The 55,566-nt window shown below is 63.5% G+C and carries 57 protein-coding genes and 3 pseudogenes; 22 read left to right on the top strand and 38 right to left on the bottom strand.

The genetic code is table 11. The annotated features are described in order from the left end of the window. Positions 1-173: 173 nt before the first annotated feature. Positions 174-593, bottom strand: coding sequence for a hypothetical protein (locus tag RB623_RS06180; protein WP_308055898.1), 420 nt, complete (start codon positions 591-593; stop codon positions 174-176). A gap of 139 nt (positions 594-732) precedes the next feature. Beyond that, complete coding sequence (locus RB623_RS06175) at positions 733-3,147, bottom strand: bifunctional DNA primase/polymerase (RefSeq protein WP_308055897.1); 2,415 nt, start codon at positions 3,145-3,147, stop codon at positions 733-735. Between the two features lie 1,023 nt (positions 3,148-4,170). On the opposite strand from RB623_RS06175, the gene RB623_RS06170 reads away from it, so the two are divergent. Together RB623_RS06170 and RB623_RS06165 are read left to right on the top strand one after the other, a co-directional pair. Then, a complete protein-coding gene (locus RB623_RS06170) occupies positions 4,171-4,620 on the top strand; it encodes a hypothetical protein (RefSeq protein ID WP_308055896.1) in 450 nt (149 codons plus the stop codon). A gap of 157 nt (positions 4,621-4,777) precedes the next feature. Continuing rightward, positions 4,778-5,191: a hypothetical protein gene (locus tag RB623_RS06165; RefSeq protein ID WP_308055895.1), complete on the top strand. Its 414-nt coding sequence runs from the start codon at positions 4,778-4,780 to the stop codon at positions 5,189-5,191. Between the two features lie 138 nt (positions 5,192-5,329). Here the strand turns inward: RB623_RS06165 and RB623_RS06160 are convergent. Further along, a pseudogene (locus RB623_RS06160) lies at positions 5,330-6,476 on the bottom strand (IS3 family transposase). 479 nt (positions 6,477-6,955) lie between these two features. On the opposite strand from RB623_RS06160, the gene RB623_RS06155 reads away from it, so the two are divergent. Both RB623_RS06155 and RB623_RS06150 read left to right on the top strand, forming a co-directional pair. Then, positions 6,956-7,081 (top strand): hypothetical protein, encoded by a 126-nt coding sequence (locus RB623_RS06155; RefSeq protein WP_308055894.1) that lies wholly within the window; start codon positions 6,956-6,958, stop codon positions 7,079-7,081. Positions 7,082-7,100: 19 nt separating this feature from the next. After that, a pseudogene (locus RB623_RS06150) lies at positions 7,101-7,420 on the top strand (hypothetical protein). A 38-nt stretch (positions 7,421-7,458) separates the two neighbouring features. Here RB623_RS06150 and RB623_RS06145 read toward each other — a convergent pair. From RB623_RS06145 to RB623_RS06135, 3 genes are all read right to left on the bottom strand, one after another. Beyond that, positions 7,459-7,746, bottom strand: a complete 288-nt coding sequence (locus tag RB623_RS06145; RefSeq protein WP_308055893.1) for a hypothetical protein — start codon at positions 7,744-7,746, stop codon at positions 7,459-7,461. Then, positions 7,743-10,391 (bottom strand): RHS repeat-associated core domain-containing protein, encoded by a 2,649-nt coding sequence (locus RB623_RS06140; protein ID WP_308055892.1) that lies wholly within the window; start codon positions 10,389-10,391, stop codon positions 7,743-7,745. The genes RB623_RS06145 and RB623_RS06140 overlap by 4 nt, the downstream gene beginning before the upstream one ends. A gap of 308 nt (positions 10,392-10,699) precedes the next feature. After that, on the bottom strand, positions 10,700-11,455 hold the full coding sequence (locus tag RB623_RS06135) for an SDR family NAD(P)-dependent oxidoreductase (RefSeq protein ID WP_308055891.1): 756 nt from the start codon (positions 11,453-11,455) through the stop codon (positions 10,700-10,702). A 252-nt stretch (positions 11,456-11,707) separates the two neighbouring features. Between RB623_RS06135 and RB623_RS06130 the strand changes: the two genes are divergently transcribed. The 6 genes from RB623_RS06130 (at position 11,708) to RB623_RS06105 (ending at position 15,725) form a co-directional block, all read left to right on the top strand. Further along, a complete protein-coding gene (locus RB623_RS06130) occupies positions 11,708-12,292 on the top strand; it encodes a L,D-transpeptidase (RefSeq protein WP_308055890.1) in 585 nt (194 codons plus the stop codon). A gap of 176 nt (positions 12,293-12,468) precedes the next feature. After that, positions 12,469-12,603, top strand: coding sequence for an ABC transporter (locus RB623_RS06125; RefSeq protein WP_308055889.1), 135 nt, complete (start codon positions 12,469-12,471; stop codon positions 12,601-12,603). A gap of 212 nt (positions 12,604-12,815) precedes the next feature. Next, positions 12,816-13,421, top strand: a complete 606-nt coding sequence (locus RB623_RS06120; protein WP_308056196.1) for a hypothetical protein — start codon at positions 12,816-12,818, stop codon at positions 13,419-13,421. Between the two features lie 76 nt (positions 13,422-13,497). Beyond that, positions 13,498-14,079 carry a protein-S-isoprenylcysteine O-methyltransferase gene (locus RB623_RS06115; protein WP_308055888.1) on the top strand — a complete coding sequence of 194 codons (582 nt, stop codon included), beginning with the start codon at positions 13,498-13,500 and terminating at the stop codon, positions 14,077-14,079. A gap of 10 nt (positions 14,080-14,089) precedes the next feature. Further along, a complete protein-coding gene (locus tag RB623_RS06110) occupies positions 14,090-14,866 on the top strand; it encodes a hypothetical protein (protein WP_308055887.1) in 777 nt (258 codons plus the stop codon). 64 nt (positions 14,867-14,930) lie between these two features. Further along, the gene (locus RB623_RS06105) at positions 14,931-15,725 is read left to right on the top strand and encodes an SDR family oxidoreductase (RefSeq protein WP_308055886.1); all 795 of its coding nucleotides are present in this window, start codon (positions 14,931-14,933) and stop codon (positions 15,723-15,725) included. Positions 15,726-15,971: 246 nt separating this feature from the next. Here the strand turns inward: RB623_RS06105 and RB623_RS06100 are convergent, their stop codons facing one another. The 15 genes from RB623_RS06100 to RB623_RS06030 all read right to left on the bottom strand — a co-directional run bounded on the left by RB623_RS06100 (position 15,972) and on the right by RB623_RS06030 (position 30,804). Next, complete coding sequence (locus RB623_RS06100; protein ID WP_308055885.1) at positions 15,972-16,259, bottom strand: hypothetical protein; 288 nt, start codon at positions 16,257-16,259, stop codon at positions 15,972-15,974. Between the two features lie 52 nt (positions 16,260-16,311). After that, positions 16,312-17,001, bottom strand: a complete 690-nt coding sequence (locus tag RB623_RS06095) for a response regulator transcription factor (protein ID WP_308055884.1) — start codon at positions 16,999-17,001, stop codon at positions 16,312-16,314. Continuing rightward, on the bottom strand, positions 16,998-19,706 hold the full coding sequence (locus RB623_RS06090) for a sensor histidine kinase KdpD (protein ID WP_308055883.1): 2,709 nt from the start codon (positions 19,704-19,706) through the stop codon (positions 16,998-17,000). Before RB623_RS06090 ends, RB623_RS06095 begins: the two co-directional genes overlap by 4 nt. 61 nt (positions 19,707-19,767) lie before the next feature. Continuing rightward, positions 19,768-20,337: a potassium-transporting ATPase subunit KdpC gene (gene kdpC, locus RB623_RS06085; protein ID WP_308055882.1), complete on the bottom strand. Its 570-nt coding sequence runs from the start codon at positions 20,335-20,337 to the stop codon at positions 19,768-19,770. A 12-nt stretch (positions 20,338-20,349) separates the two neighbouring features. Beyond that, positions 20,350-22,404, bottom strand: a complete 2,055-nt coding sequence (gene kdpB / locus RB623_RS06080) for a potassium-transporting ATPase subunit KdpB (RefSeq protein ID WP_308055881.1) — start codon at positions 22,402-22,404, stop codon at positions 20,350-20,352. Then, positions 22,401-22,607 carry a hypothetical protein gene (locus RB623_RS06075; protein WP_308055880.1) on the bottom strand — a complete coding sequence of 69 codons (207 nt, stop codon included), beginning with the start codon at positions 22,605-22,607 and terminating at the stop codon, positions 22,401-22,403. Before RB623_RS06075 ends, kdpB begins: the two co-directional genes overlap by 4 nt. A gap of 10 nt (positions 22,608-22,617) precedes the next feature. Continuing rightward, positions 22,618-24,321, bottom strand: coding sequence for a potassium-transporting ATPase subunit KdpA (gene kdpA, locus RB623_RS06070; RefSeq protein ID WP_308055879.1), 1,704 nt, complete (start codon positions 24,319-24,321; stop codon positions 22,618-22,620). Positions 24,322-24,344: 23 nt separating this feature from the next. Further along, positions 24,345-24,434: a K(+)-transporting ATPase subunit F gene (gene kdpF / locus RB623_RS06065; RefSeq protein ID WP_308055878.1), complete on the bottom strand. Its 90-nt coding sequence runs from the start codon at positions 24,432-24,434 to the stop codon at positions 24,345-24,347. 581 nt (positions 24,435-25,015) lie between these two features. Beyond that, on the bottom strand, positions 25,016-27,550 hold the full coding sequence (gene secD, locus RB623_RS06060; RefSeq protein ID WP_308055877.1) for a protein translocase subunit SecD: 2,535 nt from the start codon (positions 27,548-27,550) through the stop codon (positions 25,016-25,018). Between the two features lie 251 nt (positions 27,551-27,801). After that, entirely contained in the window at positions 27,802-28,197 is a 396-nt protein-coding gene (locus RB623_RS06055) for a hypothetical protein (protein ID WP_308055876.1), read from the bottom strand. A gap of 326 nt (positions 28,198-28,523) precedes the next feature. Continuing rightward, on the bottom strand, positions 28,524-28,793 hold the full coding sequence (locus tag RB623_RS06050) for a hypothetical protein (RefSeq protein WP_308055875.1): 270 nt from the start codon (positions 28,791-28,793) through the stop codon (positions 28,524-28,526). A 33-nt stretch (positions 28,794-28,826) separates the two neighbouring features. Further along, on the bottom strand, positions 28,827-29,024 hold the full coding sequence (locus RB623_RS06045; protein ID WP_308055874.1) for a hypothetical protein: 198 nt from the start codon (positions 29,022-29,024) through the stop codon (positions 28,827-28,829). 288 nt (positions 29,025-29,312) lie between these two features. Next, positions 29,313-30,233, bottom strand: coding sequence for a 4-hydroxy-tetrahydrodipicolinate synthase (gene dapA / locus RB623_RS06040; protein WP_308055873.1), 921 nt, complete (start codon positions 30,231-30,233; stop codon positions 29,313-29,315). Continuing rightward, positions 30,233-30,625 (bottom strand): hypothetical protein, encoded by a 393-nt coding sequence (locus RB623_RS06035; protein ID WP_308055872.1) that lies wholly within the window; start codon positions 30,623-30,625, stop codon positions 30,233-30,235. The genes dapA and RB623_RS06035 overlap by 1 nt, the downstream gene beginning before the upstream one ends. A 2-nt stretch (positions 30,626-30,627) precedes the next feature. Then, on the bottom strand, positions 30,628-30,804 hold the full coding sequence (locus RB623_RS06030) for a hypothetical protein (RefSeq protein ID WP_308055871.1): 177 nt from the start codon (positions 30,802-30,804) through the stop codon (positions 30,628-30,630). Positions 30,805-31,165: 361 nt separating this feature from the next. Between RB623_RS06030 and RB623_RS06025 the strand changes: the two genes are divergently transcribed. The 3 genes from RB623_RS06025 to RB623_RS06015 all read left to right on the top strand — a co-directional run bounded on the left by RB623_RS06025 (position 31,166) and on the right by RB623_RS06015 (position 34,078). After that, positions 31,166-31,480 (top strand): zf-TFIIB domain-containing protein, encoded by a 315-nt coding sequence (locus RB623_RS06025; RefSeq protein ID WP_308055870.1) that lies wholly within the window; start codon positions 31,166-31,168, stop codon positions 31,478-31,480. A gap of 123 nt (positions 31,481-31,603) precedes the next feature. Then, entirely contained in the window at positions 31,604-32,596 is a 993-nt protein-coding gene (locus RB623_RS06020; RefSeq protein WP_308055869.1) for a Tim44 domain-containing protein, read from the top strand. A 363-nt stretch (positions 32,597-32,959) separates the two neighbouring features. Next, positions 32,960-34,078 (top strand): P1 family peptidase, encoded by a 1,119-nt coding sequence (locus RB623_RS06015; RefSeq protein WP_308055868.1) that lies wholly within the window; start codon positions 32,960-32,962, stop codon positions 34,076-34,078. A gap of 23 nt (positions 34,079-34,101) precedes the next feature. On the opposite strand, the gene RB623_RS06010 is transcribed toward RB623_RS06015, so the two are convergent. The 7 genes from RB623_RS06010 to RB623_RS05980 form a co-directional block, all read right to left on the bottom strand. Next, complete coding sequence (locus RB623_RS06010) at positions 34,102-35,121, bottom strand: NADP-dependent oxidoreductase (RefSeq protein ID WP_308055867.1); 1,020 nt, start codon at positions 35,119-35,121, stop codon at positions 34,102-34,104. 23 nt (positions 35,122-35,144) lie between these two features. Next, complete coding sequence (locus RB623_RS06005) at positions 35,145-35,594, bottom strand: OsmC family protein (protein ID WP_308055866.1); 450 nt, start codon at positions 35,592-35,594, stop codon at positions 35,145-35,147. A gap of 153 nt (positions 35,595-35,747) precedes the next feature. Beyond that, complete coding sequence (locus tag RB623_RS06000) at positions 35,748-36,737, bottom strand: proline racemase family protein (RefSeq protein ID WP_308056195.1); 990 nt, start codon at positions 36,735-36,737, stop codon at positions 35,748-35,750. Between the two features lie 80 nt (positions 36,738-36,817). Continuing rightward, a complete protein-coding gene (locus RB623_RS05995; protein WP_308055865.1) occupies positions 36,818-37,108 on the bottom strand; it encodes a GNAT family N-acetyltransferase in 291 nt (96 codons plus the stop codon). Continuing rightward, a complete protein-coding gene (locus RB623_RS05990) occupies positions 37,101-37,733 on the bottom strand; it encodes an alpha/beta hydrolase (protein WP_308055864.1) in 633 nt (210 codons plus the stop codon). The genes RB623_RS05995 and RB623_RS05990 overlap by 8 nt, the downstream gene beginning before the upstream one ends. A gap of 11 nt (positions 37,734-37,744) precedes the next feature. Next, positions 37,745-38,677, bottom strand: coding sequence for a VOC family protein (locus tag RB623_RS05985; RefSeq protein WP_308055863.1), 933 nt, complete (start codon positions 38,675-38,677; stop codon positions 37,745-37,747). Between the two features lie 231 nt (positions 38,678-38,908). Further along, positions 38,909-39,955: a PRC-barrel domain-containing protein gene (locus RB623_RS05980; RefSeq protein WP_308055862.1), complete on the bottom strand. Its 1,047-nt coding sequence runs from the start codon at positions 39,953-39,955 to the stop codon at positions 38,909-38,911. 414 nt (positions 39,956-40,369) lie between these two features. Here RB623_RS05980 and RB623_RS05975 point away from each other — a divergent pair, with 414 nt between their 5' ends. Beyond that, positions 40,370-41,119 carry a diacylglycerol kinase family protein gene (locus RB623_RS05975; RefSeq protein WP_308056194.1) on the top strand — a complete coding sequence of 250 codons (750 nt, stop codon included), beginning with the start codon at positions 40,370-40,372 and terminating at the stop codon, positions 41,117-41,119. A 419-nt stretch (positions 41,120-41,538) separates the two neighbouring features. Here RB623_RS05975 and RB623_RS05970 read toward each other — a convergent pair whose 3' ends face one another. Then, positions 41,539-41,985 (bottom strand): hypothetical protein, encoded by a 447-nt coding sequence (locus RB623_RS05970; RefSeq protein WP_308055861.1) that lies wholly within the window; start codon positions 41,983-41,985, stop codon positions 41,539-41,541. A 21-nt stretch (positions 41,986-42,006) separates the two neighbouring features. Beyond that, positions 42,007-42,342, bottom strand: coding sequence for a hypothetical protein (locus RB623_RS05965; protein ID WP_308055860.1), 336 nt, complete (start codon positions 42,340-42,342; stop codon positions 42,007-42,009). A gap of 130 nt (positions 42,343-42,472) precedes the next feature. Between RB623_RS05965 and RB623_RS05960 the strand changes: the two genes are divergently transcribed. Continuing rightward, positions 42,473-43,564: an AI-2E family transporter gene (locus RB623_RS05960; protein ID WP_308055859.1), complete on the top strand. Its 1,092-nt coding sequence runs from the start codon at positions 42,473-42,475 to the stop codon at positions 43,562-43,564. 12 nt (positions 43,565-43,576) lie between these two features. On the opposite strand, the gene RB623_RS05955 is transcribed toward RB623_RS05960, so the two are convergent. After that, positions 43,577-44,302 (bottom strand): Crp/Fnr family transcriptional regulator, encoded by a 726-nt coding sequence (locus RB623_RS05955; protein WP_308056192.1) that lies wholly within the window; start codon positions 44,300-44,302, stop codon positions 43,577-43,579. A gap of 171 nt (positions 44,303-44,473) precedes the next feature. Here RB623_RS05955 and RB623_RS05950 point away from each other — a divergent pair, with 171 nt between their 5' ends. Next, positions 44,474-44,851 (top strand): response regulator, encoded by a 378-nt coding sequence (locus RB623_RS05950; RefSeq protein WP_308055858.1) that lies wholly within the window; start codon positions 44,474-44,476, stop codon positions 44,849-44,851. 14 nt (positions 44,852-44,865) lie between these two features. On the opposite strand, the gene RB623_RS05945 is transcribed toward RB623_RS05950, so the two are convergent. Beyond that, complete coding sequence (locus RB623_RS05945) at positions 44,866-45,414, bottom strand: RNA polymerase sigma factor (protein WP_308055857.1); 549 nt, start codon at positions 45,412-45,414, stop codon at positions 44,866-44,868. 4 nt (positions 45,415-45,418) lie between these two features. Then, positions 45,419-45,613: a NepR family anti-sigma factor gene (locus tag RB623_RS05940; RefSeq protein ID WP_308056191.1), complete on the bottom strand. Its 195-nt coding sequence runs from the start codon at positions 45,611-45,613 to the stop codon at positions 45,419-45,421. A 196-nt stretch (positions 45,614-45,809) separates the two neighbouring features. Here RB623_RS05940 and RB623_RS05935 point away from each other — a divergent pair, with 196 nt between their 5' ends. From RB623_RS05935 to RB623_RS05915, 5 genes are all read left to right on the top strand, one after another. Next, positions 45,810-46,604 (top strand): response regulator, encoded by a 795-nt coding sequence (locus tag RB623_RS05935; RefSeq protein WP_308055856.1) that lies wholly within the window; start codon positions 45,810-45,812, stop codon positions 46,602-46,604. A gap of 97 nt (positions 46,605-46,701) precedes the next feature. Then, the gene (locus RB623_RS05930) at positions 46,702-46,866 is read left to right on the top strand and encodes a DUF1328 domain-containing protein (protein ID WP_308055855.1); all 165 of its coding nucleotides are present in this window, start codon (positions 46,702-46,704) and stop codon (positions 46,864-46,866) included. Positions 46,867-47,068: 202 nt separating this feature from the next. After that, positions 47,069-48,043, top strand: coding sequence for an HWE histidine kinase domain-containing protein (locus RB623_RS05925; protein ID WP_308055854.1), 975 nt, complete (start codon positions 47,069-47,071; stop codon positions 48,041-48,043). 172 nt (positions 48,044-48,215) lie between these two features. Then, the gene (locus RB623_RS05920; RefSeq protein WP_308055853.1) at positions 48,216-48,539 is read left to right on the top strand and encodes a hypothetical protein; all 324 of its coding nucleotides are present in this window, start codon (positions 48,216-48,218) and stop codon (positions 48,537-48,539) included. Positions 48,540-48,624: 85 nt separating this feature from the next. Further along, a complete protein-coding gene (locus RB623_RS05915) occupies positions 48,625-48,837 on the top strand; it encodes a hypothetical protein (protein WP_308055852.1) in 213 nt (70 codons plus the stop codon). On the opposite strand, the gene RB623_RS05910 is transcribed toward RB623_RS05915, so the two are convergent. The 4 genes from RB623_RS05910 to xylF all read right to left on the bottom strand — a co-directional run bounded on the left by RB623_RS05910 (position 48,834) and on the right by xylF (position 53,974). Then, a complete protein-coding gene (locus RB623_RS05910) occupies positions 48,834-50,507 on the bottom strand; it encodes a CHASE domain-containing protein (RefSeq protein ID WP_308055851.1) in 1,674 nt (557 codons plus the stop codon). The genes RB623_RS05915 and RB623_RS05910 overlap by 4 nt on opposite strands. A 149-nt stretch (positions 50,508-50,656) precedes the next feature. After that, positions 50,657-51,454: an ATP-binding cassette domain-containing protein gene (locus RB623_RS05905; RefSeq protein WP_308055850.1), complete on the bottom strand. Its 798-nt coding sequence runs from the start codon at positions 51,452-51,454 to the stop codon at positions 50,657-50,659. A gap of 11 nt (positions 51,455-51,465) precedes the next feature. Then, entirely contained in the window at positions 51,466-52,818 is a 1,353-nt protein-coding gene (locus RB623_RS05900; protein WP_308055849.1) for a sugar ABC transporter permease, read from the bottom strand. 115 nt (positions 52,819-52,933) lie between these two features. Then, positions 52,934-53,974 (bottom strand): D-xylose ABC transporter substrate-binding protein, encoded by a 1,041-nt coding sequence (gene xylF / locus RB623_RS05895; protein ID WP_308055848.1) that lies wholly within the window; start codon positions 53,972-53,974, stop codon positions 52,934-52,936. A 230-nt stretch (positions 53,975-54,204) separates the two neighbouring features. Between xylF and RB623_RS05890 the strand changes: the two genes are divergently transcribed. Then, complete coding sequence (locus tag RB623_RS05890) at positions 54,205-55,446, top strand: ROK family transcriptional regulator (RefSeq protein ID WP_308055847.1); 1,242 nt, start codon at positions 54,205-54,207, stop codon at positions 55,444-55,446. On the opposite strand, the pseudogene RB623_RS05885 reads toward RB623_RS05890, so the two are convergent. Beyond that, positions 55,443-55,566, bottom strand: a pseudogene (locus RB623_RS05885) (IS481 family transposase); the annotation flags it as partial. The gene RB623_RS05890 and the pseudogene RB623_RS05885 overlap by 4 nt on opposite strands.

Genomic DNA, 55,566 nt, shown 5'->3' with positions numbered 1-55,566 from the left:
GCTGATTTATAGATCAAGGACTTGCAAAGAGGATTCCTTACCATCCATTCAGGTTGAAGTGAGGCTAAATCTCAGGGTTTCCGGAATATGGATGGCTATATTAATCTCAAGCTGGATCGCTCTATCCCATAGACATCAATACACGCTAGAGGCTCAAACATGGTCCTATTAGTCTATTGGACATAGTTCTTGCGGGCTCGCCAGTTCCGTATTGTGCGTTCGGTCACAGAGAACAATTTGGCGATTGTTCCGTCGTCAAATCCAGCGCTGGACAGAAAGTTTGCTATCCTCCAGCGGTCCTCCTCGAAATGTGGATTGGTTTGGTTGAACCAATTGCGCAAAGTCTGAGCCGATATGCGGATCACTCCTGGGCGCTGGCGAGCGCGATGGATCGCCAACACCAGTTCGTCTGAAAGCTGGTAGGTGTCCGCTTCATGTAGGAGAGTTTCAATAGCGAGGGACAAGGACATGCCGGTTTGTATCCGAGCTTCCATTTCGTCGACGACTTTCCGCCGTGCCGCCGTGATGACCGGTGAGGTCGAAACAATGCGCCGTCGCCGCTTGTCGGCAGATGGTGAGGGAAAAATTTCCAATAGAGTATTCCTTTATTCTAAACTGTAAGGAAAAACTTATGTCCCATACACCCTCGAAAGATGGTGATAAGGAACACGATGGGGGGCACCAGATGGAAATTTTTCCATCCGTCGGCGCCCCCCAACGGTGTGTTGAATACTACCTCGCCACCGGCTTTTTCAGTTCAACCCCGCGGTAAATTTTCCCCCCGCGGTCGGTAAGGACGATCTCGAAGTCAAACGGCTCGTCTAACTCATCCATCATCTCTTCGAATTTTTGCTGCGTGACGGCCCGCTCACTGATGTGCCGCATGGCGAACATCGAGTAATCTGCAAACAGGACGTCACTCGACGTCGAGGACGTAGTCTTAGTAACGCCGGTCACCACATTCTCCCAACGCTGGAGAAAATGCCTCACGCTGTTGTTTGCCGAAGACATGCCACCGATGAATGCGGTGTGTGAAGACGGCAGCGTATAGTCGCTCGAACCCCTCAACCGCCGGTACCCCTCCACTCCCCATGCAACGATCGCTTCTGCGTCTGACGCGATAATCTCGCGGTCGAAGTCAGGCCGCTTACGAGCGTCATTCAAACGACGAGAAAACGGCAGCACTAACCAGCGGCGGTTGAAACCATCTGACGGATCCTTCGTCCGCGGAATATGGTTGGACAAGAACCAGTGAGCAGCAACCGGTGAAAACTTGAAGGGCTGACCATTCTTGTGTTGCCCCGTAACCTCCTCGCCAGTGACGATCTCTTTGAACTGCTTACCCGGAATGAATTGGGTTTCAGACAGCTCGCCGGCAAAGTTGAAGATCTTGCCAAACATCTGTGCAGGCAGGAATTTGTCCGCCCAAGACTCCGGCGGGATAGCAGCTGAGGCCCCCGCCGGGATCAGCGACTTCAAGACCTTCAAAAGCGTGGACTTGCCGCTGTTGGGCTTTCCGAAAAGGAGTATCGCCCGTTGGAATGCTGTAGCGCGCTGCATGATTGTGGCCCCAAGCGCTTCCTGAAGAGCCATCACCTTTTGCTCGTAGTCGGGATCCTTCCCCCATGCGTCAACCATCAGCTGGGAGAACAGCGGAAAATCGCCCGCGGTCTCTGGCAGGTAACGCAGTGGCAGCGTATACGTCATGCCAAATTCTGGGTTGTGGTCGCAAAGCTCAAGGTCTTCACCCAAGAACCCGTTGACGAAATTGACGCCTGCGCGCGGTTCAATGGCCTTGGACGCAAATGTTGCAATCAGCTCCTTGACACCTTTGTAGTCGGCGTTCTTCTTCGACGTAGGGAGGTTACCGTATTTCTCTGCCACCAGCTTAACAATTTGGCTGTCTGGGCGCTGCTCCCAGTGCGAGCCGCCCCATTGCCAGAAGTGATCTGCGTAATGACGCAATTCTCCGAACCGGCTGATATGTTCTAAGGCTGCTTGGGCAATCTCGGTGTGATTGTCGCCTTCGGTTCCCTCGGATTGCATCTGCTTCAGCTGGCGACGCGCGTCACCGACCCGTATCGCACCTTCCGACATCCCAACCATGTAATTGATGACCATACTCTCTCCCACAGGGGAGAGGCGTGACCGCACGACCCGCTGCAGAGCTACGGTGTTTGCTGCCTCGCGATCTGGCGATAAGGGGTCTTCGTCGGCCAGTACTTTCTGTTCTAACGCCGCGATGATCTGCTGCGCAGTCCAAACTTCATCATCCTCTGTAAACGCGAGCCCGAGCCGCTCCTTGTCCTCATCGGAGAGTCCTTCATCCCATCCCGTAGGCAAGATGTTCTTAGTGTCGCCGGCCAAGTCCTTGTTCAAGAACTCGACAACCTTCGAGCGCGCCTTGTCGACCGAGAGCGCGTCTCCCACCACCTGCTCTGTGTAGGTGTTGACCCACGTCTCCATCTCTCCAAGAGCCTGAAGAAGGGAACGTTCACCCTTCAACACCACCCGCGCCAAAAGTCCGGCATGCCACGTCATGGCGTTGTCGCGGGATCCAGCCGGGACGAACGTCGCGATCTTGGCATTGGAGCCCGTAGACGCCTCAATCCCCACCGACCTCAACGCTGCCCTGATCTCGATCTCGACATTTTTGGGCAATGCCGGAGCAGACTTGTAGACCTCATACAGCTCGGCATTCGCGGTATAGGGCCTGCCAGTATCCGGGTGGATGGACGGTGGCAGAACGAACTGTGTGCCCTTGGAAAGGACCTCGCAAATCATTGCGCCGTCGGCATCCTTGATACGAGTGGTCCGTTCGTCATTGTAGCGGTAGATGCGCACTTCGCCCTTTTTGCCGACACGCCTCCACGGAGACTTCGGCAGAACGCGGTCCAGCACCTCAATGACCTTTTCATCGTCGGTGTCGATGTCGATTGCGACCAGGCCGGACGCCGAACCCATAGGCAGGCCGATGTTGCCGTCCGGCAGCGACGCCATCCACGTTTGGCGCTCTTCCTCGGTTGGGAAGGTGTCGCAGTAAAGCTGCCAACGATTGATTGCCGGACGCTTCTGGCGCGGCAGCAGCGGGATCGCAGGAAGACCGGCCTTCCAATAAAGAGGTGCTTCAGTAGCGAAAATGCTCATGCTAGGTTCCTGAGAAGCAGCTTGGTGCTGCGGGAGCACCGCATTTACTGGCGACCCAGTCGGTTTTCATCGGCGTGCAAACCGATGTCTATGGGGCATCGGTCGATTGCGTCGTCCTTTCGCGCCGAGCCGTTTGATGGCAAGTGGGAGCACAGCACTCATCCGGGGCAGTCGTCGCTGACACGTGTGCTGATCCGGCTACCGTGGAAACCGCAAGTTTCCGCTCGCGGAGCCTTCTATGGAAGCCGTCTCGCCACAAGCTTCAGCCCGCGGGCCTGGCCGGCATAGCCATGTCACCCAAAGTCGATGCAAAAGGCGGGCGGCAACGCGCGTCGCCGCCCGCACATTTTGAATGACCGCAGCCTCGCGTTCTCTAGCCGGAGCCGTGCAGTCCGCTTACGTTGCGATCACCGGCTGTTTGCACAAGGAGTACACCCTTTTCTTAGCGGAGAAAGAGGTCGCGCGGCCTATGGGGCCACATACGCTGCGAGAAATTTTTCAGATTTCGGGGTAATATGATGTCATGCCGGTCTCACCCGCAGTGGATTCGCCACGCCCACCGCTCGTACTCTCAGGTCATTGCCGTGTTCATCCGGTCCTTGCAAGACGAGCTGGGCCTTACCCAGCCTCGTCGGGCACAAGGTAGTTGGATCAGGGCATTATCAAAGTCCACTCTTGCGGAGAATTGCACGCCCACTGACATAGGTCGTCAGCCAGAGTATTGAGGAGGCGTTCGCCTGTCCCGCGCCAGCGATTGTGTCGGACGGCCCCTTCGCGGTGATCGCCTACATCCGGGAACGCCAGCTGATAATCCTGGCGTTGCCAGCATGACTGCGCCGACAGGCCCCTAACATCGTTGCATTTTATGGCCGAGGTCGCCCAACGACTGCGTCGACGGCATCACCTAACAGAGCACGTGCCTCATAATCGTCATTTGTCCCATAGACGTAGTGCTGGTAGCTACTACGATTTCCATCGATAGCAACCTAACTATCAGGAGTGGTAATAACGCAGAGAATATAAATGCTTTTCCCTGAAAATATCCAGTTTCTTGTGTCGCTTCTCAAAGAAGTGTACGAGCCCGACCGCGGCACTGACGTCCTTCTCCACAGGACCTTCGTGGGAGACGCCGACCTCCCGCAAGTTCCCTACTACACCGCATCGATCGATGCCGCGGTCGAATTGGTCCATCGCGCCCTGCCAGGGTGGACGTGGCAGCTCATGTCGGGTGCTGTTGCCGATGACGTTTGGGTCATGCCAGACTTTCAGCACCCATCGTACGGGCCCAAGTTTGAGCAGGAATGGCCTGAGGCTTGCAAAGGTCATCCGGCGCTCTACTTCGGGAGCGACATCATGCGGAAGCCATCCGGCTATCCCGCCACTGCCCTGATTTACAGCTTCCTCGTGGCGAAGCGGTCTATTCAGCGCATCGCGGACGAGCGGGCGGCGGAGTTGTCAACCTCCGCCCAATAGTCTTTCCGCGTATCGTAGTCACCTCGAGCTTTGTCACTGGCTCGAGGTGCCCCCTCATCCCTGCCAGGACGCTTCCTGACTAAATACGCCCTTGGTTCCCCTGCGGGGTAGTTGAGACTCAAATGAAACGTATTCCCAAAAAAGGGCTATTAGCAACATGAACCAGACGACCACACTAAACGCCTCGCGCGGGATAAACGCTGCGGACGCAACCGATTTCAGGTTTCTCATTGACTTGTTTGAAGATTTTTGGGGTGGATCTCATCAACTCGACAAAATTTTGCACCTGTTTCTGATTAGTGGGGATCAATCAGACGTGCCACCCTATACGACCTGCGAAACCGCTGCCGCTCAGCTGGCAACGCAAGTTTTGCCAGGTTGGACATACCGAATGTACGACGCCTCCAATAAATATGGTGAAAAGACAGAAGTAGAGTGGCAATTCGGCGAGTCGGTTCTGACGACTGATCTTACTGAACTTTATGCGGAACGGCCATCCAATCCTGCTATGCTTCTTATCCGCCACTTTCTTTTCATGAAGCACGACCTCTCATACAGTACCGCCCATTGAATGATGTGCCTCTAATACCACCTCCGCCTGATCACTTCCTGATCGTTGGCTGCTGCTTGATGCGTGGCCACCAGTGAAAGCGGGTGCTTGCGGCGATCCTGTCCTGTTGCCTGGTGAGGGTGACCTGCCACTGAACTTTCATCCAGCAGCGATTAGAGCCTCAGCCGTTTGTGTTACGCCGTAGGGCGCGGGTTGCAACCGGCGGAGACGCGAAGCCCTTATCGAGCGAAGCGTCGTAGCCGGTTGCGGCGAGGGTTCCGGCGAAGGCCGCCGGGGTCTGGTATCCGAGTGAGGAGTGCGGTCTCGCGTTGTTGAAGTCCTGTCTCCATTCGGCGATGGCGCTGCGAGCATGGTCGAGGCCGAAGAACAGGCTTTCGTTCAGGAGTTCATCACGCATCCGGCCGTTGAAGCTTTCGACATAGCCATTCTGCATGGGCTTGCCCGGCGCGATGTAGTGCCACTCGATACGATGATCCTTCGACCAGGCAAGGATGGCGTTTGAGGTGAACTCGGTGCCGTGGTCCGAAACGATCATGTCCGGCTTGCCGCGACGGCTGATCAGATCGCTCAGCTCGCGGGCGACGCGGCGACCGGAGATCGACGTGTCGGGGATGGCGGCCAGGTATTCGCGCGTCACATCGTCGACGATGTTGAGCACGCGGAAACGGCGCCCACAGGCGAACTGGTCGTGCACGAAGTCTAGTGACCAGCGCGCATTCGGTCTCGCCTCGACCAGGATCGGCGCTCGCGCGCCTACCGCTCGCCGCCGTGCCCGGCGTTTGCGAACCGTCAGTCCTTCCTTCCTGGTCGAGCCGATAGATGCGGTTGATCCCTGATGGCTCGCCTTCCCGCCGCAGTAGGACAAACAACCGCCGATAGCCAAACCGGCGGCGCTCATTGGCAAGATCCCGTAGCCGGCCGCGCAGTGCCGTCTCCGACGGACGGCACGACCGATAGCGGATCATCTTGCGATCGGCGCCGACGAAGGAAAAGGCCCGACGCTCCGACAGGCCCATGACGGCCTGCAGATGCGCGACGGCTTCGCGCTTGGCGGCGGGCCCTACCATTTTTTGACAGAAGCTCGCGAAGCGCCGAGGTTTCCAGCATCTGGTCGGCGAGCAGCTTCCTCAGCTTCGCGTTCTCGTCCTCCAGGGCCTTCGGGCGCTTGGCCTCGGACGCGTCCATGCCGCCATACTTCGCCTTCCAGCTATACAGCGTCGCCGTGCTCACGGGTCAGATCGCCCGCCTTTGCTCCGGCTTCGTGCTCGCCAAAAATCGTGATGATCTGCCTGTAGCCCTCAGATTGTCCCGACTTGGTCGAGGCAGGGACGTCTTGATATTCGCCATTTTGGAAAGCTGGTGACCGCGCGTTCTCTAGTCTCGGTATTTGGCCCCGATCCCGACACTTTCCTGCGTATCGGGCAAGGAGTACACCTTCTTTCAGGCTGCCGAAGGGCTAGTTCGCCCCATAGTAGCACATGCAACGCGGTCGAGGGTCGAGATTTTCGGACGCTATCATAGGGGCGGCGAGTATCGAAGTCGTTGTCCCAGATGTCCATAGCGACGAGGCGGCGCGCTTCCTGGGCCATTGCGAGGGTAAGCACGCAGGCCGAGGACGTATCCCCCGTCACAGCATGATGATCGCCGTGATTTGCCACACTTGCCCGATCGGCGACGCCCTGGGGTTCTTGTTGGCTTCGCTCAGCCAAGGCTCCCCGAAGCTCCGCCCTCGCCCGCTCGTCGGGTCCCATTAGATAGCGTTTGATGACCGCTACGAACAGGTTGCGATCAGCGAAGACGCGGCCCGCTAACGTCGAGGCGTTCGGCGGTGGCCTGCTCGGCATCTCCATGTCCCTGTGGTGGCTGCGCGCCAACTGGCGCAAGGCGTAACGCACCGGGAGCCGGCGCGATGAACGATTTCCTCGAACTGCTCGGCCTGAAGGGCACGGTGCTCGCTGCCGGCCTCGCCGGCGGCGCCTGCGGGCACTCTCGCATCGCCGGTTCAAATGGCGCGAGATGCTGGCGTCGCCGATCTGCGGCGCTCTGGCGGCGGGCTACCTCACAGTGCCTGTGCTGCTCTACATCAAGTCGATCGGACTTCCGACGCCGCCTGACGATGTTGCCAGCACTCACGCCGCGGCGTTCCTGATCGGTGTTTGCGCAATGTGGATTGCGGACATGCTGTTTGAGGTAATCGTGCGAAGGTTTAAGCCGAAGACCGCCGGCTGAACAATCCGCACCACCGGCACGTCGCATAGCGTCAGTTCTTAAGGAATCCGATCAACTTGGCCGCGTTCAACGAATTTTTCCAAATTATCATGGAGCTGTTCGTTTACCTTACGCCCTTCGCCCCATGCCTGACTGTTAAACGCCATGGTTTTCGCATCAAATTCGCTCATGTTGTAGTAATTTCGAATGAAAATTGCACATATACCAGGAGAATATCCCATATCCCGGGCGATATATATAAACGTATCCGGCTTCATATTGCAGTATCGCACAAGAATTTGGAATATCATGCGATGATTGGCTTGCAATTTTTCGCGGAAAATCATTGACCTGCGTTCCAGTGTCGGAAATTTGACATCTCAAGCGTTTTTAGGTCGATGTCGAACGACATGAACCTACCCTTGTTTGCGCCCGATATTCGCATAGCATTGACTGTTGCAGTGTCAAAATTTTGGCTGAGATCCTTCGCCACCTCGCTTCGAATCTGTGCCGCAGTTGCATTGTCGAGGGACATCGTCGCCCTGCGAGCCTCCACACTGAAATTGTTCAATGTCGCGTGGCGGCCGTTTACTTCGATGTTTGCCCATACGTCGTAGGTCTTTCCGTTGATGGTGACCGAACGGTGATAATTCCCATACGCCTTATCCGCCTTCTTTGAGGGAGGCGGGTTCTCAAACGGATCTGGCGGTGTTGCGGCCACTCCAGACAGGTCTGGGTTGCGACGCTGCGTCTCGTCTTCGTCGCCGCCCGCCATCCAATCTAACGTTACATCATATAGACTCCCCACCGCAGCACCAAGAACGGCACCTGCCGCCGCCCCTTCTATGGCCCCCAGGGTAGCACCCGCACCCGCTGTTGCTATCGCGCCAGGTCCTGTAGGTGCTCCTACAGCCGCGCCCCCCGCTCCACCAAAAAGTCCGCCAAAGAGGCCACCAAAAAAGCCACCAACTCCAGCCCCGACAATGGCTCCGTCCGGTTGTCCGACTACATGCCCGTTCGGATCACTCTTGTTGATGGGATCGTTCTGCGCATACGCATACCGGTTGGTGCCAACTCCTAGCAACGTCGGGTCTAGAGTATCAGGGGAGATGAACCGGCCCCATGCCGGGTCCATGTAACGGGCATTGAGGTAGAGCAGTCCGGTCTCGGCGTCGAAGCGCTCGCTGATGTAGCCCTTGCGTGTGGCGAAGCTGGTGTTGAACTGCTCGCCATAGGCGGCGTAGTTCGTCGACTCGACGGATGCGCCGGCCGCATCCGTGACGACTCGCACTGACGAAAGATGGTCGCGATGCAGGAAGAATTTTGTCGTGCCGACAATTTTGATGTCGGGATGCGGATAGCGTGTGTAATCGCTGGCCGCGATCGTGCCGTCGCTGGCGTCGATCTCGATATTGGCGCCGGCGTAGAGAATGACCGTCGTCGGGGCGCTGGTGGTCGGTCCTGAAGATTTCTTGACGCGCGCGCCATCCGGCCCGTAGGCGAAGGTGGTCGTGGCCGTGCCCTTGACCACCTTTATGAGCCGGTTGGCATTGTCCCAGGTCAGGACGCGAGTGCCGTCATTCTCGAGATTGCCATTCTCGTCGTAGTCGAAATTGACCGTTCCGAGTTTGGTCGGCGCATGCGGCCTGTCACCAGTCCCAGCCGGATAGGTAAAGCTGCCGCTGAGCCGGGTGCGCGAAACCAGATTGCCGTTCGGCTGATAGACAAAATCCTCCGAACGGCTGGTTACCGGAGAGGTCGCCTGCGTCAGCCGGTCGAGCCGGTCGTAGACATAGGTCCAGTCGTTCGTCGTCGACGTTTCGTCGATGCTTGTTATCCTGCCGACGAAGTCACGATCATAGATAGGAAAGAGCAGTGTGTTGCCGGCGGGTCCCCCGGTCTCGATCTCCGTCAGCCAGCGGCGCTTTTCGTCGTACCTGAATATGCTCGACACGCCGGTTTCGTTCGCATCTTTCGTGTAGACGATTTTGCGGGTGCTGCCGTTCGCCTCGTATTCGGTGGACTTGATGTAGCCGGGGATGGAGTTGAGTTCGCTGTAGGCGTTGTACTGCCATAGGTCCGTGGCCGTTCCGATGTCGAGCGTGCCGGCACCGCCGTAGCTCATGCGGACCGGCTTGTGGGAATCGTCGATCCAGATGGTGACGATGCTCTGCGGGCTTTCCGTCTCATGATTGCGCCCGATCCAGACGTCGCGCCTGCGCTCTTGTCCGGAGCCGTCATAGTCCATCCTGTAGGTGGCGAAGTCGTTTATTGTCGTCGTCAGATAGCCGACGTTAAAATCCACCGTGGTGGACGTATTGTCCTGGTCATAGGTGTTGTTGACGAGGAACTCGCCATTCGTCCCAACCCGGCGCGTCAGCAGCCGGTCCATCTGGTCGTAGGTCATGTTGGTGACTACACCGCGGGCGTCGGTCTGGCGGGTCAGACGGCCGGCGTCGTCGTAGGCGTAAGTCCATTCGCCCAGATTGGGGTCCAAGGCCGAAAGGCGATTGCCGACGAGGTCGTAGGTATAGGTCCATTGTGCGCCGCCGGTGTCTCGCACGTTGGTGAGCCGCTGGAACCGGTCATAGGTCCGGTATTCATTGACCTGCGAGCCGTCTCCGGGCGGACGAAGGATGCGGATCACGTCATCCCAAGTACTTGTATGGGTGACGATCACACGATCGACCGTCGTCCCGGGCTGCGTCCCGGTGCTCAGTTGCTCGGTCATTCTGACGGCAGCCAACGGGACGTTGTCGGTGTGCGGCAGGTCGACGCCGCCGTACAAAAGATACTGATTGGTGCGGGTAGAGCCATCGGGATTGGTGATCACCAGCGGCCGGTCCGCCCAGTCGAAAGTGGTGACCGTCCACTGCGGTTGTTCGTCGCCGCCGCCGTGATAGGGCAGGCTCACCTTCTCGGCGTTTCCGCGTTTGTCGTATACGGTGTCGATGCGGCGAGCCCCGCGCTTGCAGCAGCAATTGAGGCGCATTCTGACTCCGCACGGAAACGCAACGTCTGATCGTATCAAGCGACTTCAGTGACACGCAGGTGACACGAGGGGCCTGCTATCTCCTTGATTTTACTTGCGCGACCTTGCTGCCTTTTGCGGCGTCTTGCTCTTGTCTTCCTTAGACTTCCCCGACGTTGACATCGTAGGGGTCACAGGTTCAATCCCTGTCACGCCCACCATTCGAACCCAACGATCCGCGCCGCCATTGGCGCTTTTGGCCGCTGCGGGGCCAACCGGCTGATCGATCGCGCCGGCGGCAACAGCCGTTCGCTCGGTGCGTGTCGCTTTCAATGGGCGGTGTAGGCCCCGTCCACCAAGTGAAAGCTTCCGGTTATGAAACTCGCCTGGTCCGACAGGAGGAAGCACACAAGCGCCGCCACCTCCTCCGGTTTTCCGCGTCGGCCCATCGGCTGGAGCGTCAGCATGCGCCGCACCGTCGCTTCCTCGAGGTATTCGGAAAGCATCGGCGTGTCGATCCACCCCGGTCCGACCGCATTGATGCGAATGCCCATTCTGGCATATTCCATCGCTGCGACCTTGGTCAGTCCCACAATCCCGTGCTTGGCCGCCGTATAGGCGCATGCGGTCGGCAAACCGACCGAACCCAGAACGGACGACATGTTGACGATGGCGCCTCCGCCCCTCTGCTGCATGGCGGCGATTGCATATTTCATGCAATAGAAGACGCCGTTCAGGTTGACGTCCATCAGGCGGCGCCAATCTTCGAGCGGATAGTCCGCGGTCGACTGCCGCTCGCCGCCGACCCCCGCGCTATTCACAGCAAGGTCCAGCCCGCCGCATTCGCGCACGACGTACTCGACCAGCGCTTGCACAGCCCCGGCATCAGCGACGTCGACCGCCGAATCACGAGCCTTGCCCCCCAACGAGCGGATCTCAGCGGCAACGTTGCGCGCGGCGCCGGCATCGAGGTCGGCGACAACGACTTCCGCCCCCTGTCCCGCGAGCTGGCGGGAAACGGCGGCGCCTATTCCGGAGCCTGCGCCGAATACAATCGCGACCTTACCCTCGAAGCCCAGCTTCATCGTCGCTCCCTTCAGGCCACTATCATATCACTTGGCGACGGCATGCGGCAGTCATGCTGGCCTCACCCGCCGGTCGACGCCGCCATAGTCACGCCTATGGAGTGTTCCGCCAGCCTTGCAAGCGTTAATTCGACCCGGCTCCAACAATCCTGTTCGCAAAGCGTCAACGCCGCCGACGGTCCGCTCCCCGACTTGGATGGAAGGAACCGGAATGCTAAGGTGCGCGCGCATCAGGGGGTCATGATAAGCGAAATGAGTGCGGAAAACATTGCACGGCGCGGGGTTTTGCTGGCTGGCCTGGCGCTGATGGCCAGCGGATGCATGCCGACGATCGGAGGTCTTGGCGGTTCCTCGTCATCTGGCGTGACGCTGGACCGCCGCTACAGGCGGCAGCGCGTCGCCTATGATTCCACCGAACCGGTGGGATCGATCGTGGTCGATACTTCGCAACGTTATCTCTATTCGATAGAGGGTGGCGGCTACGCCATGCGGTATGGGGTCGGCGTCGGTGAGGAGGGGCTTTCGCTGAAGGGAAGGGCGACGATCGGACGCAAGGCGGTCTGGCCGTCCTGGACCCCTAGTGCGAGTATGATAAAACGCAAGCCGCGACTGGCGCAGTACGCCGGAGGCGTTCCCGGCGGGCCGAACAACCCGCTTGGCGCGCGCGCGCTTTATCTCTACCGCGGGGGAAACGACACGAGGTTCCGCCTGCACGGCACCAACGAGCCGTGGACGATCGGCACGGCGGTATCGAACGGGTGCATACGCCTGACCAACGACGATGTCATCTACCTGTACGAACGCACCCCGGAGGGCGCGGCGGTTCTCGTCGTCTGATTCGGCCTCCGCCTTTGACCTTGCTCGTGCCGGTTCGGCGGCTAACCCTTTGTTAACCGCCATATTTAGGCGATCTGGTGTCCAGTGTGTCTTTCCTGCACTAGGCTCTCAAGCGTTTCGCGGCTATCTATGGATCGTTACCTTGTATTGATTCCGCCTGGGGAAAGGACTGCCCAATGAGCAGAATTTTGATCGTAGTAACTGCAATCGTTGCCGTCGCCGGCCTTAGCGCGTGCACGACCATCGGCAAGGGCAAAGGGAAAGCCCCGGCAGTGGTTGAGGACACGGCACCGGCTCCTGTTTACAAGTAAGCATCGGCCATCAGTTGGTGCGGGCGGTATCGTCCGGCCATTCATGGATGCGTTGGTTTTGGCGGGCCGCCCTTGATGATCATGGGCGGTCGTCATAAAACGTGTCGAGACTGTATTGGGTGGTGCGCAGTGCTGCTCTTGCAACAGCGTGCAGCCGATGGCTGCGAAGCCTTTCGGAATTGCAGGACGTGACCAGCTTCCCTGAAGGCCGCATGGCGGTCGTGGCGCTCTGCTCGCTCCTGCTTGCGGCGTGTCAATCCAGCGACGAAAGTCCGCGGCCGCACTTTGTATCCGACTATAATAGTGGCGTGAAGGCTTCCGTGCTGCCTGCCACGACGCGGCAGCCGGGGAAGACTTCGCAGGCTGCCGCACGGACCGACGGTCGGTACTTCATCGAATTTCGGTCCCGTTATGCCCTGAGCTATGGCCACACTTATGTCATTTTCGGGCGGACGAACGCCGCTGGCGGGATGGTCAATCCGGAGGTCGCCGGCCTGCATCCGGCTTCGAACAGCGCCGTTCCCTACGTTTTGGGGCATTTTGTGCCCGTGCCGGCCGAAACCGGATGGAGCGACGGTGACCTGGAGGAGCAGTACAGGTCCGCGAGCTGGCGGGTGATGCTGACCGAAGCCGAATATCGGAAGGTCGTCGCCTTTATCCGCGATCTGCAGGCCAGCACAAAGACCTGGCAGGCATCGGTTTACAACTGCAACGCCTTCGTGGCGTCGATTGCGGGCTCCATGGGATACAAGACCCCGGGCATCTGGCTGCGGCCGCAGCAGTTCGTAACCAAGCTTCGAGAGATGAACGGCGGCTGAGCCGGGCCATGGCGCCCGGCAATCGCCTCCACGCTGAAGCCGCCAGAATGCCGGGAGAACCGATGCGAGCAACGCCTTGACCCTGGCCGGCGAGATCATCTGGGTGCTCGGCGTCGTCGCCTGGTACGTCATCCGCTACCCCTTCGAACGCCGGGCGAAGCGCGTCCGGGTCGTCAGCAGCCGCCGGTCGCCCGCCGAAACGGTCGGGCTCGCCTCGGCACTGTTCGGACTTGCGGTCTTTCCCGCATTCTATGTCGCCACCGGCATGCCACAGGCAGCGGACTATCCGGCCAGGCTTTGGGCCATCGTTGCCGGAACGGTGCTTTTTGCCTCAGCACTCTGGCTTTTCCGCGTTTCCCACAAGGAACTCGGCCGGAACTGGTCGGTCACGCTGGAGATTCGCGAACAGCATAAACTCGTGTCCGGAGGACCATACAGGTTCATACGCCACCCGATGTACACGTCATTCCTGCTGATGGCGCTCGGCCAGGCGTTCCTGTTGTCGAACTGGGTTGTGGCTCTGGCGGGCCTGATCGGGTTTGCGGCCCTTTTCTTTCCGCGTGTCGGAAAGGAGGAACGCATGATGGTGGAAAACTTCGGCCCGCAGTACCTTGCCTACATGGAGCGGACGAAACGGATAATCCCCTATATCTATTAGAGACGGCATCATGAAAGGCCACGCTCTTAAGCTTTCCGCGCCACGGCGCCTGGTCGGCGACCTGATGCGGTTTTCGATTTCGGTGCCGCGCGTAACCGTCCAACGCCGGATGAATATCGGCGTGCTGCTGCATGCCCGCAGCGCATCAAGCCCCAGGCCCTCCTGGACCGCGATCTTCCTGAAGGGATATGCGCTTCTCGCCGCGGAGACACCCGAGTTGCGGCGCGCCTACGTCAAGCTGCCCTGGCCGCAGCTCTACGAATATCCATCCAGCGTGGCCTCCATTGCGCATGAACGCGACCATGAAGGCGAACGTGCAGTATTGCTCAGCCGGATCAAGGAGCCGGAGCGCCGCTCGCTCGCGGAACTCGATACCTTGATCGAGGCGGCGCGGTCGCGCCCGGTCATGGAAATCAAGGAGTTCCGGCACGCCCTCAGGATTGCCGGCATGCCGGCCCTCCTGAGACGGCCGCTGATGTGGCTCGGATTGAACATCGGCCGGCAGCGGCCGAACTATTTCGGCACGTTCCAGCTTTCCGTCTATTCCGGTCTCGGGGCCGAATCGCTCAACCCGCTCACACCCCTGACCACCCTGCTCAACTACGGCACGATCGACAAGGACGGGTCGGTCGATGTCCGCATCCACTATGACCACCGGGTCATGGACGGGGCAAGCGTCGCGCGCGCATTGGCGCGGTTCGAGGCGATTCTGAACGGCAGCGTCGCAGACGAGGTGACGCGGGCCGAGGGCGCCGGCCCTGCCGGCCGAAGAATTTCCAGTTCATGAACGGCGGCGGTGACATCCGTTCACCGGGAGGGCTGGCTGGAATACCCGTGGCGAGGACGGATCGATGAATTCCGACACGTTCAAGCCAGCCATCGTCATCACCGGCGCGTCGGCCGGGATCGGCCGGGCAATGGCCTTATCCGAGCGCCGCGAGCGCGGCGTCGCCGTGCTCGTCGCCCGTTCGCCCAGCGAATTGAACGCGGTGGCAAACGAGATCCGGCAGGCCGGCGGCGACGCGTTGACCTTCGAACTTGACCTCTTGTCGGCCGATGCGCCGGCCCGCCTCTCGGATTTTCTGTCGGGGCATGGCCTTGCCTGCGACGTGCTGGTCAACAGCGCCGGCTACGGCTTGCGGGGTAAGACCGCGGCGCTTCCCATCGAGGACCAGCTCGGCATCGTCGATGTCAATATTCGCGCGCTTGCCGCTCTGACGCTCCACTTTCTGCCTGGAATGGTGGCCCGCGGCCGCGGCGGCGTTATCAACCTCGGTTCGGTGGCCGGATTCCTTCCGGGACCCTACATGTCCGCCTACTACGCCAGCAAAGCCTTCGTCAGATCGTTCTCCAACGCGCTCCACGAGGAACTGCGCCACGAGGGCGTGACCGTCACCTGTGTCGCGCCCGGTCCCGTCCGGACGAAATTCCTCGAAAAGGCCGGAGCCAGGCGGGCGGCGCTCTTTCGGTTCCTGCCCAAGACGGACGCGGATTTCGTGGCCGACCGCGCGTGGCGAGGCTTCAGGCTGAAGCGTCGCCTGGTCGTGCCGGGCATGTCGGCCAAGCTGACGGTGCTCGCCGCGTCGCTCGTGCCATCGGCGGTGATGCTGCCGCTCGTCGGCCGGCTGCAGCGAAAACGGAAATGACTGTGTCCTGCGGCGAACGCCAATGAAGTCCTTACCGTCCGCGGCAAGACGAAGAAGTTGCCGTCGGCGGGGATCACCGACTGGCCAGACAAGGCATCGCCCTGACAGGTTGACCGGACGTTACGGGTGACAATGTCGTGACGACGTCGGAACGAGGTGCGACGACATCAGTGTCGTTCGCAGGTCTTTGGCCGGCCGGTTCGGCGTCGGATCTGGTGTTCGGCCAACCGCCTTCCGACTTCGGCCTTACCCCAGAAACGCCCTGACCAGTTCCTCCCATTCCGCGTCGAGCGACAGCGTCGAAGGCGTGGCGCCGGCGCGGCGATACCAGTATGCCGCGTTTGAGGGATCTCCCTCCTTGCGGTGAAGATAGGCATGCACACGCATTCCGGGCGCGTCGTCGCGCTCCTGCGCGCGCTCATGCGCCGTCTCCCAGTCGCCCTTGGCATCCCACCACAGCGCTTGCAGCGCAAAGCTCAGCCCGTCCGGCGGCTGCTGGCCGGCGATCGAATCCTTGAAGGCCTGAACATCCATCTTTTCGCACCTCTCGGTTGCGGAACGGCGATCATACGCGAAAATCGCCGCTTCAGTCGACGCGCAGGCGATAGCCGACGCCTGTCTCGGTGAGGATATAGTGCGGCTGGTCGGGCGTCGTCTCGATCTTCTGGCGCAACTGTCGCACATAGACCCGCAGGTACTGCACGTCGGTCGAGCCGCCCCAGACATGCTCCAGCAGGAAGCGGTGCGTCAGCACCTTTCCCGCGTGCTGCACGAGAATGCGAAGAATGTCGTATTCCTTCGGCGACAGCTTTATCTCATTGCCGCCGACCTTGACGATGCGCTTCACCAGGTCGACCGAGAGTTCCCCGGTCTGGAACACGGGACGCTCGCCCTGCTGCTGCAATCTGTGCCGCAGCGCAACGCGGATGCGCGCGATCAATTCGCGCATGCCGAAGGGCTTGGTCACATAGTCGTCCGCGCCGAGATCGAGCGCCCGCACGATGCCCGCCTCGTCGGTGCGGCTGGACAGGATGACGATCGGCACGTCGAACATCTCGGCGCGCCATTTTTCGAGCAGCGCGTGGCCCGGCATGTCGGGGAGGCCAAGGTCGAGCAGGATCAGGTCAGGCTTTTCGTCGCGGGCCAGCGCGATGGCGTCGCGCGCGTTGGCCGCCTCCAGCACCGTATAGTCTTCGGTGGCGAGCCCGACCCGCAGAAGTTTTCGGATCGGCGGCTCGTCATCGACGACAAGGATTTTCGCGGCTGTGCTGCTCATGTCTGCTCATCAATGTCGGGCGCTTCGCCGGGAACCGGCATGCGGATGGTGAATGCCGCCCCTGTCCGGTCGGACCTGTTGGCGGCGGAAATCGTGCCGCCCATCGCCTCGACGAAGCCGCGGCAGATCGCCAGTCCGAGCCCCGTGCCGGCCCGCACCTGATCGCCTTTTTGCACGCGGTAGAAGGTGTCGAACACCCGCTCCAGATCCTTGGGCGGGATACCCGGCCCCTCGTCCATGACGCGCAGGAAAACCGCGCCGTCATCCGCCCAGCCGTCTATGCCGATCGTGGTGTCGGCCGGCGCGTATTTCGCTGCATTGTCGAGAAGGTTGAACAGCACCTGCTCGAACAGCACGGGATCGAGCCGGAGCATCGGCAGGTCCGGCTGCAAATCGACCTCGACGCGGTGGCCGGCGGTGATCTTTGCGGCGCGGCGCAGTGCGCTGCCAACGATGTCGCCGACATAATGCAGCGCGGAGTTGGGCTCGATCGCCCCCGATTCGATCCGCGTCATGTCGAGTAAATTGGCGATGAAGCGGTTCAGCCGTTCCGATTCGTCGAGCACCGTTCCCAGCAGTTCCGCCCGGTCCGTTTCCGGCAGCGAGGACGACAGGTCGCGCAGCGTGCCGGCTGCGCCCATGATTCCCGCCAAGGGCGTCTTGAGGTCGTGCGAGATCGACGTCAGCAGCGCCGAGCGCAGGCGGTCGGCTTCGGCCGCCAGCCGCGCCCGGTCGACGTCGGCCACGAGCTGTATGCGCTCGATCGCCAGCGCCGCCTGGTCGGCCAGCGCATCGAACAGACGCTGCTGCTCGGGCGTCAGCAGCGGGCCCTGCTTGTCGTTGTCGAGACCGACGACGCCGACGGCCGTGCGACCGGTCTTCAGCGGCAGATAGAGGCGCTTCGCCCCGGGCAGCGTATCGGCACCCCGCCCTGCCGGCCGGTCGTGCTCCCACGCCCAGCGCGCCGCGGCGATGTCGGCGTCCACCAGCGTGTCGTCGGGCGGATAGCCGGCGCGTACCGCAATCGTGCCGTTCTCCGGCAAAAGCAGCACCACCCGCAGCTTGAGCATGGAGGCGATTTGGAACGCCGTCGCCCACAACACGTCGTCCAGCGTGCCGGTGCCGGCGAGCTTGCGGCTGAACTGATAAAGATCCTCGGTGGCGCGGGCCCGCTGCCGCGCCGCCGCCGCCTGCCGCTGCACGCGGGCAGTCAGGTTGCTCGCCGTCAACGCCACGATCAGGAAGAACACGAAGGCCAGCACGCTTTCGGGATCTCGGATGGTCAGCGTGTAGCGGGGCTCGAGAAAGAAGAAATTGAAAGCGACGGCGCTCGCCACGCTGGTGTAGATGGCAGGCCAGAGGCCGGCGGTCACGGCCGAGGTCAGCACGGCCATCAGGAACACCAGGGCGATGTTGCGCACGTCAAGAAACTGGTCGAGGGCGAAGCCGGCCGCCAGTGCACACACACCATAAAGCGTGCCTGCCGCATAGGGCCATGGCTGTAGCTGCGCCGGCTGCGCCGCCGTCTTCACGCCGCGAGCCGCCAGACCGGTATCCTGCTCGGTGCCGGTCGTCACATGCACGCTGAGATTGCCAGCGAGCCGGATCAGGTCGTGGGTGACCGATCCTTGGAAGAATTCGCGCCAGCGCGGCTTGTCCGGCTTGCCGATGACGATATGGGTGAAATTGTTGGCCGCGGCGTAGCGGACGATCTCCCCGGCAACGTCCTGGCCGGGAATGGTGACCGCCTCGCCGCCAAGCTGCTCGGCCAGCCGCAGCGTCGCCGCCAGCCGATCCTTGTCGGCTTCCGGCAGACCGATCGTGCGCGACGTTTCGACATGCAGCGCCGCCCAGGGCGCGCGCAGCCGGTCGGCCTGCCGGCGGGCATAACGCACCAGCGAGGCGCCGCGCGGCCGTTCGTCGACAGCAACCAGCACCCGGTCGCCGGCCGCCCACGGACCTGGAATGGCGTGGGCCTGCATGTGGCTGAGCAACTGCTCGTCGACCCGCTGGGCGGTGCGCCGCAGCGCCAATTCGCGCAGCGCCGTCAGGTTGCCCGGCGAAAAATAGTTCTCGATCGCATGCTTTGCGGTGGTCGGCAGATAGACCTTGCCTTCGTGCAGGCGCCTGATCAAGTCGCCGGGCGTGAGGTCGATGATCTCGACGTCGTCGGCCATGTCGATGATCGAATCCGGCACAGTCTCGCGCACACGGACGTGGGTGATCTGCGCCACCACGTCGTTCAGGCTCTCGACATGCTGGATGTTCAGCGTGGTGTAGACGTCGATGCCGCGTGACAGCAGTTCCTCGACGTCGAGATAACGCTTGGGATGGCGGCTGCCAGCCGCATTGGTATGTGCCAGTTCGTCGACCAGCACCAATGCCGGGCGGCGCGCCAACACGGCGTCGATGTCCATCTCGCCAAGCAGGTGGCCCTTGTGGTCGACCTCCTTGCGGGGGATGACCTCGAAACCCTCGACGAGCGCCGCGGTCTCCTTGCGGCCGTGCGTCTCGACGACGCCGATCACAACGTCGATGCCGTCCGCCTTGCGCGCCCGGCCCGACATCAGCATCTCGTAGGTCTTGCCGACGCCGGGCGCGGCGCCGAGAAAGATCTTCAGCCGTCCGCGCGCCTCGCGCTCGGCATTTTCGAGCAGCGCATCGGGTGAGGGTCTTGCCTCGTTGTCGCGGCTGTCGTCGGGCATCTATCCTTCTCAATCCGGAAGCGCCGAGGCCGACTCTCCGAGCGGCTTCGGCACCTTAATCTCACTGCGAGGCCGCGCCGTCGAGAGCGAGATTGAGCACCAGCACATTGACCGCGGGTTCGCCCATGAAGCCGAACTGCCGGTCTTCGAAATGGCTGTCGACGAGCGCCCTCACCGCAGCCTCGTCAATTCCTCGCGCCTTGGCCACGCGCGGCACCTGGAAATAGGCGGCTTCGGGGGAGATGTGCGGGTCGAGACCGCTGCCCGACGTGGTGACGAGATCCATCGGCACGGCCGCATTCGGGTTTTCCGCCTTCAGCACCTCCGCGTCCGTCTTGATGCGGTCGATCAGCTTGGCGCTGGACGGAGCGAGGTTGGAGCCGCTGGAGCTGGCGGCGTTGTAGCCGTCGCCGGCGGCCGACGGACGGCCGTGGAAATATTGATCGCCGGCAAAAGCCTGGCCGATCAGCTCCGAGCCGATCACCTTGCCGTTGCGCTCGATCAGGCTGCCATTGGCCTGGTGCGGGAAGATCGCCTGGGCGATGCCGGTCATGCCGAGAGGATAGATGAACCCGGTGATGACGGTGAGTGCGACGATCATGACGATCGCTGGTTTGAGTTGTTTCAACATGGAATTCTTCCTTTACGCCAGACCGAGGGCAGTGATGGCCAGATCGATGGCCTTGATGCCGACGAAGGGTACGATGATGCCGCCCAGGCCGTAGATGAGCAGATTGCGGGAAAGCAGTGCGCCGGCGCCGACCGCCTTGTATTTCACACCCCTCAGCGACAGTGGGATCAGTGCCACGATGATCAGCGCGTTGAAGATGATCGCCGAAAGGATGGCGCTTTGTGGCGTGGCAAGCCCCATGATGTTGAGCGCGCCGAGCTGCGGGTAGAAGGCCAGGAACATCGCCGGGATGATGGCGAAATATTTGGCGATGTCATTGGCGATCGAGAAGGTCGTCAGCGCGCCGCGCGTCATCAGGAGCTGCTTGCCGATCTCGACGATCTCGATGAGTTTTGTCGGATCGCTGTCGAGGTCGACCATGTTGCCGGCCTCGCGCGCTGCGACCGTGCCGGTGTTCATGGCGACGCCGACATCGGCCTGGGCGAGCGCCGGCGCGTCATTGGTGCCGTCGCCGCACATGGCGACCAGCTTGCCCTTGGCCTGCTCCTCGCGGATCAGCGACAGCTTGTTCTCGGGCGTCGCCTGGGCGAGGAAATCATCGACGCCGGCCTCGGCGGCGATTGCCGCAGCGGTCATCGGGTTGTCGCCGGTGATCATCACCGTGCGGATGCCCATGCGCCGCAGTTCGGCGAAACGCTCGCGGATACCGCCCTTGACGATGTCCTTGAGATGGACGACGCCGAGCAGCCGCCCGTCGCGCACCACCGCCAGCGGCGTGCCGCCGGCCTTGGCGATCTCGTCAGCGATGGCCTGCAATTCGCGGACCGTCTCGCCGCTGCCGCGGGCGCCGGTCTGGTCGACATATCTCAGCACCGCGTCAACCGCGCCCTTGCGGATGGCCGAACCGTCGAAGTCGACGCCGCTCATCCGGCTCTGCGCCGTGAACGGCACGAAGCTGGCGTGCAGGCTCTGCATGTCGCGGGCGCGGATGCCGTATTTTTCCTTGGCCAGCACGACGATGGAACGGCCTTCCGGCGTCTCGTCGGCCAGCGAGGCGAGTTGCGCGGCGTCGGCCAGCTCCTGCTCGCTGACACCTTTCACCGGGCGCAGCTCGGTCGCCTGGCGATTGCCGAGGGTGATCGTCCCGGTCTTGTCGAGTAGCAGCGTATCGACGTCGCCGGCCGCCTCGACGGCGCGACCGGACATGGCCAGCACGTTGAAGCGCACCAGCCGATCCATGCCGGCGATGCCGATGGCCGACAGCAGCGCGCCGATGGTGGTCGGGATCAGCGTCACGAACAGCGCCACCAGCACGATGACGGGGATGTAGCCGCCGGCGTAGGAGGCGAAGCTCGGGATGGTCACGACCGCGAAGGTGAAGATCAGCGTCATGCCCGCCAGCAGGATGTTGAGCGCGATCTCGTTGGGCGTCTTCTGGCGCTCTGCGCCCTCGACAAGCGCGATCATGCGGTCGATGAAGGTCGACCCGGCCGCCGCCGTGATGCGCACGCGGATCCAGTCGGAGAGCACCTGGGTGCCGCCCGTGACCGCCGAGCGGTCGCCGCCGGATTCCCGGATCACCGGAGCAGATTCGCCGGTGATTGCGGCTTCGTTGACCGAGGCCACACCCTCGACCACCTCGCCGTCGGACGGGATGATGTCGCCGGCCTCGACCAGGACGAGATCGCCGACCTTGAGACTGGTGCCTGGAACCATCTTGTAATCGGTGCCGCCATTGGCCAGCAGTTTGGCCTGCGTCTCGGTGCGCGTGCGACGCAGCGATTCCGCCTGCGCCTTGCCGCGGCCTTCGGCGACAGCTTCGGCGAAATTGGCGAACAGCACCGTGAACCAGAGCCACAGCACGATCTGGAACGAGAAGCCGACGTTGCCCGCACCTGTGGCCAGGTCCTTTACGAGCAGGATGGTGGTCAGCGCGGCGACTACGGCGACGACGAACATCACCGGGTTCTTCGCAAGGCTGCGCGGATCGAGCTTGCGGAATGCGCCGCCGAGGGCGGGAACGAGGATGCGGGCATCCATGATGCTCGCGGATTTGGGTTGGGTCATTTTGAAGCTCCGGCTTCGATTCTTGTGTGCGTGTCCGGCCAGCCGAGAATGTGCGGCAGCCCGCCGGCCAGCAGCCACAGCGCGATCAGCGCGGCCGCCATCAGCAGGAAGGTGGATGCCGTCGGGAAGGTCGGCGGCGTCCCGTCTCCCTCATCGGGAGGAGGTCGCCGCCGGCCGCGGAACGGGGCTGGGAGCCGGGTCATTGTCGTCGTCTCAGAAGGTCTGTCCCAGGCTCGTCGCCAGGTGCTCGACGATCGGGCCGAGCGCGAGCGCCGGGAAGAACTCCAGGCCGCCCATGATCAGCACCACGCCGATCAGCAGCCCGATGAAGAGCGGACCCGTGGTCGGGAAGGTGCCGGCCGATTCGGGCGCCGCCTTCTTGGTGACCAGCGAGCCGGCCATCGCCATCACCGGCACGATCATCGCGAAGCGGCCGATCAGCATCGCGAGACCGAGCGTGATGTTGTACCAGGCCGTGTTGCCGGTGAGGCCGCCAAAGGCCGAACCATTGTTGGCCGTCGCGGAAACATAGGCATAGAGCGCTTCCGAGAAGCCATGCGGACCAGGGTTGCCCATGGACGCGACCCCGGTTTCGAGGATCACGGCAACCGCGGTGAAGCCGAGCATGGAGAGCGGCAGGATGAGGAGGGCAAGCATCGCCATCTTGACCTCCTTCGCCTCGATCTTCTTGCCGAGATATTCCGGCGTGCGGCCGACCATCAGGCCGGCGATGAAGATCGAGACCACGACGAACACCAGCATGCCGTAGAGGCCGGCGCCGACGCCGCCGATCACGACCTCGCCGAGCATCATGTTGATCAGCGGGATCATCCCGCCCGGGGCCATGAAGCTGCCATGCATGGCGTTGACCGCGCCGCAGGAGGCCGCGGTGGTGATCACGGCGAACAAGGAAGAAAGGGCGATTCCGAAGCGGGTCTCCTTGCCTTCCATGTTGCCGCCCTCGATGCCGAGCGCATGGACCAGCGGATTGCCGGCGGCTTCTGCCCAGTAGCAGACTGCGACACCGGCGATGAACAGGATGCCCATGGCGGCGAAGATCGCCCAGCCCTGGCGCTGGTTGCCGACCATGCGGCCGAAGACGTTGGTGAGCGCCGCGCCGATGGCGAAGATCGAGACCATGTGGATGAGGTTGGTCAGCGCCGTCGGGCTCTCGAAGGGATGAGAAGCATTGGCGTTGAAGAAGCCGCCGCCATTGGTGCCGAGATGCTTGATCATCATCTGCGAGGCGACAGGCCCCTGCGCGATGGTCTGCTGGGCGCCTTCGAGCGTGGTCGCCACGGTATAGGGGTTGAGGTTCTGCGGAACGCCCTGCCAGACAAGGACGAGCGTGCCGACGACGCAGATCGGCAACAGCACGTAGAGGGTGGCGCGGGTGAGATCGACCCAGAAATTGCCGAGGGAACGCATCGACTTGCGCGAGAAGGCGCGGATCAGGGCGACGGCGATGGCGATGCCGGCAGCAGCGGAGACGAAGTTCTGCACGGTCAGACCTGCCATCTGCGTCAGGTAGGACATGGTGCCTTCGCCGCCGTAGTTCTGCCAGTTCGTGTTGGTTACGAAACTGACAGCGGTGTTGAACGCCAGTTCCGGCGGGACCGCAGGCATTTCCGCCGGATTGAAAGGCAGCACAGCCTGGAACCGCTGCATGAAGTAGAGCAGCACGACGCTAGCTATACTGAAAAACAACAGCGCGGCGGTGTAGGTCGTCCAGTGCTGTTCTTCCTGCTCGCCGGTGCCGGCGATGCGGTAGAGGCCGCGCTCCAGCGGGCCGAGGACCGGCGAGAGCAAGGTGCGCTCGCCCGAGAACACGCGGGTCATGTAGCCGCCGAGCGGTCTTACGAGAACAAGGATGAGCCCGCAGAAAAGCAGGATCTGGATCCATCCGTTTAGGGTCATGGAAGTGGCTTTCCGGCTGGCGGTCAGAACCGTTCGGGGCGAACGAGTGCGTAGATGAGGTAGGCGAGCAAGAACAAGGTCACCGCTCCGCCAATAAGGTATTCGAACAGCATTTTCGTGGTCCTTGGACTACAGACGGTCGCAAGCGGTGATGTAGGCAAGACATATTCCAAAGAATGCCAGGGCAATGACAACCAAGGCGATGTCCATTTTGACGACTCCACATCTTCTCGGAGCCAGCTATCGCGTCCGCTACTTCAGCTTTTCAAGCCGACGTATTCAAGAAGCACGCGCATGGCACCAAAACACCGTCGCCGCACGGTGCATGCGGTGACGGTTCTGTTGAATTTCACGGAGGAAATATGCGCGCTCGAGCCGTTAAGGTTCGAGACAGACGAGGCGGGAAAGATATAAAAATCCTATAAAGATTCTTCGCTGCGGATTTCTCGAGAAGTCCGGAATATCGAACCTTTTCAATATATTGCGGTTTCGACCTGGCCGAAACCGCGCAACGGGCTTCACGCGGGCCCTAAGAATTCGGGCTGGTTATCGATTTTCGGCCCATCCGCGATGCGGATCGAGGCCAAAATCATTCATCGAGCTGCCGTTCGCGACCGGTCGCCGAAAGCATCTCGACCAGTCATCCGGAGCCGCCCAAAGAGCGGCTCCGGATTTCACGCAGTCGACCTCACCGTTACGCCTTGGCAGGAGTGCCCGCCGCCGCCGGCTCGCCGCCCTGGGCGTGGCGGCGCTTCCACCAATCGCCGAGCAGGAGCAGGATCGGCGCGGCGATGAAGATCGACGAGGTGGTTGCGACCACCACGCCGAACACCATCGGCAGGGCGAAATTCTCCACCGCGCTGCCGCCCCAGATGGCCATGGGCAGCATCGACAGAAGGATCGCCACCGAGGTGTAGATGCAGCGGGCAAACACCTGGTTGATGCTCATGTCGATCAGCTCGCGCAGCGGCATCTTCTTGTAGAGCCGCAAATTCTCGCGCATGCGGTCGTAGACCACCACCTTGTCGTTCACCGAGTAGCCGATGATGGTCAGCAACGCGGCGATCGCCGTCAGGTTGAAGTCGAGCCCCGTCAGCGCGAAGAAGCCGATGGTCTTGGTGGTGTCGAGCACCAGCGTTGCTATAGCGCCGATGGCGAAATTCCACTCGAACCGCCACCAGATGTAAAGCAGCATGGCCGCCGCCGCGAGGACCACGGCAAGAACGCCAGACTGCGCCAGCTCGCCGCTGACCTTCGGACCGACCACCTCCGTGCGCTCAAACTTCACGCCCGGATCGAGCTTCTGCACAGCGCCCTGAACCGCGGCGACCGCCGATCGCTGCGCCTCCTCGCCGCCGTCCTGGCGCTGGATGCGGATCAGCACATGCTGGTCGTCGCCGATGTTCTGCAACGCGACCTCGCCTAGGTTCAACCCCGAAAGCGTGCCGCGCAGGGTGGCGAGGTCGGTCGGCTGCGAGGTGGCGATCTCCGCCTGGATGCCGCCCATGAAGTCGATGCCGTAGTTCAGCCCCGGCTTGAAGAACAGGCCGATGGATGCCAGCGACAGCAGCGCCGAGAAGGCGATGCCGAGGAAGCGGGCGTTCATGAAGCGGAACGACGTCTTTTCCGGGAAGAAGCGGACGAGCGGCTCGACCCGAATGGTCTTCAGCTTCCTGCGCCGCACGATCTCGGTCATAAGCACGCGAACGATGGCCACCGCCGTGAACATCGACAGCACCGTGCCGATCGCCATGGTGAGCGCGAAGCCGCGCACCGGGCCGGAGCCGAACATGAAGAGCAGGCTGGTGGCGATCAGCGAGGTGACGTTGGCGTCGACGATGGTCGAGTAGGCTCGCTTGAAACCGTTGTCGAGCGCCGCGAAGGCGCTCATGCCCTTTTTGGTTTCCTCCCTTATTCGCTCGTTGATCAGGATGTTGGCGTCGACGCCGAAACCGATGCCGAGGATGATGCCGGCGATGCCCGGCAAGGTCAGCGTGCCGCCGATCAGCGTCAGCGCGCTGAAGGTGAGGATCAGATGCAGCAGCAGCGCGAAATTGGCGATCATGCCCCACGCGCCGTAGAGCGCCACCATGAACACCACTACCGCGAGGAAGCCGGCAATGCCGGTATAGATGCCCATCTTGATCACGTCGCCGCCGAGGTCCGGACCGACCGTGCGCTCCTCGATGACGGTGAGCGGCGCCGGCAGCGCACCGGCGCGCAACAGCGCCGACAGCACGACGGTTTCCTCGACCTTGAAGCTGCCACTGATCTGGCCGGTTCCGCCGGTGATCGGCTCGCGGATGACCGGCGCTGACAGCACCTTGCCGTCGAGCACGATGGCGAACGGGCGACCGACATTGGCGCTGGTGATCTCGGCGAACTGGCGCGCGCCAAGACTGTCGAAGCGGAACGAGACGATCGGCTCGTTCGAGCGCTGGTCGAAACCGGCGCGGGCGTCGATCAGCCGCGCGCCGTCGAGCGCCACACGGTCCTCGACCGGATAGGTCTCGCCGGTCTTGGAATCGGGAAGCAGCGACACTCCGGGAGGCGGCGGCGCGCCCTGCGGCACGTCGGCGACCATCTGGAAAGTCATCTTGGCAGTGCTGCCGACAAGCTTGATAAGTTCTTTGGGATCCTGCAGGCCGGGCAGTTGCACCAGCATGCGGTCGGCGCCGACGCGCTGGATGGTCGGCTCGGCGACGCCGACCTGGTCGACGCGCTGGCGCACGATCTCGAGGCTCTGCTGGAGCGCCGAGTCGAGGCGGGCGTTCATGCCGGCTTCCGACGGCGTCAGGCGAATCTGGTCGTCGCTGGCGACGACGTCGATGTCGGCGCGTGCCGCTCCGAAGGCGACGCCGCCCACCGGGGCGGACAGTTCCTTCAGCACGTCGAGCGCCTTGGCGCGCTGCGTTTCGTCGGGAACGACGGCGACGATTGCGTCGCCGGACACCCGCACCGACTGCGTCTGGATGCGTTCCTTGCGCAGCGCGTCGCGCGCCTGGTCGAGCAGCGCCCTGAGCCAGTCCTTGCGGATGGTTTTGGAATCCACCTCCAGCACCAGATGCGAGCCGCCGCGCAAATCGAGGCCGAGCGTGACCTGCTTGTGGGGAAGCCAGCCTGGCAGGGCCGCGAGCTGCTGTGGCGAAAAGAGGTTCGGCAGGGCGACAAGGATGCCGGCCAGCACGATGATGGCATAGGTCGCCACCAACCAACGAGAGGTTCTCATGAATCTGATACCGTGACAGGCAATCGCCGGCGCGGTCTAGGGTCTGTCGATATTCAGGCCAAGGCGGTCTGCAAATAGTGGCTTTCTGCGCTTCCGGTACTCACGTACCGGAACGTACGCTCCGTTCGTCGCTGCGCGACCCCGAAATCCACCATTTCGACTGCCCTGACCCGAATCTCGACAGACCCTGGCGCACGGACGAATGCGGTTTCATCGGCGCGGTCCGACAAGACCGCGCTGTTCGGATGGGATCAGATCAGGGCCGGCGGCGCGCGGGCGGAGTAGCCGTGCGGCGGCGCCGAATGCCGAAGCGCGGCGGCGGTGGCCGAGGACGCGTTGTCCGCAACCGTCTCCGGAAGAGCGGAAGCCGTCGGCGGCGGGAGGGCCTTGGCATTGCCATTGCCCTGCGGCGTGGCAGGGTCGAGTTCGCGGTTGTCGAAGGAGACGGATTGCCGCAAATGCCCGGCGGGTGCCGAGCGCGGGTCGCGCGCATCCATGCCGCCGGTCGCGGTCCGCGATTGCGACGCGGCCGAGGTCGCCTCGGCGGCGAGCGGTCCATAGGCCCCTGCGACGGCCGCCGCCAGATACAGGAACAGCGCCGACAGGAAGCCTGTCGCCTTCGTTCCGTATAGCCTGGCCCGGTTCATGCCGCCTTTTTTGTCCTCACGACCGCAGAAAATATGTGTTGATCACCAATCGCCCGCCACCGCAAGGGCGGAGATGATTTAACGCAGTTTCGCCCCCTCACCCGGCCTCCGCTTCGCTCGGCCACCCTCTCCCCGCTGAGGAGAGGAGGTTCGTCGCCCTTGGCGCCAGCCTCTCAACGGCGATGGGTGAAGCGACAACGCTGACGACCTCCTCTCCCCAGCGGGGAGAGGGTGGCCGAGCGAAGCGGAGGCCGGGTGAGGGGGCGAAGGCGATGCACGAACCTAATCAGCCGAGCCGGTGTGGTTGCACACCCGCTACACCCTGATCAATGCCGCGAAGCACGCCGCGAGCGCGAGGGCCTGTCGAAAACCGGGCCGAGGCTGACGATGGCGTCGTCGGGCGCGCAGGACACGGCGCCGGGAACGCGGTCGCTTTCGACCATGGCGAAATGCACGGCCGCGTCACGGTCGGCGAACAGGCCGCCGACGAGGCCCTTGCGGTCGCGCACCACCCAGCAGCCCTGCGCGTCCCTGCCGACGAGGAAACGGCTGGATCGCGAAGGAGGCTCGGATTTGCGGATGATTGCTCTTTCCATGACTGAATTCCTTTCGAGTCCGATGCGGCGCGCTCAGGCGGTCGCCCAGACGATCAGGGCCGCCAGCGTCATGGCACCGGCCACAACAAGTCCGAGGCGGAAAAACATCGCCAGTTCGTTGGGATAGGCGGCCGAACGCGGGTCGCGCCGATCCGCCCCAGGCGGGGTTGCGGCGGGTGTTGCCTGCCGCGCCTGTCGCGCGAGGTGATAGACGCCTAGCCGGGAATACATCGTCGTTGCTCCATGTCTGTCTGCGCATGCCGGCCCGCCAGTTCCGGCGGGCGGTTCGATCGATGCGAGCGATGCACAGGCATGAAGTTAGAAAAGGCGGCGTATATTTTCGATCTGTCGCAACCGCCTCTGGAATAGCTTTTCCGTATATTTTTGATATAGGATATATATCATGTTCGAATGACTCGGATTACAAAATATACTCGTGATGTCGCAGCGCGAATTACTTACTGTGACCCACGACAACCCGGCAGCCATGCGAGCCAAGCGAGGAAGAGACAGCCGGCGTCACGCGGCATGCACCCGCAGCGGCGAAAACGCCGCCAGAGCGCGCAGCGCCTCGTCGATCGAGGCCGCCGTTTCCGGCAGGACCGGCACCAGCGGCAGGCGAACCTCCGGCCGGATCCAGCCGAGCAGGTGGAGTGCATGCTTCACCGGCACCGGGTTGGATTCGAGTTCCAGCGCAGCAACCAGCGGGCGAAGTTTTTTGTGGATCGCCCTCGCCGCATGCACGTCGCCGCGCGCACAGGCGTCGTGCATGTCGACGCAAAGGCGCGGCGCGACATTGGACACCACGGAGATCGTGCCGCGCCCACCCATCGTATTGAAGCCGAAGGCGGTCGCATCGTGGCCCGAGAGCTGAACAAAACGCTCGCCAAGCTGATGGCTTACCGCCATCGGGCGGGTGAGGTCGCCGGTCGCGTCCTTGATGCCGACGATCGCCGGTATCGAGGCCAGGCGCTCCAGCGTCGCCGGCGTCAGGTCGACGCCGGTGCGCGACGGCACGTTGTAGACGACGATCGGCAGGTCGACCTGCCGGGCGACCGCCTGGAAATGCCGGAAAATGCCTTCCTGAGTCGGGCGGCTGTAGTAGGGCGTAACGATCAGCGCCGCGTCGGCGCCGAAGGCCCGCGCCGCCGACGTCAGCGCGATGGTGGAACGGGTGTCGTTGGTGCCGGTCCCGGCGAGGACCGGGATGCGACCGGCGACGGCATCGACACAGACCCGCATGACGGCGACGCGCTCGTCGAAGGACAGGGTTGGCGCTTCGCCCGTGGTGCCGCACGGAACGAGGGCGGCGATGCCCTCTTCGACCTGCCACTCGACCAGCGCCCGCAGCGCTGGCCGGTCGACGCTCCCGTCGCGGAACGGTGTGACCAGCGCGGTCATGGCGCCGCCCAGGCGGCTTCGCAAATCGTCGGGGTTCATCAGGTTCGAAGCTCCGGTTGATGCGGGCGCGCGACCCGGCGCCGCCGGACGGCTGCGCAGGACCGGATGAAGGCGGCGAGCAGGGCCGCGGCAAGGTCGGCATGCGTCGCGGAGAAGCGGGCGCCCGTTGCGCGGTCGACCGTGCAGGTCCATCGGCCGGCGGAAAACCGCATGCCGCGCACCGATCGCCCCGGCGTCGCCGTGCCGATCAGGGCAAGCACGGCCTCGACCAATGCGCCGGCCTCAGTGAGGGCCGCCAAGCGGGCGCGGCCACGGCCCGGCGCGGCGTCTCCGACGGCCGGCGCGAGGGTCCGCGCGGCCTCCCAGAAAAGATGCTCGCGCAACGCGCGGCAGGCGGCGACGCGGCCGCTCAGGTCGGCGGCGGAAGCCACGGCTATTGCAGATGCCGCCAGACGCCGGCCAGCACCGGCAGCACCGCAACGGCGGTCGCCGCCGCCAGCAGGAGCGACAGGACGGCAACCTCCAGCAGCGCTTCCTTCAGCCGGCCGGAAAGCCGCACTCGCGCGGACGGGCCACCATGGATGGTCGAAGGGGTGGAAAGCGGGGACATGAAAGACACCTCAGCAAGGCGTGAACACCGCAGGGATCTGCGCTTGAGCAGCCGGCGGCTTTGCGCCGACATGGCCGAAACCTCACGCCGGATGGATGCCGAACTAATGCCGTCCGGCATAGGAATTCGAGGCGAGGCGGCCGGCGGGCGCATAAAGAACGCATGTGGCCGGACCTGACAGGCGTAGCGATTGTAGTCATTCCGTCGCGAAAAGGGCTTGAAACTTGCCCGCGACATTGCCAGATCAGGAGCGCGGACCGGGCCCCTCTGGCTGTCGCGATTGCGGCGGCGATGTCGGACCGTATTCTTGGGGCCTGCTTTGCAACGATCGGGGCGGGCGCCGAAGCAAACGGAGTGCCGCATGTCGACCCAAATCCTTGGCCTTGTCTGTCCCTCCTGCCGCGTCGCGCTTGTCATGAGCGAACGCCAGGGCATCGAGATCGACTATTGCCCGCAGTGCCGGGGCGTATGGCTCGACCGCGGCGAACTCGACAAGATCATCGAGCGCAGCGGTCGTGAGGCGGCCGCCGCCGCTCCGCCACCGCCGCAGCAGGCCGCGCAGCAGCCCTATCGCGGGCAGGAGCGCGACCATCGCGACCGCGACTATGACGACGGGCGCTCGCACGGACAGTACCGCAAGCGGAAAAAATCGTTCTTCGAGGAACTGTTCGACTGATCGGCAAGGTCATCAGACGGCCGCACCGGAACTCCATCGAACGGTTTCGGATGTCGCCGGCGGCACGTCATCACGGCGACGCGGATAGCGGCGCCTGACGAAAATGAATTTGGAGGAAATGAAATGTTGAATTCGAAGGCCGGCCGGGGCTTTGCCTTGATGGCCGCGCTGTTCATGGCGTTCTCGTTGTTCAGCGTCGACTATGCCGAGGCCCGCCGCGGCGGCAGTTTCGGCAGCCGGGGCACGCGCACCTTCCAGTCGGCGCCGCCGACCCGCACGGCCCCGCAGCCGACCGCGCCGGTGGAGCGCTCGATGACGCCAAACACCGGCACCAACCAGGCGACGCGCCAGCCGCAGGCCACACAGGCGCAGCGGCCGGGCGGCTTCATGAATGGGCTTGGCGGATCGCTGATGCGCGGCCTGCTGATCGGCGGCCTCATCGGCCTGCTGCTCGGCCAGGGTTTTGGCGGGCTCGCCGGCATATTCGGCTTCCTGATCCAGGCGCTGCTGATCGTCGGCGCGATCATGCTGGTGATGCGTTTCCTGCGCTCCAACCGCCGTCAGGAGCCGGCCATGGCGGGCGCCAATGCCGGCTTAGGCCGCAGCGAAGCAGGCCAGGATGACGGGCGCCAGAAGGCCGGTTCGTTCCAGATCCCGCGCATCGGCGGCGGTCTCGGCGGCGGCGCGCCCGCTGTGGAGGAGGAAGAGATCGAGCTGTCGCAGGACGACCTCGACACCTTCCAGCAGCGGCTGACCGAGGTGCAGGAAGCGTTCGGGCGCGAGGACCACACGGCGTTGCGCCGGCTGGTGACGCCCGAGATGGTTTCCTACCTCTCGGAGGAACTGGCCGACAACGCCAAGAACGGTGTGCGCAACGACGTGTCGGACGTGCATCTGGTGCAGGCCGACATCGCCGAGGCCTGGCGCGAGGGAGACCGCGACTATGCGACCGCGGCGCTGCGCTACGAATCGGTCGACGTGATGCGTGATCGGGCGACCGGCGAGGTGGTGGACGGCGACCCCGAGCAGGCCACCGAGACGACAGAGCTGTGGACCTTCACCCGCCGCCGCGGCACCGACTGGCAGCTTTCGGCGATCCAGGAAGTGCAGGGCTGAGCATCGGGGGCCGGAAAGCGGGAAAAGCCCCTCACTTGCGATTTCTAACACTTAACCTCGCGTCCTCCTCGCCCTTCGGGCTCGGCGCTCGGTTAAGATGTTGAAATCGCTTTCTCTCCCGCACGGGGAGAGATAGAAGCGCTGCCGCGATCTCCTCGCCAATCTTCGAAGTTGGCTATCGGCAGAAACGACGAAGCGCGTTATCTCCCCCCTTGCGGGGGAGAATGGATTTTCACGATCTTAGCGGAGCGCCGAAGCCCGAAGGGCGAGGAACAAGCGACGCTAAGTCGTGGAAAATCCAAGAGAGGGGCAATACAAGGAGCCTAAACCCGCTCACGGGACGAAGGCCACGGGAAGCAATTGATGAACCCACACCTCAGGACGCCCGCCGGAAAACCGCGCGCGCGGTCATTCGGCATCCCCTTCGGCGGCGAACCCGGTCCGTGGAACGCCATCACCGACGTGCCGGGCGTCTCGGTGGGTTTTGTGACGCTGGTCTCCGGCGACGGGCCGCTGAAAATTGGCCACGGGCCTGTCCGCACCGGCGTCACCGCCATCCTGCCGCGGCCGGTGAAAGACCTCGCGACGCCGGTGTTTTCCGGCATTTTCAGCGCCAACGGCAATGGCGAGCTGACCGGTTCGCATCTCATCGAAGAAATCGGCGCGTTCAATTTCCCAATCACCATCACCAACACGCATTCCTGCGGCGTCACCCGCGACGGCACGCTGCGCTGGTTGTCCAGGGCGTTGCCGGAGGCGATCGAGAGCGCCTGGGGCCTGCCCGTTGCGGCCGAAACCTATGACGGCTTTCTGAACGACATCAACGGCCATCATGTGACCTTCGAACATGTGGCGCAGGCGCTGGACGCAGCCGCCTCCGGCCCGGTCGAGGAAGGCAGCATCGGCGGCGGTACCGGCATGATCACCTTCGGCTTCAAGGCGGGCTCCGGTACCTCGTCGCGGGTGGTGGATTGGCAGGGCCAAAAATTCACGGTCGGCGTGTTCGTGCAGTCGAATTTCGGCAAGCGCCGCAATCTCACGATCCGGGGACGGCGAGCCGGCGACGAACTCGCCGAGCCGAAGATCGTCGAGGGCACGCCGCGCGCCGAAAAGGGCTCGATCATCGCCATCGTGGCGACGGACGCGCCGTTTCTGCCGCATCAGTTGAAGCGGCTGGCGCGTCGCGTGCCGCTCGGCGTCGCGATGACCGGCGGGCTGGGCTACCACAGTTCCGGCGACATATTTCTCGCCTTCTCTACCGCCAATCCGGAAGCGGCGGCCGCGCCGTCTGGAAAGTTGGCGCGGGCCGATTATGTGCCGGACGTCGACATCGATCCGTTCTTCGACGCGGTCGTGCAGGCGACCGAGGAAGCGATCCTCAACAGCATGGTCGCCAATGAGGACATGACCGGCCGCGACGGCAATTTTGTCCCGGCCCTGCCGAAGGCCTGGCTGGCGCGCAATTTTCCGACCGCGGGATAGGCGGCAATCAGGGCCAATCGGCTCTACCCCACCACCCGGACGACCAGCTTGCCGAAATTCTTGCCCTCGAGCAGGCCGATGAAGGATTCGGGCGCATTCTCCAGCCCGTCGACGATATCCTCGCGGTAACGCACGAGGCCCGTCGCGATCCAATCGGCCATCTCCTTGTGGAAGGCCGGCCGCTGGTCGGCGAATTCGCGCTGGATGAAGCCGCGGATCGTCAGGCTGCGGGTGAGCACTGCGCGCATGACGACAGGAAGCCGGTCGGCGCCGGCATGGTCGGTCTTGTTGTATTGCGCGATCAGGCCGCAGACGGGCACGCGCGCGAACTCGTTGAGCAGCGGAAACACCGCATCCCACACCGGGCCGCCGACATTCTCGAAATAGACATCGATGCCGTCGGGGCAGACCGCCTTCAACTGCTCCGGAAAATCCGGCGCGCGGTGGTCGACAACGGCGTCGAAGCCAAGCTCATCGCGCACGAAGCGGCATTTTTCAGCGCCGCCGGCGATGCCGACGGCCCGCGCGCCCTTGATGCGGGCGATCTGGCCGACCGCCGAGCCAACCGCGCCGCTCGCCGCCGCGACCACCACGGTCTCGCCGGGCTTCGGCCGGCCGATGGTCAGCAGGCCGGCATAGGCGGTGAAGCCCGGCATGCCCAGCACGCCGAGTGCGGTCGAGACCGGCGCGGCCTTGGGATCGAGCTTGCGCAGGCCCGCCCCGTCGGAGAGCGCAAAACCCTGCCAGCCGGAATGGGAAAGCACGATGTCGCCTTCGGAAAAATCCGGATTCCGCGATTTTTCGACACGCGCCACCGTCCCGCCTTCCATCACCTGACCGACCTCGACCGGCTTTGCGTAGGATTTGGCAGCATCCATACGGCCGCGCATGTAGGGATCGAGCGACAGGTAGAGGATTTTCAGCAGCACCTGCCCCTCGGCGGGCTCGGGCACGGCCGTCCGCTCGAGGCGGAAGTCGGCGGGTGTGGGACGGCCGTGCGGCCGCGCCGCCAGCACGATGCGAAGATTGGCTTCGGCGGTCATTGGCTTTTTTCTCCGCTGGAAATTCAAGCCGATACGGCGGTGCTGTCGACGAGCAGCGCCTCAATCGACGGATGTCCCCGCAGCGTATTGCTGACGGTGCAGATCTCGTCCTCGGCAGCCTCGGCGATCTGCTTCTTGACGGCAGGGTCGATGTCGCCGCCGATCTCGATCTCGACGTGGAAGGTCTCGACCCGCGACAATCCTTCCGCCGCCTTGCGGCCGGTGACTTTTGCTTCCACGTCCCCCAGTTTCTCCAGCACGCCGAGCTTCGCTGCGGCGGCTCGCGCGCTGATGACCAGGCAGCCGGCCAGCGCGCCGTAAAGCAGGTCGACCGGACTGAAGCCGGGCGTGCTGACATGCGACGACAGCGTTACCTCGCCGCCGGTCGCCGAGGTCACGACCGGGCTTTGGCGGGGTCGCAGCACGGCACTCGCGCCGGTGGGGCGGATCAGGGATTTGGCTTCGGCGGACATCGCGGCTCCTGTATGCTGACGGTCAGACCAAAGCCGACCCACAACGGTTGCGGATAACTTAGCCTATCGCGCGGTCGTCGCCATCGGAGGGTTTTGCTGCCGGCGTGATAAAATGGAAAATCCGTTCTCCATGCGGCGTGTCGGCGCCGTCACTTACCGCAGCAGAAAACCCTTGCCGAGTTCGTCGCCATCCTCGTGGGTAAACGTCGAACGTCCCGAATAATGCGCCCGGCCGCCGACCGCGACCTGCAACGCGTTGAAGCGGCCGCAAGGTTCTGCTCGCAGGGCTTTTCCGGAAAACACCGCGCCGGTGATGCTTTCGAATTGCCTCGCCTGGCTGACGGCGACCTGGCCTTTGGCAACCTGCACGGCGATGCGCGCCGAGACGCCGCTGCCGGTCGGGCTGCGGTCGACCTCGCGCTCGGCAAAGACGCAGACATTGCGGGTGAGTTCATCCGAAAAGGCGTCGCGCCCGTCGGTCAGGATCGTGCCGTAGAGAAAGGCGAGGTCGGGGTCGTCCGGATGCTCGAGCGGGATCGCGGCAGCCGTCGCCTTGGTGATGCGGTCCGCCGCCTCGACCAGTGCGGCCACGGGCGAGGAGCGCACATCGAGGCCGACTGCGGACGCTGGAATGATGGCGTAAAATGCGCCGCCGTAGCCGATGTCGAGCGTCAGCTTTCCAAGACCGGGCACGTCGACCTTCTCGTCCAGCGCGAAGGCAAAGGACGGCACGCTCTCGAACGAGACCGCGCCGGTGACGAAGTTTTCGCCCCGCTTCGCCACCTCGACCCGTGCCCGCACCAGCCCGCAGGGGCACTGGATGGCGACCTCTGTGAAGGGCGCCTTCGCCGGCACGATGCCGGTGTCGACGGCATAGCGGCCGAGTGCGATCACCGCATGGCCGCACATGGTCGAATAACCTTCATTGTGGATGAACAGCACCGCCATGTCGGCGCCCGGCAGATCCGGCTCGACCGGGATGACGCCATACATGTCGTAGTGGCCGCGCGGCTCGAAGATCAGCAGTTTTCTGAGATGGTCGAGGTTTTCGCGGGCGAATCGCCGCTTTTCCAGGATCGTCGCGCCGGGGATCGGCGGATAACCGCGCGTGACGATGCGCACCGGCTCGCCGCCGGTGTGCATCTCGACCGTTTCGATTGCCGATATTGGTTGGCTCACGGCATCCCTCCCAAAACCGTCAATATCGCCGAGCGGCCGGTCACCTACGACTTCAGCACGTCCGCCCATTCCGGATGACGCCGGAACTGGGCATTGGCGAAGGGGCAGAGCGGGATGATCTTCTTGCCGGCGGCGCGGGCATCCTCGACGGCACGCGTCACCAGCTTGAGCCCGACGCCCTGGCCGCGAAACGTATCCGGCACCTCTGTGTGGTCGATGATGATCATGTGCTCGCCCGCCTTGGAGAAGGTCATCTCCGCCACGGCGCCGGCATTTTTGAACAGGTAGCGGCCCTTCGAGCCGGTGTCCTCGAGTTCGATGGCGGCGTCAGACATGGCTCGATTCTCCTTGCTTCAGTTCGGCAAGGAAGCGCCTTGCCGCCTCGATCTCGGCCGGGCGCACCTCGTGTCCGCCCTCGTGCCATTCCAGTGTTACATCCCCGCCCTGTGCACGCAAATGGGCGGCGAGGCGGTTGGTCAGTTCCGGCGGACAGATCGGGTCGCGGCGGCCCGCGGTGATCAGGATGCGCCGGCCGGAAAGGCCGCTCGCGATCTTCGGTTCGAACGGGATCAGCGGGTGCATCAGCACTACAGCATCGAACAGGTCCGGCCGGTCGAAGACGACGGAGGCCAGGATGTTGGCGCCGTTGGAATAGCCGATGCCGGCGACGGCCGAAGGTTTTTCCGCCTTGACATGAGCCGAGACGAAACCCGCCATCTTCTGCGTCGCGCGCAAAAGGTCGTCCATGTCGTAGACGCCCTCCCCCGTGCGGCGAAAGAAGCGCGCAGCGCCATGTTCCGAAACATCGCCGCGCGGCGAGACAACGCTCGCCTCGGGCAGCAGGTCGCGGCCCAGCGACAGAAGCTGGCTCTCGTCACCGCCGGTGCCGTGGAAGGCCAGGAGCAGTGGCCCGCCCGGTTTCCCGGGCAGGCGCTTGTAGGTGTAGGAATCGATTGCCATGACGGATCTCCTCAGGCGCCGAGCGGCTGCAGGTGCTTTTCCAGATACGGCCGCAGATGCGCGTGCTGCGTCGGCAGCTTCAGCGCCTCGCCAAGATGCGCCGTGTCCTCGTCGCGGTCGAAGCCGGGCTCGTTGGTGGCGACCTCGAACAGCACGCCGCCGGGCGTGCGGAAATAGATCGCCCAGAAATAGTCGCGGTCGATGACCGGCGTGACGTGGTAGCCGGTGTCGATCAGCGCCTTGCGGACTTCCAGTTGCTTGGCCCGGTTCTCCACCGCGAAGGCGATATGGTGGACCGAGCCCGCGCCGAGGTCGGCGAAGGACGCGCCGGGCACCGTCTCGATGTCGATGGTCTCGGCGCCGTTGCCGCCAGGGATCGCCAGGCGCTTGACGTTGCCGGAGGTGTCGACGTTCTGGTAACCCATGAACTTCAGCAGTTCCTCGGTGGCGCCGCCGTCGCGCAGCCTGAGCGAGGCCGAATGGAAGCCGCGGATCGCCTCGTCGGTCGGAACGCCGCCTTCCGCCCACGGCGCGCGATCGTCATCGGCGACCTCGACGAGCGCGAAACTGTCGGCGTCCGGGCCGTCGAAATGCAGGCGGTCCTGGCCGAAGCTCTTCTCGCGGGAGATATTGGCGACGCCCTGGTCGGAGAGACGCTTTTCCCAGTAGCCGAGCGTGCCCTTCGGCACGGCGAAGACGGTGGTGCCCACCTCGCCGACGCCGGGCCGGCCCTTGCCGATGTTGGGGAACGGGAAATAGGTCATCACCGAACCCGGCGTGCCTTTCTCGTCGCCGTAATAGAGGTGGTAGACATCCGGCGCGTCGAAATTCACGGTTTTCTTGACCCGGCGCAAGCCTAGCTTGTGAGTGAAGAACTGGTTGTTTTCGCGCGCGTCCCTGGCCATGGAGGTGACGTGGTGCAGGCCCTTGATCTGGTCGAGCATGTCTTTGCCCTTTCTTCGGTCTTGCGGCCCATGCCGCTTGGATGACCCCTATGTCGGGCAAAACCGGCTGGGCGGAAAGACGCCGAACGCAGAATGGATTGTTCACGATCCAGAGACGATCGAGGAAAATCGTTCACGAAATTGGAGAGGCTGAATCGACGTGCCGATGGACACGCAAAAGAACCCGCGCCGTTTCCGGCGCGGGGTCCTTTGGATCACGGGGAACCAGAATTACTGCATCATGATGATGCGCTGGTCGTCGCGCTTCTCGGCCCAGGTGCTCTTGTCGTAGGCCGCGGCGGCGTCGAGCTGTTCCTTGGTGAAGGTCGTGTAGAGGTACTTGTTGCCGTCCTTGTCGGTCATGAAGGCAAGGTTGTCCATGCCGATCGCAACCTCCTTCTCGCCGACGCCGAGGAAGCCGCCGACGTCGATGATGATGGCGTCGACCTTGCCGTCCCGTGTCAGCACCACGTCGCCGATCTCGCCGAGATCGGCGTCATTCGCGCCGTAGACGGTCGTTCCGACCAGTTCCTCCGAGCGGATGTCGCCGGCCGGCATCTCGGTCAGCGTCGACTTGTCGATCGCGCCGGTCGTGGTCTGGTCGGGTGCAGGTGCGGTCGTGTCGGCCGGAGCCTGGGCCGTGGTGTCGGCCGGAGCCTGGGCGGGATCTTCCGCCGGAGCGGCAGGGGCCAGCGCAGTCTCATCGGCAGGAGCCGGAGCCGTCGTGTCGGCGGGCGCCTCAGCCATGGTGTCATCGGCAGGCGGCGTCGGAGCCTCGGCGGTCGTGTCGGCCGGCGCCGGAGCGGTGGTCGTATCGGCCGGAGCCGGCGCCATCGCCGTCGTGTCGGCTGCCGGGGCAGGATCAAACGGGCGGCGGTCGAACTCGGCCAGCGCCTGCAATTGATCCTTGGTGGCGTTCACCACGATCCAGCGGTCGCCATCCTTTTCGGCCCATTTGATGTCGCTGTAATTCATGGCGACGTTCTTCTCGCCGATGCCGAGGAAGCCGCCGACGCCGACGACGACTGCTTCGATCTGGCCGTTTGAGCCAATGACGACGTCATTGACGCTGCCGATATTCTCGGCGTCGTCGGCGGTGCCGTTATAGACGGTCTCGCCGATCAGATTGGTGGCGAGGAAACCGTCAGACTTCACTACCGGCGCGGCCGGAGCCTCGGTGGCCGGGGCGGCCGGCGCCGGCGTGGTGGCCTCCTGCGCGAAGGCGGCGCCGGTCAGAAGGGTGACGATCGCTGTGGTAGCCAAAAGTTTGCGGACCATGATACTCTCTCCTTGTGCGTGAATCCCATGCACTGACACGCCCGGCGGAACCGTCGCGGGGGAAGCCGGGCGTGCCGTCACCCTTGCACAACGTTGTCCTTCCGGATCGGTTCCCGACTCCAACGCGCCCGCCGTGCCCCACATCTTGGCCAAGCCATTGCGGGGACGGAACTTTTTTGCGCCAGCACCGTTCCCGAACCCCTATTTTCCTATTCCGAAGGGAGTGAGGCGCTTGCGGTTCATTGCTGTCCTCAACCGCGACGGGGGCACGTTGCGGACAACCGATCTGGAAGCATTCGCCGGGCGGATGTCGTCCGAACTGGAGGCCGCAGGTCACTCCGTTGAAATCGACATCGTCTCCGGCAGGGACATCGAAGCGGCGCTGAAGCTGGACGCCCGGGCGTCGACGTTGTACTGGCCGGGGGTGGCGACGGCACGATTTCGGCGGCGGCGGCGGCTCTCAAGGATACCGACAAGGCGCTCGCCGTCCTGCCGGCGGGGACCATGAACCTGTTCGCGCGCGGCCTGGGCATTCCGCAACGGCTGGAGGACGCACTGGCCGCATTCGCCGCCGGCGAGATCAAGGCGGTCGACCTGGCAAGCGCCGACGGAAAGCCCTTCGTGCACCAGTTCTCGATCGGCCTGCACGCCAAGATGGTGGTGCTGCGCGAGAAAATGGAATTCGCCTCGAGGCTGGGGAAGATAGGCGCGTCGGTGAGGGCGGCCTACCGGACCGTGATGAAACCGCCGTCGATGCGCGTGCAACTCACCATCGGCGGCGCCGAGATCGTCACTCGCATCTCCGGCATCGGCATCAGCAACAATCTGTTCGGCGAGGGACATCTGCCCTATGCCGACCGGCCGGACGGCGGGGTGCTCGGCATCTATGTGACGGTGGCGAAGGAGCGCGGCGAATTGCTGCGCTTGGCCGCCAACTTGGCGCGGGGACGATGGAAGGATAACGACCAGGTGGAAATCCATGAGGCAGAGGAAGCCGAACTCAAGCTGCTGTCCGGAAGCCGGAAATTCCGCTGCGTGATCGATGGCGAATTGCATCCGCTGAAAGAGATTACGCGCATCCGCATCCACAAGAAGGCGCTGAAAGTTCTCGTACCGAGCGCGGAAAAGAAGGCCGCGGCGGCGGGAGACTTCGCGGGCGGCTGACGTGACGTCGGCGGCCTAGCCGCCGGTCGCACCCCCGCTCGGGGCGGTCGTCGGCGCCGCGCTCGGCAAATTGCCGCCCGGAGCGGTCTCTGCTGGAACATCCCCGACCGGAGCGCCCGTCCGCACATCCTGGGCAGGCGGGTCGATCGTCTCCCCCCATATCGCGAGGCCGGCCCAGACGCCCATGGCGAGGATGAGCGCACGATCAGCACGACGAGCACCTGATGCCCCCAGCGGCCCTGCCGCGCCTTGTCGGTAGGTATGGTCTTCTGCATGGACGGTCTCCTCGTGTTCTCCTGCGGGCATGCGCGGGGTCTCGCGAGGTGAATGTTCCGCCAGAGGCAAGGTTCCGATTTCACCGGACAGGTTCAGCCCCAAATCTCGCGTCCGCAACGCCGGAGCGGGAAGGGCGTGCCCAGTCAGCTTTCTTCGCCGGGATCGTCCGGCCTGCTGTTCTCGCGATAGATCGCATAGGCGATTGCCGCGATGGCTGGGGCGAGGAGAACGGCCGTTCCGGCGCGGCCGCGCAACAGGGCCGGCGCGACCGCGATGCCGGCGGCCACGGCGGCCTTGGTGAAATCGCGGTTGCGCCGTCGTGCGGCGGCCCTGGCGCGAGCCTGCGATGTAAGCTTGTGGACGATCAGGACCAGGCCGGCGAGCACAAGGAAAGCAACGCCGATGACAAGCGTCGCCTCGGTGGCGCCGTAGCGTTCGGCGGCCCAGATGGCGCCGGCCACCAGGAGGAAAACGATGCCGACCAAGGCAAGAACGCCGGCAGCGGCATAGGCGATGGCGGCGCGCTTTGCCCGGCGCAGTGCCGCCAGTGTTTCTCCGGTGGCCAGGCCGGCAATCAGTGAGGCGAGCATCCCCTCTCCCGCGCTTATGTGTCAGCGACGCGACAGCAGAGCCAGGAAGTATCCGATGCCGGCAGCGATCGCCAGCGAGGTGATCGGCTTCTCCCGCACGGCGGAGGTCAACTGGTCCTCGATGTCGCGGGCATTGGTCTTGAGACCTTCCATCGCCGCCTCGCCCTGGGCCTTCAACTGTTCGACGCCCTCGGACGCCGCACGCCGCGCCGCGCCGTAGGAATGCTGCCCGGTCTTGGCCAGTTGCTCGGTGAGCCTGGCGATATCTTCCCGCAACTGCCGGATATCGGCTTCCAGATCCGGCGACACCGGCGTCTCCATTTCGGATTTCGCGGTCTTCCCTGTTGCGGCTGCCATTGGCTCACTCCTTCGGTTGAACGGATCGAAACGTTCCGGCCCAGACGTGGTTCCTGCGGGCCGGAACGAAAGCTACGAAATTGTGTTCTGAAAGGCGAGAGGAACAGGAATGTCGAACCGGAAAGCCGCGATGCAGGTCGCAAAGAAAGCGCCCATCGTGCGCCTGCCGCCGAAATCCAATACCGAGATCCTCCTGGTGCGCGGCTCGCAGACGGCCGTCATCCTCATAGGCGTGGTGGTCGGCGTCTTCGCGCTGGCGACGGCGGAATACATCCTCATGCCGATCGCCCTCGGCGTCGTCATCGGCCTGATGCTGGGGCCTATCGCCTCGCGCCTGGAAACCCGCAACATGCCGCCCGGTATGTCGGCAACCATCGTCGTGCTTCTTTTCATCATCGGCCTTTGCCTGTTCGCGCTGGCCGTGGCCGCGCCGCTGTCGTTCTGGATAGAGCGGCTGCCGCATATCTGGGCGAACCTCAAGGTCCAACTGGCCGAGTTGAAGGGGCCGCTGGAATCCCTGCGCGGCATGCGCGACCAGTTGCGCGAGATCACCGGCAGCGAGGGCATCGCCGTTTCGGTCGACCAGGGGGTCAGCGTGGAAAGCATGGCGACGCTGGCTCCGGCCGTGCTCGGGCAGGTTCTGATCTTCTTCGCCAGCCTGTATTTTTTCGTCGCCACCCGCCATCAGACCCGTATCGCCATTCTGCGGCTTTGCTTCAACCGGCGGCTGCGCTGGCGCGTCGCCCATGTGTTCCGCGACATCGAAAGACTGGTGTCGGACTATCTGATCTCGATCAGCATCATCAACATCCTGGAAGGCATCGCCGTCGGCATCGGGCTGTGGATCGTCGGCGTGCCTTCGGCCGCCATGTGGGGGGCGCTGGCGATCCTCACCAACTTCATCGTGTTCATCGGGCCGGCCGTCATGGTGGTCGTTCTGTTCGTCATCGGGCTGGCCGAATTCGACACACTGGGCGGCAGCCTGTTGCCCGTGGCGATCTACCTGACCATCAACATGATCGAGGCGCAGTTCGTCACGCCGATGGTGATCGGCAAGCGCATGACGCTGAACCCGTTCGTGGTGCTGCTGGCGCTGGTGTTCTGGATATGGCTATGGGGACCGTTCGGCGGCTTCATCGCCGTCCCTGCGCTGCTGATCTGCTACGCGCTGGCGCGCAACATCATTCCCGACACGGGATGGGCCGACACGGCCTTGAGGTGACCGTGGCGCGGTTCAGATGAAGGGCCTCGGCGTCTCGCCAATACCTCCCCACCGGGCGAGCGCCAGCAAGCCCTTCATGTCCTTGATCTCGCAGCCGCCCTCGCGCCAGCCGATCAGTTTGCGATCGACCAGCTTGCGGATCGTCTTGTTGGTATGCACCAGCGACAGGCCGAGCGTGTCGGCGAGAAGCTGCTGCGTCATCGGGATCTGCGCCGCCGTCGTGCCGTTCAGCCCGGCGTTCCTGGCGCGGCTGCCGATGAAGGCGATGAGATAGGCGGCGCGCTCGATGGCGCTGCGCCGCCCCAGGCTGAGCAGGTTTTCGTCGAGTATCTGTTCCTCGCGCGCGGCGATCCACGTCACGTCGAAGGCGAGCCCGGTATGGTTGCGATAGAGATCGTACAGTTTGTCGCGCTCGAACACGCAGAGCCGCATCGGCGACAAAGCCTCGACCGAATGCTGCATCTCGCCCAGCAGGCTGCCCTGAAGGCCGGCGAGGTCGCCGGGCATCAAATAGTTGAGGATCTGGCGCTTGCCGTCCGGCAGCAGCTTGTAGCGGAACGCCCAGCCGGAAAGCACGGTGTAGAGGTGCGCGTTGTGATGCCCTTCCATGATGATGGTGGCGCCCTTCTCGACGGCAAGCTCGCCGCGCTTGAAGCCGCTGACGAACGCCAGTTCCTCGGCGGTGAAGGCCCGGAAGGTCTTCATGCCGTGCAGCGGGCATTTCGGGCATTCCACCATGCCGCGAGGCGGCTTCGATACAACGGTCGCCAAAGAGCCCTCCTATTCCTTGAGCATCCGCCACTCGGGCATGAAAATAAGCACCCGTTGCCACGGCGTGCTATTGTCTTTTTTAAATGACGGACTGCTTATTTGTCGGCATTGGTCATCGCCTTCGAGGAGTGCTCGCGCGTGACGGCTTTGCTTGACGGATTGCGTATTCTGGTGCTTGAGGACGAATTCCTGATCGCCATGGACGTCGAACAGATTTGCCGCGACGACGGCGCCGCCGATGTGGCGATCGCGCGCACGCTCGAAGAGGCGGATGCGGCAATCTCGTCTTCGGCCTTCGACGCCGCGGTCGTCGATCTGCGGCTGGGGAATGTCTCGACGATCCCATTCGCTGAGAAATTGCGGCAAGACGGCATCCCGTTCGTGTTCGCCTCCGGCTACACCGACCTGACGGAAATCGCGTCGTCGTTTCCGGGCGCCAGCATCGTCGGCAAACCCTATTCCGGCGAGGATCTTGTAGCGGCGCTCACCGCCGCCCGGAAGAACAAGCAGCGGTAAACGCCCGGCCGGCTTCAGGCGGCGTTGGAACCCATCACCTGTGAAGAGATCGCGTCCGGGCCGTAATCGGCTTCACCGGTTATCTGCAAGATGTCCTGCAGCCGCGTGCGCGCACGGCTCACCCGGCTCTTGATCGTGCCTACCGCGCAGTTGCAGATTTCGGCCGCCTCCTCATAGGAGAAACCGGATGCGCCGATCAGGATGATCGCCTCGCGCTGGTCCTCCGGCAATTGCTCGAGTGCGCCGCGGAAATCCGCCAGATCGAGCTTGCCGTGCTGGCTCGGATGCACAGCCAGCCGCTCCGTCATGATGCCCTCGGAATCCTGTATCTCGCGGCCGCGTTTGCGCATCTGCGAATAGAACTCGTTACGCAAGATGGTGAACAGCCACGCCTTCAGATTGGTGCCCATCTGGAAGCTCTCGTGCTTGTCCCAAGCCTTCACCAGGGTTTCCTGCACCAGGTCGTCGGCCTTGTCGGAATTCTGGGTCAACGACACCGCAAAGGCCCTGAGGCTGGGTATCGTCGCCAGAAGCTCCCGCTTGAACTCCGGCGTCACGGCCATGCGGTCAATCCCCCTTGCGTGTCGTTTCGGCAGCTTCCAACTGGCTCAGCAGTTGCGCGAAGCGGTCCGGCACGTCGTCGGAGACCAGTTCATCATAATATTGCTTGAGTTTACGGCCGATCTCGGAGTTCACTCCGAGAGGATCGGCGGACCCTTTCGCCCGCGGCGTGGAAGCGCCCAAGGCGAGGCTATCTTTCATGGATTTCACCGAGTTGCCCTATTTTCATTGTTTTTTGCCGAGTTGCGCGGCCCCGCGCCGCGTTTATTGCCCGCATCCGTCCCCAAACGCAGCATGGTGAACTAGGTTCCAAACGTCGGAACTTTTTCCACACAAACCCGTTGTGTGCCCGAATTGCCCGTGTCAATTCGCCAAGAATGTCCAAGAGGGATTTCATATGACTTTGTCAGCAAGCATCGCTCCGCATCTGCCGTACCTGCGTCGTTTTTCACGCGCCGTGTCCGGCTCCCAGCAGAGCGGAGACGCGTTGGTTGCCGCCATGCTCGAAGCGATCGTGTCCGACGTAAACATCTTTCCGGACGCAACGAACGCACGGATCGGGCTCTACAAGGTATTCGCCAAGCTTTTCACCTCCGTCGCCATCCGCGTGCCCGACGACCACGCAGCCACGGGGTGGGAGCGCCACGCGGCCGCAAACCTGACCGCGCTTTCGCCGCGTCCTCGGCAGGCGTTCCTCCTGGTCGCGGTGGAAGGCTTCAGCGACGAGGAGGCCGCGGAAATCCTGGACGCGGACGTTCCGGAGTTCAACCGGTTGCTCGCGCAGGCGAGCGCCGAGATTTCGCGCCAGGTCGCGACGGACATCATGATCATAGAAGATGAGCCGCTGATCGCCATGGACATCGAACAGATGGTGGAAAGCCTCGGCCATCGCGTGGTCGGCATCGCGCGCACCCATGCGGAAGCCACCGCCATGTTCGGCAAGACCCGGCCCAGAATGATCCTCGCCGACATCCAGCTCGCCGACGGCACCTCCGGCATCGACGCGGTGAACGAGATCCTTAGCTCGACCTCGCTGCCGGTGATCTTCATCACCGCCTTCCCGGAGCGCCTGCTGACCGGCGATCGGCCGGAACCGGCCTTCCTGGTCACGAAACCGTTCAATCCTGAAATGGTGAAGGCATTGATCAGCCAGGCATTGTTTTTCGACCGCCAGGCCAGGGCCGCGGCCTGAAAGGGTTCTTCCGTGTCAAACGGCTCCCACGGCGCCCGTTTCATTGGAACCATCCTCATAGGCCGGCGTTTTCAGTCAGCAATTCAGGAGATTAGCCATGTTGTACTGGGCCCTCGTCTTCCTCGTCGTCGCCATCATCGCGGGCGCGCTCGGCTTCGGCGGCATTGCCGGTACGTCGGCCGGCATCGCGCAGATCCTGTTCTTCGTATTCCTGGCGTTCCTCGTGATCTCGCTCATCGCCGGGCTCGTCAGACGCGCATAGACCGCACGGATGAAACCAGAAACTGGAAGCCGCACCCCTCAAACGGTTTCCAGTGCCGCCGGATCGCACTTGCCACAAGCGGTGAGGTCCGGCGGAACTTTTTGGAGATCTTTAATCGGTTTTGCCAAAGATACGCGTGAGGGAGAGGGTAAAGGCCACCGGCAACTCACCGAACTTCGGGCAGGCATTCAGAATGGGCTCCATGCCATCGACGCCGGATAGGGGGAGCAGCCTGCTCAGGGCGCTGTCTAATACGGGTATTTCGATCACCTATTGCGACCTCGAATTCAAGGTGGTGTGGGCGGAGAATATCCCCTCAGCGTGGTCCAGGCATCCGGTCGACGGCAAACAGTTGACGGATTTCCTTCCGTCCGGCGTCGCAAACGACCTCATCCGCGCCAAGCACGACGTCGTTGCCACCGGCGTCTCGCGCAAGCTGGAGATCTGCATCCCGGCGGAAGGCGGCTCTGCCTGGTTTGCGATCTGGCTCGACGTCGACCGCACGCCGGAGGGCGAAATCTGCGGTGTCATGGCCACGGCAGTCGACATTACCGACCAGAAGCACCGCGAGCAGACGCTGCGGACCTTGCTGCGCGAAGTCGCGCATCGCTCCAAGAACCTGTTGGCGATCATTCAGAGCATCGCCACCCAGACCGGCCGTCACGCCGAGAACGTCGACGGCTTCCTGTCGCGCTTTCGCGGCAGGTTACAATCGCTTGCATCGACTCAGGATCTGGTGACGTCCTCGAACTGGCGGGGTGCGTCCCTGATGGAACTCATCGTCGGCCAGGTGGGCCGCTACACCGCCGACCCGCACCGAAACATCCGGATCGAGGGCGACCAGCCCTATCTCAATCCCAATGCGGCCCTGCATATAGGGCTGGCGCTGCACGAACTCGCCGTCAATTCGGTGAGCTATGGCGCACTGGCGCGGCCGGACGGCCACGTCACCATCACCACGCAGATCCAGGCCAGGCCCGCAGTGCCGGCTCTTTCGATTAAGTGGAGCGAAGGCATCAGCGTCAGCAGCCGCAGCGTCGGCCAGAGGCGTTTCGGCAGCGTGGCGCTGGAGCGCGTGGTGCCGGCCGCGCTCAACGGATCGGCCAAACTGGAACTGACCGATACCAAGCTCACCTATTCGCTGCTGGTGCCGGAAGGAAGCTACGAAACGGAATAGCCGAGCCGGAAGACGAACATCGATCAAAGCACACCGCGCCTTGCCTGCGGCATTGATCCGGCCGGCCGTAAGTCCCGGGCAAAGAAAGATGACCCGATGCGCGACTTCACGTCTCCGTCATCTGGGAACCGTCCCGCCGTCGACATCGTTACTGGCGAAAGGGACTTTCGTCATGGAACATATAGCCGCTCTTCTATTGATCGTTGGCTGCTCGGGCGACCTGAAGCAGTGCACCGAAATGCCTTCCCCGGTGACAGTTTACGAAACCTACGAGGAATGCCAGTCGGAACTGGAGCCGGTGCTGTCGTCGTTCCGCGGCCAGCGGGAAAAACTGTTCGGGCAATGCGTTTACGTGGACCCGGCCATGGAGGAAGAGGACGCGGAGCTGGTGTGGGACATCGGCCGCGACGGACAGCTCCATGCGTCGATCGAGACCGTCAACGCAGAAGTTGCCGGAACCATCGACCGCTCAACCACGTCCAGCGTCGGCAGATAGAGCCGATGTGGAACCTGCCTCAATTTGAGTGGGCAGAACAACGCCGCCCGTGTTATCCATCGCTCGGCGATCGATGGAGGAAACGGTGTCGACCACGAAAATCACATTGGGCTTGATGGCAGGCGCTGCGCTGGCTGGCTGCACCACGGCAGCAGCGCCCCCGGCGGTCGACCCCGCTGCGGTGATAGCCGCCAGCAAGGTGGAAACCGCCGGCGCCGCCAAAGTGGGCACTGCTTCGCGGCCCGGCTTCTGCACCTACAAGACGGCGGCAGGCGGCCTGTACGAGGCGAAATGCTAGCCCTCGACAGGTTCGTCCTGAGCGGGGGCTGACCGTCGCATCCTGGGGTCGAAATCCCGGTCGAGCGGGATGTCTATATCGATTGTGAGACCGTCGGCGCCGAAGTCGCGCGTGATCCTGCCGTTCAGCTCCCGCGTGATGTTCATTTCGATCAGCCGGGTTCCGAACCCGCTGCCGCGGCCCTGGTTCTGGAGCGTCGAACCGGCTTCTTTCCAGCGCAGCCGCAGCCGTCGTTCCGACGGCATCCGCTCGACCGTCCACGCCACGGCAAGCGCCGACACGGAACTGGCGACCGTGCCGTATTTGAGCGCGTTGGTGGCAAGTTCATGGAAGGTCAGCCCCAGTGACTGGGTAGCGGTTTCGTTGAGCAGCACCTTGGGGCCGCTCAATGCATCTTCCGGGATCGTCTTGCCGAACACCTGCTCCAGTTCCATGCGCAGCAGGTCGCCGAGGTCGGCCTTCTGCCAGCGCGACCGCGTCAGCATGTCCTGCGACGCGGCCATGGCCTGCAGCCGCGCCGCGAAAGAGTCAGAGAACTCCTTGATGTCCGCCGAATTGGAGGCCGTCTGCCGGGCGATCGCCAGCACGCGCGCGATCGAGTTCTTGATGCGATGCTTCATCTCCTGAAGCATCAGGTCCTTCTCGGCGAGGCTGCGCTCGGTGGCGTCGTGCAGCCGCGACTTGGCTTCGTAGGTCCGTTCCTGGTAACGCGCCAGCGCCGCCATCGCCCCGGCAAGCATCAGGCCGGCCAGCCCGAGCAGGATCGGCAGCGCGCGCGACGACGGGCGCTGAAAGCCGCTGGTGGGACGGAACTGCAATGTCCACTCCCTGCCCCCGACGATCAGCTTGCGCGTCACCAGGAAATCGTCCGAAAACCGCGAGTCGGGCGGCGCCTCGGAGCGGAACAGCAGCGTGTCCGCCGAGGGTGGGCCATCATGCACCTCGACATTGACGGGCAGGATCGGCGGCTTGACCAGGGCCGAGTAGAACAGTTCGGCCGTGCGGAAGGACACAAAGACCAGGCCGACCGACGGATTCCCGGCCCCCTCCGGATCGGCCGCCTTCGCCCGCAGAGCCGAATAGACGAGGATGCCCGGCGCCGGTTGGTTGCTGCCGGTATTCTGCCCGAGCACCACTCGGCCGGTTGCTTTGGCTCCCCCGCTTGAAAGCGCGGCCTCAATCGCCGCGCGGCGTGCCGGCTCCGAATACATGTCGAAGCCGATCGCCTCCTGGGAATTCTCGTCGAGCGGCTCGAACAGCGTGACCGGCGCGCGCCATGATTCGGTCGAGGCCGGAAATACCTCGCGGGGGAAGCCGAATTCGGAGGAGATTTTCTGCTCCACCGCCGCTTCCGCGCCGTTCCTGACCAGGCTCAGGAAGCCTACGCCGCGCAGGCCGGGAAAATTCTCGTTGGCGTGCAGCGATACATAGTAGTTGCTGAACTCAGCCTTGGTGACGTTGCCGTACCGCGCTTCGAAAAATGCCTGCGTCGAGACCAGAAGCGACAGGTCGAGATCCAGCCGGCTTTCCAGCCGGCCCAGCGCGTCGTCGGCGGCGGCCTCGAACTTGAAACGCGCAGCCTCCTCGCCGGTACGGTATGCGAAGCCGGCGGTGACAAGGCTGGCGATGGCCACGGCCGCAAACGCCAGATACGGAAGCAGCTTCTTCAACGCCGGCTCTGCCCTCTCGGAGGTACCGACTTTATGGGGTCAGGGGTGCGAGAATGCAATCCGCGCATGCGACGCGGTGGCCCAGCCCCCTGGCGCAACCATTGTACCTGCGGCCCATGCGCCACAGGTGGACGCTGGCGGATATCCGGTCATGCCGCGGCGGTGGCGACCTTCAGCGCGCCCGGCCCCGGAATGGCGCCGGCAGGGCATTTGCCGAGGATGATCATGCCCAGCACCTCGTCCTGGGTTACGTCGCCGGTGTGGGCCGTGCCGACCACCTGACCGTTCTTCATGACGCAGACGCGGTCGGCGAGGTCGAAGACGTCATGGATGTCGTGACTGATCAGGAAGATGCCGATGCCCTCGGCCTTGAGCTGCTTGACCAGTTCGCCGACCTGCGCGGTCTCCTGCGGGCCGAGCGCGGCGGTGGGCTCATCCATGATCAGGATGCGGGCATTGAACAGGATGGCGCGGGCGATCGCCACCGACTGGCGCTGGCCGCCGGAGAGTTTCACCACCGGTTCCTTGAACCGCTGAAAGCGCGGATTGAGCCGGCCCATCACCTTGCGGGCTTCCGACTCCATTGCGGCGTCGTCGAGCGTGCCGTAAGAGGTCATCAACTCGCGGCCGAGAAAAAGGTTGGCGGCGGCGTCGACATTGTCGGCCAGCGCCAGCGTCTGGTAGATCGTCTCGATCCCGTATTTCTTGGCGTCGCGCGGGTTGGAGATCGACGCCTCCTCGCCATTGACGAAGATCTGGCCGTGATCGCGCTTGTAGGCGCCGGACAGGATTTTGATCAGCGTCGACTTGCCCGCGCCGTTGTGGCCGAGCAGCGCGACCACTTCGCCGGGAAAGAGGTTGACGGAGGCGTCGTCCACGGCGCGGATGCCGCCGAAGGCGATCGAGATGTTGCGCAGGTCGACGAGAGGGGTGCGGCTATCGGCCATGATGTCCTCCTTCAGACGCGCTTGCGGTAAACGGTGTCGAGCCAGACGGCGACGACCAGCACGGCGCCGACGACGATGCTCTGCAGCGGCGAGTCGACGCCGAGCAGCACCATGCCGGACTGCAGCGACTGCATCAGCAGCGCGCCAAGCATGGCGCCGATAACGGTGCCCGATCCGCCGGCGAGCGAGGTGCCTCCGATCACCGCCGCGGCGATCACCAGCAGCTCATCCAGCGTGCCGAGCGAGTTGGTCGACGAGTTGAGGCGCGCCGACGAGACCGCCGCGCTGATCGCCGCCAGCGCCCCCATGATCATGAACACCTTCATGGTCACCCAGCGCGTCTTTATGCCGGCGAGGTTGGCCGCCTCGGGATTTCCGCCGATGGCGAAGACGTAGCGGCCGAAACGCGTGCGGTTGGTGACGAAGGTCATGACGATGCCGACGGCGATCGCGATCAGCACCGGAATGGCGATGCCGTGGGCGATGAACAGGCCTCCCTCCGGCACGGCGATGCCGTTCTCCTCGGCGTAGCGCTTCACGATGCCGGCCGGCCACGGATAGGAATTGGCTATTCCTACCGCGCCCAGAATGATACCGCAGGTAACGAACCCCCGCAGCACTTCGGCCCAGACCGGCCGTAGCGGAAAACGGAACCGCTTGCGCTGCCGGCGTGCGTGCAGAAGCATCAGCACGACGGCGCCGCAGGCGACAACGGCGAGGACCCAGCTCCAGCGCGCGCCGATCGAGCCCTGCGGCCCGCCGCCCATGAGCTGGAAAGTTGCGTCGAGCGGCGCGATGGTCTGGCCGCTGGTGACCCACCAGGCCGCGCCGCGCCAGACCAGCAGTCCGCCCAGCGTCACGATGAACGCGGGCACGTCCATATAGGCGATGATGAAGCCCTGGAACGCGCCGATCAAAATACCAATGGCGAGGCCGGTGGCGAGTGCAAGCACCCAGATCCAGGGATTGCCGAGCTCCAGCCCGACGACGCGGATGAGGAAATGCACCTGGGCGAATCCCATGATCATGCCGACCAGTCCCTCGACCGATCCCACTGACAGGTCGATGTTGCGCATGACGATGACCAGCACCATGCCGGTGGCCATGATCGCCACCGACGAGGTCTGGACCGAAAGATTCCAGAGATTGCGGGCGGCGAGGAAGGTGCGACTGTCGAATTCGAACGGATTCACGCCGATCCGCGCGCTCGAGATGAGCTGAAGCCCGATCCAGATGATCAGCAGAGCGCCGACCATGCCGAGCATGCGCGTATCGATTTCGGTGGCTTTCAGGAAACGGGCGACGCCGCCGAGCTCGGATGCCCGCGCGAGGTCGGCCCGCGGCTTGGAGGCCATGTCCGTCATCGTTCCCTCCCTGCCGCTCAGCCGTCTGTCGCGGCTTGCCGGCTAATATGAGCTTAAGAAAACGCCGCGGCTTTCGCAAACCGCGGCGCCCGGATTTTGTCGGCGTGTCAGCCGATCAGTTGCAGGCGGCGACGCTGCCCGCTGCGACGCCGGCGCAGGCCACGTCCTTGCCGATCCAGCCCGCATCGATGACGACGTTGAGATTGTCCTTGGTGATGGCCACGGGGGTGAGGAACACCGACTTGACGGTGTTGCCGCCCGGCGTGGTGAAGTCGACCGCGCCGGCAATGTCGGCCATCTTCTTGCCGTCGGCGAGTTGCGCGGCGATTTCGGCGGCGTTCTTGCCAAGGTCGCGCGCGTCCTTCCACACCGACACGGTCTGCGTGCCGAGCGCGATGCGGTTGAGCGCCGCATGGTCGCCGTCCTGGCCGGAGACCGGCACCGAGCCGGCAAGGCCCTGCGCGGTCAGCGCGGCGATCGCACCGCCTGCCGTGCCGTCATTGGAGGCCACGACCGCGTCGACCTTGTTGTCGTTGGCGGTCAGGAACTGCTCCATGTTTTTTTGCGCGTTGGCGGGCAGCCAGCCGTCGGTATAGGCCTCGCCGACATTCTTGATCTTGCCGGCGTCGACGGCTTCCTTGAGCACTTCCATCTGGCCGGCGAACAGGAAGTCGGCGTTCGGATCGGCACCCGAGCCCTTGATGAACACGTAGTTGCCCTCGGGCTTGGCGGCGAACACGCCCTTGGCCTGCAGGCGTCCGACTTCCTTGTTGTCGAAGGTCAGGTAAAAAACGTCCTTGTTCTCGATGAGGCGGTCGTAGCCGACCACCGGAATGCCTTCGTCGACCGCCTTCTGCACTGCCGGGCCGATAGCCGAGGCGTCCTGCGCCAGGATGATCAGCGCGTTGGCGCCCTGGCTGATCAGGCTTTCGACGTCCGTGAGCTGCTTGCCCGGGTTCGACTGCGCGTCTGCGGAGATATACTTGTCGCCGGCTGCCTCGATCGCCGCCTTCATCGCGGCCTCGTCGGTCTTCCAGCGCTCTTCCTGGAAGTTGGACCACGAAACGCCGATGACCTTGTCCTTGGCGCTGGCGACGCTGGCAAGCGTCATGGACAGCGCGACACCCGCCAGCATGGCGGCTGCGAATTTCTTCATGTTTTCCTCCCTAGCGCCGTGAGGCGCGCTCACTTTGCGAGGCTTTTTTTCGAGCCCCGAAAAAATATGTCCCAGACACGCATTTCTGTCAATCTCGATTCCGCTGGTCGCGTCAATTTTTTCGAAACCCGAAATAATGATGACATGCCTGGCGGCTTCTGCCACTATCCTAAACAGCCGGCCGCTTCTCTGAAAACAGAAGCCGGCGCACCAGGGAGGAAAGCCCGCTCATGTCGGTCGGAATACGCCACGACGACCTGCGCAAGCGCAACCGCGCCATGGTCATCTCAGCGGTGCGCCGCGCCGGCCAGGTGTCGCGCACCGACATTGCGGCCACGACGGGGCTCAGCCATTCCACCATCTCGGCGATTTCCGCCGACCTGATCGCCGAGGGCATCCTGACCGAGGCGAAGGGCGCCGAGGCCGGCGCCGCCAGGCGCGGCCGCCCGCAGGTGGCGATCGGCCTCAATCCGGAAGCGGCGGCGGTGGTCGCCATCGTGCTGCTGTTCAATTTCCTGTCGGTGGCGGTGGTGGATTTTTCCGGCCGCGTCATAGTCGAGGAGCGCAGGAAACTCTCGACCTTCGATCTCTCCGAAGACGAACTCGTCGGCGAATGCATCGCCATGGTGCGGCGCCAGACCGCCAGGCGCGAGGTCGCCGGGCGAGACGTGCTGCGCATCGTGCTGGCGGTCCAGGGCACGACCGACGCGGTCGGCCGCGAGATGCTGTGGTCGCCGATCACCGCCCATGAAGGCGTCGATTTCGGCGGCCGCCTGGAAAAAGCCTTCGGCGTGCCGGTAACCGTCGAGAACGACTGCAACATGATCGCTGTGGCGCTGCGCTGGCACGACCCTGACCGCTACCGCGACGATTTCATCGCGATTCTTCTGTCACACGGCATCGGCATGGGGCTGGTGCTGAAGGGCGATCTGTTCACCGGAACGCATTCCTCGGGCGGCGAATTCGGCCACATGGTGCACCGGCCGGACGGCGCGCTCTGTCGCTGCGGACGGCGCGGCTGCGTGGAAGCCTATGCCGGCAACTACGCGATCTGGCGAAGCGCCAGCGGCGCCAGCGAGGACGAGGCGCCGATCTCCGACATCAGCGTGGACGACATGGCGCGCCTCGCCGTCTCGGCGCGCGACCATGACGGCCCCGAGCGGGAGGCCTATCAGAAGGCCGGCGAGGCGCTGGGCTACGGGCTTGGCAGCCTGTTCGCGCTGATCGACCCGGCGCCGGTGGCGATGGTTGGCATAGGTGCGGCTGCTTTCGACCTGATCGAGCCGTCGCTGCGCGCCACGATCGGCCTGACTGCCGGTGGGCAGCACTCCAAGGCGATCTCGTTCGCCACCTATGCCGACGAGTTGCCGCTGATCACCCTGGGCTGCGCCATGCGGGCGCTCACCTTCATCGACACCGAGGTGCTCGCGGTCGGCGGTCAGACGGCAGCGCGTGGCAAGGACGTGGCTTAGGTGTGGAGCCTCAAGAGGTTGTCCTCGGTTAGTCCGAGGCGGCTGATTGGTGTTTTGGACTTTAGGCTGCCATGTGGGCGATGCCAATTGTATCGGTGAAGCCAGATGGGAAGTTCACCG

It is taken from the genome of Mesorhizobium sp. LHD-90, assembly GCF_030929505.1.
In the GTDB taxonomy this organism is placed as follows: Bacteria; Pseudomonadota; Alphaproteobacteria; order Rhizobiales; family Rhizobiaceae; genus Kumtagia.
This window is presented reverse-complemented; position numbering and strand designations above follow the sequence as displayed.

Coding starts and splice junctions, on each gene's coding strand:
- RB623_RS06175 (WP_308055897.1), bottom strand. CDS start 3,147: ATGAGCATTTTCGCTACTGAAGCACCTCTTTATTGGAAGGCCGGTCTT.
- RB623_RS06170 (WP_308055896.1), top strand. CDS start 4,171: ATGCTTTTCCCTGAAAATATCCAGTTTCTTGTGTCGCTTCTCAAAGAA.
- RB623_RS06165 (WP_308055895.1), top strand. CDS start 4,778: ATGAACCAGACGACCACACTAAACGCCTCGCGCGGGATAAACGCTGCG.
- RB623_RS06155 (WP_308055894.1), top strand. CDS start 6,956: ATGACCGCTACGAACAGGTTGCGATCAGCGAAGACGCGGCCCGCTAAC.
- RB623_RS06145 (WP_308055893.1), bottom strand. CDS start 7,746: ATGATTTTCCGCGAAAAATTGCAAGCCAATCATCGCATGATATTCCAA.
- RB623_RS06140 (WP_308055892.1), bottom strand. CDS start 10,391: ATGCGCCTCAATTGCTGCTGCAAGCGCGGGGCTCGCCGCATCGACACC.
- RB623_RS06135 (WP_308055891.1), bottom strand. CDS start 11,455: ATGAAGCTGGGCTTCGAGGGTAAGGTCGCGATTGTATTCGGCGCAGGC.
- RB623_RS06130 (WP_308055890.1), top strand. CDS start 11,708: ATGAGTGCGGAAAACATTGCACGGCGCGGGGTTTTGCTGGCTGGCCTG.
- RB623_RS06125 (WP_308055889.1), top strand. CDS start 12,469: ATGAGCAGAATTTTGATCGTAGTAACTGCAATCGTTGCCGTCGCCGGC.
- RB623_RS06120 (WP_308056196.1), top strand. CDS start 12,816: ATGGCGGTCGTGGCGCTCTGCTCGCTCCTGCTTGCGGCGTGTCAATCC.
- RB623_RS06110 (WP_308055887.1), top strand. CDS start 14,090: ATGAAAGGCCACGCTCTTAAGCTTTCCGCGCCACGGCGCCTGGTCGGC.
- RB623_RS06105 (WP_308055886.1), top strand. CDS start 14,931: ATGAATTCCGACACGTTCAAGCCAGCCATCGTCATCACCGGCGCGTCG.
- RB623_RS06100 (WP_308055885.1), bottom strand. CDS start 16,259: ATGGATGTTCAGGCCTTCAAGGATTCGATCGCCGGCCAGCAGCCGCCG.
- RB623_RS06095 (WP_308055884.1), bottom strand. CDS start 17,001: ATGAGCAGCACAGCCGCGAAAATCCTTGTCGTCGATGACGAGCCGCCG.
- RB623_RS06090 (WP_308055883.1), bottom strand. CDS start 19,706: ATGCCCGACGACAGCCGCGACAACGAGGCAAGACCCTCACCCGATGCG.
- kdpC (WP_308055882.1), bottom strand. CDS start 20,337: ATGTTGAAACAACTCAAACCAGCGATCGTCATGATCGTCGCACTCACC.
- kdpB (WP_308055881.1), bottom strand. CDS start 22,404: ATGACCCAACCCAAATCCGCGAGCATCATGGATGCCCGCATCCTCGTT.
- RB623_RS06075 (WP_308055880.1), bottom strand. CDS start 22,607: ATGACCCGGCTCCCAGCCCCGTTCCGCGGCCGGCGGCGACCTCCTCCC.
- kdpA (WP_308055879.1), bottom strand. CDS start 24,321: ATGACCCTAAACGGATGGATCCAGATCCTGCTTTTCTGCGGGCTCATC.
- kdpF (WP_308055878.1), bottom strand. CDS start 24,434: ATGCTGTTCGAATACCTTATTGGCGGAGCGGTGACCTTGTTCTTGCTC.
- secD (WP_308055877.1), bottom strand. CDS start 27,550: ATGAGAACCTCTCGTTGGTTGGTGGCGACCTATGCCATCATCGTGCTG.
- RB623_RS06055 (WP_308055876.1), bottom strand. CDS start 28,197: ATGAACCGGGCCAGGCTATACGGAACGAAGGCGACAGGCTTCCTGTCG.
- RB623_RS06050 (WP_308055875.1), bottom strand. CDS start 28,793: ATGGAAAGAGCAATCATCCGCAAATCCGAGCCTCCTTCGCGATCCAGC.
- RB623_RS06045 (WP_308055874.1), bottom strand. CDS start 29,024: ATGTATTCCCGGCTAGGCGTCTATCACCTCGCGCGACAGGCGCGGCAG.
- dapA (WP_308055873.1), bottom strand. CDS start 30,233: ATGAACCCCGACGATTTGCGAAGCCGCCTGGGCGGCGCCATGACCGCG.
- RB623_RS06030 (WP_308055871.1), bottom strand. CDS start 30,804: ATGTCCCCGCTTTCCACCCCTTCGACCATCCATGGTGGCCCGTCCGCG.
- RB623_RS06025 (WP_308055870.1), top strand. CDS start 31,166: ATGTCGACCCAAATCCTTGGCCTTGTCTGTCCCTCCTGCCGCGTCGCG.
- RB623_RS06020 (WP_308055869.1), top strand. CDS start 31,604: ATGTTGAATTCGAAGGCCGGCCGGGGCTTTGCCTTGATGGCCGCGCTG.
- RB623_RS06015 (WP_308055868.1), top strand. CDS start 32,960: ATGAACCCACACCTCAGGACGCCCGCCGGAAAACCGCGCGCGCGGTCA.
- RB623_RS06010 (WP_308055867.1), bottom strand. CDS start 35,121: ATGACCGCCGAAGCCAATCTTCGCATCGTGCTGGCGGCGCGGCCGCAC.
- RB623_RS06005 (WP_308055866.1), bottom strand. CDS start 35,594: ATGTCCGCCGAAGCCAAATCCCTGATCCGCCCCACCGGCGCGAGTGCC.
- RB623_RS06000 (WP_308056195.1), bottom strand. CDS start 36,737: ATGCACACCGGCGGCGAGCCGGTGCGCATCGTCACGCGCGGTTATCCG.
- RB623_RS05995 (WP_308055865.1), bottom strand. CDS start 37,108: ATGTCTGACGCCGCCATCGAACTCGAGGACACCGGCTCGAAGGGCCGC.
- RB623_RS05990 (WP_308055864.1), bottom strand. CDS start 37,733: ATGGCAATCGATTCCTACACCTACAAGCGCCTGCCCGGGAAACCGGGC.
- RB623_RS05985 (WP_308055863.1), bottom strand. CDS start 38,677: ATGCTCGACCAGATCAAGGGCCTGCACCACGTCACCTCCATGGCCAGG.
- RB623_RS05980 (WP_308055862.1), bottom strand. CDS start 39,955: ATGGTCCGCAAACTTTTGGCTACCACAGCGATCGTCACCCTTCTGACC.
- RB623_RS05970 (WP_308055861.1), bottom strand. CDS start 41,985: ATGCTCGCCTCACTGATTGCCGGCCTGGCCACCGGAGAAACACTGGCG.
- RB623_RS05965 (WP_308055860.1), bottom strand. CDS start 42,342: ATGGCAGCCGCAACAGGGAAGACCGCGAAATCCGAAATGGAGACGCCG.
- RB623_RS05960 (WP_308055859.1), top strand. CDS start 42,473: ATGCAGGTCGCAAAGAAAGCGCCCATCGTGCGCCTGCCGCCGAAATCC.
- RB623_RS05955 (WP_308056192.1), bottom strand. CDS start 44,302: ATGGTGGAATGCCCGAAATGCCCGCTGCACGGCATGAAGACCTTCCGG.
- RB623_RS05945 (WP_308055857.1), bottom strand. CDS start 45,414: ATGGCCGTGACGCCGGAGTTCAAGCGGGAGCTTCTGGCGACGATACCC.
- RB623_RS05940 (WP_308056191.1), bottom strand. CDS start 45,613: ATGAAAGATAGCCTCGCCTTGGGCGCTTCCACGCCGCGGGCGAAAGGG.
- RB623_RS05935 (WP_308055856.1), top strand. CDS start 45,810: ATGACTTTGTCAGCAAGCATCGCTCCGCATCTGCCGTACCTGCGTCGT.
- RB623_RS05930 (WP_308055855.1), top strand. CDS start 46,702: ATGTTGTACTGGGCCCTCGTCTTCCTCGTCGTCGCCATCATCGCGGGC.
- RB623_RS05925 (WP_308055854.1), top strand. CDS start 47,069: ATGCCATCGACGCCGGATAGGGGGAGCAGCCTGCTCAGGGCGCTGTCT.
- RB623_RS05920 (WP_308055853.1), top strand. CDS start 48,216: ATGGAACATATAGCCGCTCTTCTATTGATCGTTGGCTGCTCGGGCGAC.
- RB623_RS05905 (WP_308055850.1), bottom strand. CDS start 51,454: ATGGCCGATAGCCGCACCCCTCTCGTCGACCTGCGCAACATCTCGATC.
- RB623_RS05900 (WP_308055849.1), bottom strand. CDS start 52,818: ATGACGGACATGGCCTCCAAGCCGCGGGCCGACCTCGCGCGGGCATCC.
- xylF (WP_308055848.1), bottom strand. CDS start 53,974: ATGAAGAAATTCGCAGCCGCCATGCTGGCGGGTGTCGCGCTGTCCATG.
- RB623_RS05890 (WP_308055847.1), top strand. CDS start 54,205: ATGTCGGTCGGAATACGCCACGACGACCTGCGCAAGCGCAACCGCGCC.